Consider the following 52,970-nt stretch of genomic DNA (forward strand, 5'->3'; position numbering starts at 1 on the left):
TTGCTTACTTTTGCGCTGTTAAGAAGTGAGCCGCTGTAAGAGCGGAACCATAAGCAGCCGTTACCGCAGCAACGGATATGCACCCCAACCGCCCAAATCCCTCCCAAGATGGCAAGTTGAACTCCACTCAGGTTTACTACTCCCTGAGTAACCGTTCCACCGGCCCCAAACGCCGGTCATCAAGGCCACCGAATGGACAAATACACCCCCCACACCTGGCAGCCCCACGAGCGCCCGAGCCTGCCGGGCTCGCCGTCGACGCCGCTGCATTCCACCCGCAAGCGCTGGGCCTACGCCCTCGTTGGCGTACTGGTGGCAATCACCGGTGGCCTCGGCAACTCGCTGGTGATCGCCAACCTTGTGTACCTCCAGGGCGCCCTGGGCGCGACGACGGCCGAGATGGCCTGGCTCCCCGCCGCCTACGTCATGACCAACGTCTCCATGAACCTGCTGCTGGTAAAATTCCGCCAGCAATTCGGTCTGCGTGCGTTCACCGAAGTGTTCCTGGTGCTCTACGCCCTGGTCACCTTCGGCCACCTGTTCGTCAACGACCTCAGCTCGGCCATCGCCGTACGCGCGGCCCACGGCATGGTCGGCGCCGCCCTCAGTTCCCTGGGCCTGTACTACATGATCCAGGCCTTTCCCGCAAAGTGGCGGATGAAGGCCCTGGTACTCGGCCTGGGCACCGCGCAACTGGCACTGCCCCTGGCCCGACTGTTCTCCGAAGACCTGCTGCAAATCGCCGAATGGCGCGGCCTGTACCTGTTCGAACTGGGCATGGCGCTGACCTGCCTGGGCTGCGTATTCCTGCTCAAGTTGCCCCCGGGCGACCGCTTCAAGACCTTCGAAAAACTCGACTTCCTGACCTTCGCCATCCTCGCCACCGGCGTCGCCTTGCTCTGCGCGGTGCTTTCCCTGGGCCGTATCGACTGGTGGCTGGAAGCGCCGTGGATCGGTATCGCCTCGGCCTGCTCGCTGGTGCTGATCATGGCCGGCCTGGCCATCGAACATAACCGCTCCAACCCGTTGCTGATGACCCGTTGGCTGGGCAGCGGGGCGATGATTCGCCTGGCGCTGGCGGTGGTGCTGATTCGCATGGTGCTCTCGGAGCAGTCCACCGGCGCCGTGGGCTTCATGCAGATGCTGAACATGAGCAACGAGCAGATGCGCACGCTGTATTGGGTGATGCTGGCGGGGGCGATTGCCGGCCTGGCCGTGAGCGCGCTGACCATCAACCCCGCGCATTTGCTGATGCCGCTGATCATCTCCCTGGCCTTCATGGCCGTGGGCTCGGTGATGGACAGTTTCTCCAGCAACCTCACGCGTCCGCAAAACATGTACATCAGCCAGTTCCTGCTAGGCTTTGGCGGCACGTTCTTCCTCGGGCCGACCATGGTCCTGGGCACGAAGAACGTACTGACCAACCCCAGGAACCTGGTGAGTTTCTCGGTGCTGTTCGGGATCTGCCAGAACCTCGGCGGCCTGATTGGTGCGGCATTGCTCGGTACGTTCCAGATCGTGCGGGAGAAATTCCATTCCAGCATGATCGTCGAACACCTGACCTTGCTCGACCCGCGTGTGGCGGCGCGTGTTGCCAGCGGCGGCTCGGCCTATGGCGGGGTGATCGCCGACCCCGAGTTGCGCAACCTCATGGGCATTCGCAGCCTGGCCACGGCCGCCACCCGCGAGGCGAATGTGATGGCCTACAACGATGTGTTCATGCTGATCGCGATCATCGCCATACTCACCATGATCTGGATCTTTATCCGCAGCCTCTGGCTGATGAGTACCACTAAAGCTGCCGCCAGTGCAGCGCCTCCCGTTCAACCCAGCGGCGCACTTTCTTCATGACCGAACCGACGACGACCACCACCAACGCCATCGCTTCCACGCCGGAAGGCACCGCGCCGCCGAGCATGCCGGCCACCGAACCGCGCTCCTTGCGGGTGCGCATCATCTCTTCCATGGGCTTTGCCGCGATTGCGATTATCGGCGTGCTGATCGTGCTCTACGCCTGGCAGTTGCCGCCCTTCAGCAGCGCCGTGGAAACCACCGAAAACGCCCTGGTGCGCGGCCAGGTGACGATCATCGGGCCGCAGCTCAGCGGCTACGTGTATGAAGTGCCGGTGACGGACTTCCAGTACGTCAAGGCCGGGGATTTGCTGGTGCGCCTCGATGACCGTATCTACAAGCAGCGCCTTGATCAGGCCCAGGCGCAACTGGCGGTGCAGCAGGCGTCCCTGGCCAATGTGGTGCAGCAACGCAACAGCGCTGAGGCGACCATCAAGCTGCGTCAGGCGGCCTTGATGGACAGCCAGGCCCAGGCCCGCAAAAGCACCGCGGATTTGCGCCGCAATGAGGAGTTGATCAGCGATGGGTCGGTGTCCAAACGCGAGCTGGATGTGACCCGCGCCGCCAATGCGCAAACCATCGCGGCCGTGGCCCAGGCCCAGGCCAACCTGGAAATCGCCCGGCAGGATTTGCAGACAGTGATCGTCAATCGCGGTTCGCTGGAGGCGGCGGTGGCCAGTGCCGATGCGGCAGTGGAGCTGGCGCGTATCGACCTGTCGAACACCCGGATCATCGCCCCGCGTGACGGGCAACTGGGCCAGATTGGCGTGCGCCTCGGGGCCTACGTCAACAGCGGCGCGCAGTTGATGGCGCTGGTGCCGAACCAGCTGTGGGTGATCGCCAACATGAAAGAAACCCAGATGGACAACGTGCAGGTTGGCCAGCCGGTGACCTTTACCGTGGATGCCCTGGACCACCGCAAGTTTCACGGCACGGTGCAGCGCATTTCCCCGGCGACCGGGTCGGAGTTCAGCCTGTTGCAGGCGGATAACGCCACCGGCAACTTCGTCAAGATCGCCCAGCGGGTGCCGGTGCGGATTACCGTGGACCCGGGGCAGGAGCAGAGTGAACGGCTGCGACCTGGGTTATCGGTGGTGGTGAGTATCGACACGGCGGGGCGCCTGAAAAACACCCCTCCCTAAGACACAATGGAGATCAAAAATGTGGGAGCGGGCTTGCTCGCGAATGCGGAGTGTCAGTCGCAGATGTGTTGACTGATCCACCGCATTCGCGAGCAAGCCCGCTCCCACATGGGTTTTGTGTTGTTAGAGGGTTTTGTATTGCAGGCTGAAACTGAGTTCTGCCGACTGGCCTTGTTCCAACAGCTTCAACCCCGGCCTACCCGGCAGGTGATGGGCATTCACTGGATGACTCACCGGCTCGAAGCAGAAAAAATCCAGCCCCGGCGGGCAATACAGCAGGTAATAGTCGCTGCCGGTGGCCTGGCATTCCAGGGTGTAACCCAGGTCTGGCTGCTGGATGACGCAGCGCCCATCCCACGGGCAAAAACCGTTGTCCACCAGTGTCTCGGGCAACGATTCTGGGTGTTGAAAATCCCACTCGGCGGGTACGGCAGCCAGCCCTGTCGGCAATTTCGCCGCATCACTCATCCATACCTGCGAAGCCTTTGCCTGCAATTGCGTGCCCGGCCTGCGGGGCAGATACGGATGCAATCCCAGCCCGTGCCACGCCGCTTTTTCCGCCAGGTGCGTGACGCGCAAGGTGATGCTCAACTTGCCGCCCTTCAACTGAACCCGCTGCTCGGCGCGATACGCAAAGGGTGTGCTGCTGTCCAGTTGCAACACCACTTCGTCTGACGTCTGGCTGACCACCTGCCACACCTGTTGCCAGGCACTGCCATGAATTGGCAGCGGGTCCAGCGGGCTGTTGGGCTCAAGTCCCAACCACCCTGATGGGTTATCAAAGCCACCGTCGGCAACCCGGTTCGACCAGGGCGCCAGCGGGAAGCACGCAAGCTTCCCCGGCAAGCCGCTGGCCAGCGCCTGTTGATCGGTGTGGCGTAGCAACGGCTGGCCGCTGCTGCGTACTGTCCAGTTGACGATACTCCCGCCCAACGCTGGCGCCAGCGTCAGGTGGGTCAGGTTGTCTTTGAGTTCAAGCATCATGAGTGTCAGCAGACCTATTGAATGATGAATGCTTGTGTGGCGAGGGAGCTTGCTCCCGATGGGCTGCGGAGCGGCCCCAAAAAAGCGGGAGCGCTTCGCACTCCAGCGGGAGCAAGCTCCCTCGCCACAGAAAGCTCCCTCTCCACACCAAGCTCCCTTGCCACAGCAGCTCCCTCTCCACAATAGCTCCCTCGCTACACGCAGTGTGGGGCTTATAACACCAACCCCGGCAACCACAACGACAACGCCGGAATGTAGGTCACGGCCATCAGCACCAAAAACAGCACGCCATAAAACGGCAGCAACGCCTTCACGGTCTTCTCGATGCTGACTTTGCCCACCGCCGCCCCCACAAACAACACCGCACCCACCGGCGGGGTGATCAGGCCGATCCCCAGGTTCACCAGCATGATCATGCCGAAGTGCACCGGGTCGACGCCAATCCCCAGGATCACCGGCAGCAAAATCGGCGTGAGGATCAAAATCAGCGGCGCCATGTCCATCACCGTGCCCAGCAACAGCAGCATGGCGTTGATGCACATCAGGATCACGTAGCGGTTGTCCGATAGGGTCAGGAACATCGTGGTGATCTTCGCCGGGATCTGCATCAGGGTCATGATGTAGCCGAAGCTGGCGGCGAACGCGATCAGGATCATCACGATGGAGATCGTGCGCACCGTGCGGTGCATCAGCTTGGGCAGCTCGCTCCATTTGTAGTCGCGGTAGATGAACATGGTCACGAAGAACGCCCACAACACCGCAATCGCCGCCGACTCGGTGGCGGTGAAGATGCCCGACAGAATCCCGCCAAGAATGATCACCATGGCCATCAGGCCCCACAGTGCGTCGGCGCAGATTTTCAGTGCCTGTTTCAGGGGGATCACTTCGCCTTTGGGGTAGTTGCGCTTTTTCGCGAAGATCAGGCACAGCACCATCAGGCAGGCGCTCATCAGCAGGCCCGGGACCACGCCGGCCATGAACAGCGAGGCGATGGACACGGTGCCGCCCGCCGCCAGGGAGTAGAGCACCGAGTTGTGGCTCGGAGGCGTCAGCAAGGCTTGTACCGAGCCGCTCACGGTGACGGCGGTGGCGAATTCACGGGGATAGCCCTGGCGTTCCATTTCCGGAATCAGCACCGAACCGACAGACGCCGTATCGGCCACCGACGAGCCGGAGATCGCGCCAAAAAACGTCGAGGCCATGATGTTCACCAGGGACAGGCCGCCGCGCACAAACCCCACCAGCACCCCGGCAAACGCCACCAGCCGGCGCGACATGCCGCCCTCGGCCATGATCGCCCCGGCCAGCACGAAGAACGGAATCGCCATCAGCGAAAACTTGTTCACCCCGCCGGCCACCTGAATCATCAGGGCCTGGAACGGAATGTCGATCCACCACGCGCCGATCAGCGCAGAAAGCCCCAGGGCGTAGGCCACCGGCATGCCAATCAGGATCAGGGCGATAAAGCTGCCCAACAGAATCAATGCGTCCATTCAGGCAGCCCCTTCACTTTCTTCAACCAGGTCGAAGCGCACGACCCGACGGTTGCTCTGGTCACCCAGCAGGAGTTTTTCCAGCACAAAAACCAGGGTCAGCAAGCCACCGATCGGGATCGGCATATAGGTGATGCCCACCCGCAAGGTCGGCATGGCGCTCATGAACTGGTTCCAGGTCGACAGGCACAATTTGCTGCCCCAAATCGTCATGAACAGGCAGATGGTTGCCATCAGCAATTGCGAGACGATGCCGACGATTCGGCGTTGGCCGGGCGGCAGGCGGTCGGTGACCATGGCCACCGACATGTGCGCCCCGGCGCGGTAGCTGGCGGCGGCGCCGACAAAGGTGAACACCAGCATCAGCAGGATGGCGGTGGGCTCCGGCCAGCTGGAGCCGGTGCCGAGCACGTAGCGGGCGAAGATGCCCCAGGGAATGATCAGCGCGACGCCGAGAACGGCGAGGCCGGCGATCCAGATGCAGCTCATGTAAATGCGGTCGTTGATGCGCAGCAGTAAATTCTTCATGGCGTTCACCGTAACCGGGCGCGTCGATGCCGACCGCGCCGGGCCTTATCTATGAGAGGAAAAAGGGTTACTCGACGGCTTCGATGCGCTTGATCAGGTCGGCGTAGGGCGCGCCGTACTTGTCGCGGATCGAAGCGGTGGCCTCATAGAACGGTTTTTTGTCGATGTCGATGAACTCGACGCCAGCAGCCTTGAGCTTGGCTTCACTGCTGGCAGACTTGGCGTCCCACAGCTCGCGCTCCTGGATCTGCGCGGCTTTGGCGGTGTTCTTCACCAGCACCTGTTGCTCGGGGGTGAGCTTGTTCCAGGTGATTTTCGACATCACGATGGGCTCGGGCAGAATCAGGTGGCCGGTCAGGCTGTAGAACTTGGCGTTCTGGTAGTGGTTGTGTTCCAGCAGGGTGGGCGGGTTGTTTTCCGCGCCGTCAATCACGCCGGTCTGCAGGGCGCTGAAGATCTCGCCGGTGTCCATGGCAATGCCGTTGCCGCCCATGGCGTTGATGGTTTCGATGAAGATCGGGTTGCCCTGCACGCGGATCTTCATGCCCTTGAGGTCTTCGATCTTGCGCACCGGTTTCTTGGTGTAGAGGTTGCGCGTGCCGCCGTCCATCCAGGCGAGCGCCACCAGGTTGAATTCGGAGTCGGTGATCTTGGCGAGGATTTCATCGCCGATCTCGCCGTCGATGACCTTGCGCATATGCGCCTGGTCGCGGAACACGAACGGCATGTTGAACACGTTCACGTCCGGCACCACCGGGCCGACGATGCCGAGGCTGACCCGGGCCATCTGGATCGCGCCGACCTGGGCCTGTTCGACCACTTCCTTTTCCGAGCCCAGCACGCCGCCGGGAAACATCTTGAAGGTCAGGCCGCCGTTGCTTTCGGCCACCAGGGTTTTACCCAGCTGTTCTTCGGCGACGACGGTGGGGTAGCCGGCGGGGTGGATGTCGGCGAATTTGATTTCCAGCGCGTGGGCGGCACCGGCGAAGACGAAGGTGAAGGGGAGTGCGGCGAGGAGCAAAGTGCGTTTGAAGTCCATGGGGTGTCTCTCCAGTCTTGTTATTGTTTTATTCAAGGCACAGCGATGCAGCTAGAGGATGAAGGTGGGCTCCGGCAATCCGGTGACCCCGGGGTTGAGGGCAAACACGCCGCCGGCCAGCGACTGGGCACTGTGGTCGTCGCGGATCGAGGTGACGAACAGGGTGTCCAGGCGGTTGCCACCGGAGGCGCACATGGTGGGTTTTTTCACCGGCACGGCCAGTGAGCGGTCGAGACGGCCGTCGGGGGTAAAGCGGTGGACCAGCCCGGCATCGTTGGCGCAGATCCAGTAGCAACCTTCGGCATCCACGGCGGCTCCGTCAGGGCGGCCGAGGAACTGGTGCATATCCACAAACAGCCGCCGATTGGACGGCGTACCGCTGTCGATGTCGTAGTCGAAGGCCCAGACCTGCTGGACCAACGGGTGCGAATCCGAGAGGTACATCGTGCGCCCGTCCGGGCTGAAGGCCAGGCCGTTGGGGGTGATGAAACCGTTGAGTGTGGTGTGAACCGCCCGGCCTGTTTCGTAGCGATACAGTGCACCGTCGGCCGCATTCTCGGCCATGTTCAGCACCATGCTGCCGGCCCAGAACCGGCCCTGGCGATCACAGCGGCCATCGTTCAGGCGCATGTCCGGGCGGGCGTGCTCGACGCTGGCCAGGGGCGCAGTGTCGAGCCTGCCATCGTTGTGGGGCGTCAGCCGGAAAAACCCGGTTTGCATGCCCGCGACCCAATCGCCCGCTGAGGTGCGGGCGATGCAGGCAAGCATCTGCGGAGCTTTCCAGGCCTGCGCCTGGCCGCTGGTGGCGTTCCAGCGTTGCAGTTCGCCTGTGGGAATATCCACCCAGTACAGGGCGTTTTCCCCGGGTACCCACACCGGGCATTCACCCACGGCGTTGCGGGCGTCGACAATCAGTTCTGCTTGCATGGCCACTCATTCCCTTGGGTTGGTCTGTGGTCAGTCACCGAACGGGCCGGCGGCGCAAAACGCGCCACCCTGGTACACCCGCGCCGGGTCGTCGGCAGCGGGCATCGGCTGGGCTTCCACCTGTTTGCGGAATACTTCGGAAGAGTCCCGCGGGGTGAAGCCCAGGTGCGCGGCGAAGCGGTTGTCCCACCACACATCGAGGTTATCCGACATGCCGTAGACCACGGTATGCCCGACATTCGGTGTGTACAGCGAGCGTTCGAGCAGTTGGGTGAGGTCGTCGAAGCTCAGCCAGGTGTGCATCATCCGGCGGTTCTGGGGTTCCGGGAACGAGGAGCCGATGCGGATGCTGACGGTCTCGATGCCATAGCGATCGAAGTAGAAACTGGCCATGTCCTCGCCGTAGGATTTGGACAGCCCGTAGTAACTGTCGGGGCGGCGCGGGGAGTGGGCGTCGAGGGCTTCGTCCTGCTTGTAGAAGCCGATCACGTGGTTGGAGCTGGCGAAGATGACGCGCTTGACCCCATGGCGGCGCGCCGCTTCATAGATGTGGAAGATCCCGCAGATGTTCGCGCCCAGCACTTCCTCGAACGAGCGTTCCACCGATACGCCGCCGAAATGCAGGATCGCATCGACGCCTTCCACCAGTTGGTGCACGGCTTGTTTGTCGGAAAGATCGCAAGGCAATACTTCTTCGCTGTCGTCAGCGGCCGGGGCCATGTCGGCGATATCCGACAGGCGCAGTACCTTGGCGTAAGGACGCAGGCGTTCGCGCAAGACTTTGCCCAGGCCACCGGCGGCACCGGTGAGCAGCAAGCGGTTGAACGGGGTAGGGGCGGTTGTGGTGGTCATGGTGATCCCGTTATTGTTGTAGGTTGTCGTATGACTGATCCGAAGTATCCTTAGGGTTTCCTACACTTGTCAACGCACTATTGGTCGAAGTTGATAGAGGCTCATCGCTGTCCTGTGGCGAGGGGGCTTGCTGTGGCGAGGGAGCTTGCTCCCGCTGGAGTGCGAAGCGCTCCCAAGATTTTGGGGCCGCTGCGCAGCCCAGCGGGAGCAAGCTCCCTCGCCACAGCAATCTCCCTCCCCACGGCAACCTCCCCCGTCACAAAAGCCTTTCCGGTTGTTTGTAAACCGCTATAACAACGACAGCGGGTAACTGATGAATATCCGGTTTTCATCAAACTCGTTGGTACTGAAATCCCGGCGCATCGTTGCGTTGCGCCAGCGCACATTCAGGTCCCGCAGTGGACCGCTTTGTACCGTGTAGGCCAGCTCCGACTCACGGCCCCACTCCTTGCCATTGGTGATCGCCCCGGTGTGCACGTTATCGCCACTGATGTAGCGGTTCATCATGGTCAACCCGGGAATGCCCAGTACCACGAAGTTGAAGTCGTGCCGCACCTGCCAGGATTTTTCCTTGGCGTTGTCGTAGCTGGCGTTGTAGCTGTCGTTGGCCAGGGTGCCGCCGCTGGTGCCGTTGACCCGCATCCAGGCGCTGTCGCCGGTGAGTTTCTGCAGGCCGATATAGAAGCTGTTGCCTTTGTATTTGGCCGAGAGCAGGGCGAACGCGGTTTTGTTGTCGAGGTCGCCGGCCAGGGCCTTGCCGTCTTCCTTGCCGGTGAAGAACCCGAGGTTGGCGCCCAGGGTCCAGTCGCCCACGGGCTGGCTGTGGGTGAGGTTGAAATACTGTTGCTGGTAGATGTCACTGAGTTCGGCGTACCACACGCCAACCTGGGTGCGCTTGTCGTTGAAGGTGTATTCGCCGCCGCCGAAGTTGAAGCGGTCCGAGGTGAATGCGGCTTTGCCGTTGAGGAACATGTCATCCATGCTCGCGTCGTTGCGCGGGCTGTTGCCGCGGAACTGGCCGCCATACAAAGTCAGGCCGGCGATTTCCCTGGACGTTACCTGGCCGCCGCGGAACGTTTGCGGCAGTGAGCGGCCGTCATCCGAGCGCAGGATCGGCAGTACCGGCATCCATTCGCCGACTTTCAATTCGGTGTTCGACAGCTTGGTTTTCAGCGCCACGCCCAGGCGCCCGAAGTTATCGGCAGGGCGGCCATCGCTGCGGGTCGGCAGCAGTTGGGTGCCGGCGGTACCTTTGCCGCCGTCGAGTTTCTGCGAGTAAAGGCCCAGCACGTCCAGGCCGAAACCGACGGTGCCTTGGGTGAAGCCGGACCTGGCATCGAGAATGAAGTTTTGCGTCCACTCCTCGGCCTTGCCCTGGGGGTAGGCGGGGTTGGTGAAGTTGCGGTTGAAGTAGGCGTTGCGCAGGTTGAGCGTGGCGGCGGCGTCATCGATGAAGCCTTCTGCCGAGGCGGTGGCGGGGAGGGTAAAGGCCAGGCTGCTCAAACCGATGGCGGCAAAACGGGTGGTGCCGGAGAAATGGCGGACGTGTTGGCTCACAGTGACGCTCCCTTGTCTTTTTGTTGTTTTTATTTTTTTGTTATACGTTGTCGTACAACATTGAGGGCGATATTTGCGAGGTTTCAGGGGGATGTCAATCGAAAGTTATACGATGACTCCCTGCGTGAAGGGAGTCAGGGGGGAAGGAGTTATCCCGCTGCAACCATGGGCGGCAAGGTGCCAAGCAGCGAAACGGCGGCTACCGCTGAAACACCTAGTAACCATTCAATCATCACGCTGGCCTTCAAGGCAGGCAGCCGCTGCTCACAGTTGTGAATCCGCAGGCGGTTCAGCAGCGCCAGGGCGAGCATGCCGAACACCAGCAGCACCTTGATCAACAGGATCAGGGCGAACCCTGTGAACAAGGGCGTCGGCCAGAACTGCCCGGTGAGCACCCGCACGTTGATCAATCCGGTCACCAGCAGCCCTGTCACCAGGCCATAACCGATGCCACTGAAGCGCTTGAGGATCGGTTCTAACGGATAGCGGGGCGATTGCCTGAGGATCAACACCAGCAGGAGCAGGCCGCCCAGCCAGGCACCGACACACACCAGGTGCACCACCTGATTGAGGATCAGCAACTGTCCGGCCATGCCATTGAGCATGGCGCCATGGCCCACCGGTGCCAGTGTCGCCAGCAGCAATGCACAGAGCGGCAGGCGCAACGCCTTCCACGGCGTCATCAGGCCCAGCACCAGCAGCACGTTCAGTAGCAAGTGCCAGGTCCAGACCTGGCCGAAGAAGGTTTTGCCCAGCACCAACTGCACGGTCGACCATTCCAGCGCGCCCAGCCCGACACCGGCCATGCTCGCGCTGATCAACAACAGCCACGCCACCCCCGACACCAATGCCAGCCACGCCAACCCTTGGGTGATGCGCGACAGTTGGCGGTCCAGCACCGGTTGCGGTCCCGCGCCCAGCAGCCAGGGCCTGAACACACAGGCCCCGAACATCAACAGCACGACGATGAAATGCAGGAAACGGCACAGCACCAGCAGGGTGGCCATGGATTATTGGCCGACCTTGAAGCTGTATTCACCGTTGCTCTTGTGGGTATCCACCGAGACCGCGTTCCACACCACTTTGTAGGTGCCGGCGGCCAAGGGTGCGGCCGGTGTCACCACCAATACTTTCTTGTCGGCGTCCGGGGTTTCCAGGCCCTTGATCGCGACTTCGGTGCCGTCCTTGCTCAGGGATACCTTGGTGAAGGTCGCTTCAACGCCTTCGCTGAACGTCAGGCGCAGGTCCTTGGGCGCGGCGACGCTGCTGTCGGCGGCAGGCTCCGAGCTTTTCAGGTGGGCGTGGGCAAACGCGGCCGAGGCGCCCAGCAGGGAAGCGAGCAGGGCAACGGTGGTGAGGGTCTTCTTGATCAACATTGTTCAATACCTTCAGGTGAGAGTCAGTCGTTCGGTAGTGCCATGTGCAACAAGGGGAAGGGCTTGCCTTCGCCATCGATGGGCGAGCGGCCGGTCTGGATAAAACCATAGTGCAGGTAGAAACCCACGGCCTGTGGATTCTGCTCGTTCACGTCGACCCGCAGGGTGTCGTGGCGGGCGCGGACGAAGTCCAGCAACTGGCGACCGATGCCCTGGCCGCGTCGGTTCGGGTCGATAAACAGCATCTCGACATTATTGCCGCCGGTGCCGACGAAGCCGCCAATGCCTTGGGCATCTTCGTACACCCACACCTCAAGGGCGGGCATCGGCAGGTAGCAGTCGCGTACCAGGGGCAGCAGGCGCTGGATGTCGTCTTCGCTGAGAAAGTCATGGGTGGCGCGCACCGAGCGTTCCCACAGTGCACCCAGCACCGGGTCGTCGCACGCGCTTCGCTGTCGAATAGTCATGGGGGATGATCCTTCGAGGGGATGGCGATGCTAACCAATCCGCTATCGACGGGGAAGGTTCTTGTACGAAGTTTCACAGTGGCGTGTCGCCGCGATCTAGAGCGGATGGTAGTCTTGAAGCCATGTTGTTGTCAGGGAGCCCTTATGGGCAATCACAAGATCGGTATTCGTCGGGTCAACGTCGAAAAGATTCTGCTGGCGGCTGAAAAGGTCTTCGCCGAGAAGGGCTATGGCAGCACCGCCATGGCCGACATCGCTGAAGAAGTGCAACTGCCGCGCTCCAACCTGCATTACTACTTCAGTACCAAGAGCGAGCTGTACAGCGCGGTGTTGTTCGACCTGCTGGAGGTGTGGAAGCAGGACGCCTTGTGCTTCGAGATGTTCGACGACCCGCGGGTGGTGCTCAGTAGCTACATCCGCGCCAAGATGCAACATTCCCGCAGCCGGCCTTATGGTTCGAAAGTCTGGGCGAATGAAATCATCCACGGCGCGCCAACCCTGGGGGAGGCGCTGGATGTGAGCCTGTATGACTGGGCCAAGATGAAGGAAGCGAAGATTCGCCAGTGGGTGGAGGACAAGCGGATTTTGCCGGTGGAGCCGTCGAGCCTGCTGTATATGATCTGGGCGTCGACCCAGCACTATGCCGACTTTGATCATCAGGTGAAGATCCTGAATGACCATCAGCCGTTGTCGGACATGCAGTTTGAGCGGGCGGTGCAGACGGTGACGAGTGTGATCCTGCGGGGGATCGGGTTGGAGCCCTAGATCGTTCCCACGCTCCGCGTGGGAATGCCGCCTGGACGCTCTGCGTCCGTTCTTAAGGTCGTGACGCGGAGCGTCAACGGATGCATTCCCACGCGGAGCGTGGGAACGATCATTCAGGCTACACCGCCTCGCGGTAGGGGTTCCTCGGGTCCTGCGTCCAGTTCAAAAACGGCTTTCCGGTATCCACCGGCACCATCTCGATACAGTCCGCCACCGGGCAGGTGATCTGGCACAGGTTGCACCCCACGCACTCATCATCGATCACCTCGTATTTATGTGTCCCATCCGCCTGCTTCAAGCTGGCAATCGCCTGGTGCGACGTGTCTTCACAGGCAATATGGCAACGCCCACAGCCAATACATGCCGCCTGGTCAATTTTGGCGATCACCTGGTAATTGATATCCAGGTACTTCCAATCCGTCGTATTGCCCACCGCCCGCCCGGAAAATTCCTGCAGGCTGCTGTAACCCTGGCTGTCCATCCACCGCGACAGCCCGTCCTTCATTTCTTCGACAATCCGAAACCCATGCAGCATCGCCGCCGTGCACACCTGCACCGCGCCGCAGCCCAGCGCGACGAATTCCGCTGCATCGCGCCAGTTGCCAATCCCGCCAATCCCGCAGATCGGCAAGCCTTGTGTCTGTGGGTCCCGGGCAATCTCCGCCACCATGTTCAGTGCGATGGGTTTCACCGCCGAGCCGCAGTAACCCCCGTGGGTGCTTTGGGTGCCGACCATCGGCAGGGCGACCATGCGCTCCAGGTCGACACTGGTGATGGAGTTGATGGTGTTGATCAGCGACACCGCATCCGCGCCCCCGCGATACGCTGCCCGCGCCGCCACGCGTATGTCGGTGATGTTCGGCGTGAGCTTGACGATCACCGGCAGCGAGCAATAGGTCTTGCACCAGCGCGTCACCTGTTCCACATACTCCGGCACCTGGCCCACCGCCGCGCCCATGCCGCGTTCCGGCATGCCGTGGGGGCAGCCGAAGTTCAGCTCGATGCCGTCACAGCCGGTGGCTTCCACCAGTGGCAGGATGTGCTTCCACGACTCCTCAACACACGGCACCATCAATGACACGATCAGCGCGCGGTCCGGCCAGTCCTTTTTCACCTGGGTGATTTCCCGCAGGTTGATCTCCAGGGAGCGGTCGGTAATCAGCTCGATGTTATTGATGCCGAGCACTTCACGGTTGGCACCAAAGTGCGCCGAGTAGCGCGATGAGACGTTGACCGCTGCCGGGTCTTCGCCAAGGGTTTTCCAGACCACGCCGCCCCAGCCTGCTTCAAAGGCGCGGACCACGTTGTAGGCCTTGTCGGTAGGCGGTGCAGAGGCCAGCCAGAACGGATTGGGGGCTTTGATACCGGCGAATACAATCGAGAGATCGGCCATTACGCAGCCTCCACATTCAGCATGAGTTGAGCGTGCATGGCTTCAGCGGCCAGCTTGCCGTGTTGCACGGCCTGGACGGTGAGGTCCTGGCCGAGGCTGACGCAATCGCCGCCGGCGTACACACCGGGGATGCTGGTGCGCAGCTGTTCGTTGACGAAGATCCGATCGCCCTGGCGTTGCAGTTGGTGGGCCAGCGGGTCGTGCAGCGCCTCGTCGTCGAAGCCTTGGCCGATGGCCTTGAAGATCGCGTCGGCGGCCAGTTCGAAGGTCTCGCCGGTGGCTTGCAGGCGGCCATCGACCATGCGGGTGCGGGCGAAACGCATGCCGCGCACATGGCCCTGGTCGTCGAGCAACACTTCTTCGGGCTGGGCCCAGGTCAGCAGGCGTACCTGGTTGGCCTTGGCGATGTCCTGCTCATGGCCGGTGGCGCCCATTTCAGCCAGGCCACGGCGATACACCAGGTTGACGTCACGGGCACCGAGGCGGGCCATTTGCACCGCCATGTCGATGGCCGTGTTGCCGGCGCCGAGCACGATACAACGGTCGGCCAGGGGCAGTTGACTGAGGTCGTCGGCCTGGCGCAGTTCACGGATGTAGTCGGTGGCGGCGAGCAGGCCGGGGGCGTCTTCGTGTGGCAGGCCGAGCTGTTTGCTGGCAGCCAGGCCAAGGCCGAGGAACACTGCATCGAACTGCTGGTGCAGTTCGCTCAAGGTCAGGTTGTCGCCCAGGCGCTGGCCGTGGCGGATCTCGATGCCGCCGATCTGCAGGAGGAAATCCAGTTCCTTCTGTGCGAAGTCATCCACCAGCTTGTACTTGGCGATCCCGTATTCATTCAGGCCGCCGGCTTTTTCCCGGGCTTCGAAAATCACCACGTCATGGCCGTGCAGGGCGCTGCGATGGGCGCAGGACAACCCCGCAGGCCCGGCGCCGACCACCGCGATGCGCTTGCCGGTGGGCGCGGCGCGCTGGAACGGGTGTTCGCTGAAGTGCGCGTTGTCCACCGCGTAACGCTGCAACAGGCCGATCAGCACCGGGGCGCATTCCTCGGCATTGTTGCGCACGCAGGCTTGCTGGCAGAGGATTTCCGTCGGGCAGACCCGGGCGCAACTGCCGCCGAGGATATTCGCCGAGAGAATCTTCTGTGCGGCGCCCTGGACGTTCTCCGTGTGGATATTGCGGATGAACGACGGGATATCGATCTCGCTGGGGCACGCGTTGACGCACGGCGCGTCGTAGCAGTAGAGGCAGCGCGAGGCTTCCAGTTGGGCTTGCCGGGCATTGAGCGGCGGCGCCAGGTCGGTGAAATGCGCGGCGAGGGCCGCCGCATCTTCATGGGGGTGGGGAAGATGGTTCAGGGTCTGGATCACGGTATTGGCCTCACGGTTTTTGAGGTGCTGCCTCTGGTGGGCAGTGGTTTTTTTGTTGCCTGTACCGGCCTCATCGCAGGCAAGCCAGCTCCCACAGGGGAATGCATTTCAAATGTGGGAGCCGGGCTTGCCCGCGATAGGCCGAAGGCCGCTTTCAGCGTTTCACAGCAACCGGCCTGGAACGCTCCGCCCGCTTGCCCAACTGCTCAAACACCGGCGGATACGTCGGCCGTTCGATATACCGACCCGCACCCCGTTCGGCGCGCAAATCCCCATCCGCCCAGACCAGCTTGCCCTGGCTGATGGTATGGCTCGGCACGCCGCGCACGGTCTTGCCTTCGAAGATGTTGAAGTCGACTTTCTGGTGGTGAGTCTTCGCGGAAATGGTCCGTGTGCCTTGCGGGTCCCACAGCACCAGGTCAGCATCGGCCCCCACGCGGATCGCACCTTTACGCGGGTACAGGTTGAAGATCTTCGCGGTGTTGGTAGACGTCAGCGCAACGAATTCCTGCATCGACAAGCGCCCAGTGTTCACGCCCTCATCCCACAACACCGCCATGCGGTCTTCGATACCGGCAGTGCCATTGGGAATCTTGCTGAAGTCATCCCGCCCGGCGGCTTTTTGCTCGGCGCAGAAGCAGCAATGGTCGGTGGCGGTGGTGTGCAGGTTGCCCGATTGCAAGCCATGCCACAGTGCCTCCTGATGCCCGCGCGGGCGGAAGGGCGGGCTCATCACATAGCCGGCGGCGGTCTGCCAGTCGGGGTGTTGATACACGCTGTCGTCCAGCAGCAGATGCCCGGCCAATACTTCGCCGTACACCGGCTGGCCCTTGCTGCGGGCGTAGGTGATTTCATCCAGCGCTTCCTTGGTGGACACGTGCACCAGGTACAGCGGCGTGCCGATGGTTTCGGCAATCCTGATCGCCCGGCTGGCGGCTTCACCTTCCACCTGCGAAGGCCGCGACAACGGATGCGCTTCAGGCCCGGTAATGCCCTGGGCCATCAGCTTGCGTTGCAGGTGATACACCAGCTCGCCGTTTTCGGCATGCACCGTCGGTACCGCACCCAGTTCCAGGCAGCGTTCGAAGCTCGCCACCAAGGTGTCGTCGGCGGCCATGATTGCGTTCTTGTACGCCATGAAATGCTTGAAGCTGTTGATGCCGTGTTGGCTCACCAGCTCGGCCATTTCCTCGCGGACCTGCTCGCTCCACCAGGTAATGGCGACGTGAAAGCCGTAGTCGGACGCCGACTTCTCGGCCCAGCCGCGCCACTGATGGAAGGCTTCCAGCAGGGATTGCTGCGGGTTGGGAATCACGAAGTCGATGATCGACGTGGTGCCGCCCGCCAACCCGGCGGCCGTGCCACTGAAAAAATCTTCACTGGCCACGGTGCCCATGAAGGGCAACTGCATATGGGTATGGGGGTCGATGCCGCCGGGCATCAGGTATTGACCGCTGCCGTCGAGTATCTCGGTGCCGGCGGGAATATCCAGATCAGTGCCAATGGCGCGGATTAGACCGTCTGCGCATAAAACATCGGCTCGGTAACTTTCATCATGGGTAATAACGGTAGCGCCACGGATCAACAGCGACATGTCGAGTTCCTCACAGGCTTGACCGGCTTGTGCCAGTTCTAAGTGTTGTCATGCATCGCGCCGCTGGAAAATTAATTCCTGTCAGCGGTGACAGGAATAGAAACTAGCCCGAGTTTTTCGAATGAGCAAGAATATTTTTTATAAGCTTATATCTTTATTAAGTAATTGAATTTTAACGATAAAAAATCAAAATCACCAAAATGTAGCGGCCTCTCACCATTTTGACGCACTTGACAGGTTCCCAATATGAGCAACATTTCCTATTGCAAATCAGACGCTTGAGACATGCCTCTTGACGGGGCCGGTAAATAAAAATAATTGTGTTGCACCAGATTGAGTCCTGATGGTTCGGACAACTTCTGCGTTATTTGGCCTGAGTAACGCTGAAAGTAACGAGGGGCTCTTCGGTCGAGACAATAAAGCTGATAAACATCAGCAAGTTATACAAGCGGTGCGGGCAGGTTGACGGTTTACGGCACGGTTATTGAGTGCGGTGGCGGTTGGCCGGGTCCCGGATGTCATGTTGTCAACGAGGTACTCCGGCCATCCCGTGCACGTCACGGGGTGAGCAAAAATAATTCGAAAAAACCGTGGAGCGGCCATGCAACAGAACAGATCGCAAGTCATTGAGCGCAACGGCCTGTACGAACTCGACGCCGGCCCCGACGTCCTCGACAGCCCCCGCTACAACCACGACATGGCACCGACCAAGGTGCGCGAACGCACCTGGAACAAGTGGCATATCACCGCGCTGTGGATCGGCATGTCGGTGTGTGTGCCGACCTACACCCTGGGCGGCGTGCTCACCGCGTACTTCGGGTTGTCGGTGGGCGAGGCGCTGATGGCGATCCTGCTGGCCAATATCGTGGTGTTGATCCCACTGACCCTCAACGCCTTCCCCGGCACCAAGTACGGCATCCCGTTCCCGGTGTTGCTGCGCTCGTCCTTCGGTGTGCTTGGCTCCAACGTGCCGTGCCTGATTCGCGCCCTGGTGGCGTGCGGCTGGTTCGGCATCCAGACGATGTTTGGCGGCTTGGCGATTCACCTGTTCCTGGGCTCGGTTTTCGAGGGTTGGAAGTCCCTTGGTGGCACCGGTGAAGTGATCGGCTTCATGATCTTCTGGACCCTGAACCTGTGGGTGGTATTGCGTGGCGCCGAGTCGATCAAATGGCTGGAAACCCTGTCTGCTCCGCTGCTGGTAGCGGTGGGAATCGGGCTGCTGGTGTGGGCGCTGCCGAATGTCTCGCTGACCGAGTTGATGGCGATCCCGCCCAAGCGTCCCGAAGGCGCGAGCCTCACCGGCTACTTCATGGCAGGCCTGACGGCGATGGTGGGTTTCTGGGCCACCTTGTCATTGAACATCCCCGACTTCAGCCGCTACGCCAAGAGTCAGAAAGACCAGATCCTCGGGCAGATTTTCGGCCTGCCGCTGACCATGTTCCTGTTCGCCGCCCTCGGCGTAATCATGACCGCCGCCTCGGTGAAACTGGTGGGCGTCAGCGTCTCCGACCCGGTCACCCTGATCGGCCATATCCAGAGCCCGGTGTGGGTGGCCGTGGCGATGGCGCTGATCATCATCGCCACCTTGTCCACCAACACCGCGGCGAACATCGTCTCGCCCACCAACGACTTCCAGAACATCGCCCCCAAGCTGATCAACCGCACCACAGCGGTGGTGCTCACCGGCCTGGTGGGCCTGGCGCTGATGGCCCACGAACTGCTGAAAAAGCTCGGGCTGATCATTTCCGACGTGAGCCTGGAAACCGTCTATTCCAACTGGTTGCTGGGTTACTCAAGCCTCTTGGGGCCGATCGCCGGGATCATGGTGGTGGACTATTTCATCATCAAGAAACAGCAACTGGACCTCGCCGGTTTGTATCGCGATGACGTGTACCCGGCGTGGAACTGGCATGGCTTCCTGGCGTTTGGCGTGCCGGTGGTGTTGACGTTGCTGTCCCTGGGCAGCGACGCGTTCAGCTGGTTCTACAGCTATGGCTGGTTCACCGGCTCGGCGCTAGGTGGCCTATTGTATTACGCCCTCTGCATGAAACGCGGGGCTCGTGTGGTCGCGGTGAAAACACCGCTTTAATCGATGTGGAATGCAATCAAATGTGGGAGCGGGCTTGCTCGCGAATACGGTGTGCCAGTCGCCAGATGTGTTAGCTGAATCACCGCCTTCGCGAGCAAGCCCGCTCCCACATTTTTGATCGCAGTCCTCCAGTGAGAGTCTGGTCAAATTCATAAGAACTACTGCCTGAGGAGATCCCCATGAACGCTGCCATAGACGTTCTGCAATCCACCCATCAGCACATCAACCGCGATCGTCTGTGGCTGTCCCTGATGGAACTCGCCAAGCTCGGCGCCACCCCCAAGGGCGGCGTCTGCCGCCTGGCCCTGACCGACCTCGATCGCCAGGCCCGCGACCTGTTTGTGAAGTGGTGCGAGGAAGCGGGCTGTACCGTGACCATCGATGGCGTCGGCAATATCTTCGCCCGCCGGCCGGGGCGCAATCCCCAGTTGCCGCCGGTGATGACCGGCAGCCATATCGACACCCAGCCCACCGGCGGCAAGTTTGATGGCTGTTTTGGCGTGCTGGCGGGCGTTGAGGTATTGCGCACCCTCAATGACCTGAAGGTGGAAACCGAAGCGCCGCTGGAAGTGGTGGTGTGGACCAACGAAGAAGGCTCGCGCTTTCCTCCATGCATGATGGGCTCCGGGGTGTTTGCCGAGAAATTCACCCTGGCCGACACGCTGGCCAAGACGGATGCCGACGGCGTGACCGTGGGCGATGCGCTGAATGCCATTGGGTATGCCGGATCACGCCCGGTGAGCGGGCACAAGGTGGGCGCATATTTCGAAGCACATATCGAGCAAGGTCCGATTCTTGAGGATGAAAAGAAAACCATCGGTGTGGTGCTGGGCGCCCTTGGCCAGAAATGGTTCGACCTGAAACTGCGGGGTGTCGAGGCGCATGCGGGGCCGACCCCGATGCACCTGCGCAAGGATGCCCTGGTCGGTGCCGCGGCCGTGGTGGCTGCAGTTAACGCGGCGGCGTTGGGTCATCAGCCTCACGCCTGCGGCACCGTCGGTTGCCTGCAAGCGTATCCGGGCTCACGCAACGTCATTCCTGGCGAAGTGCGCATGACCCTGGACTTCCGCCATCTGGAACCGGCGCGGTTGGATTCGATGATTGCCCAGGTGCGCAAAGTGATTGACGAAACCTGCGCCAAGCACGGCCTCACGTTCGAGATGACACCCACCGCTGACTTCCCGCCGCTGTACTTCGACAAAGGCTGCGTGGATGCCGTGCGTGATGCGGCCAATGGGTTGGGGTTGTCCAACATGGATATCGTGAGCGGGGCAGGGCACGACGCGATCTTCGTCGCGGAACTGGGGCCGGCGGGAATGATCTTTGTGCCGTGTGAAGGTGGCATCAGCCATAACGAAATCGAGAACGCGGCGCCGGATGATTTGGCGGCGGGGTGTGCGGTGTTGCTGAGGGCGATGGTGGCAGCTTCGGTGGCAATCGCCAGCGGTAAGTTGGCTGCCTGAGTACGTCCAGTCACTGCGATAAAATGTGGGAGCGGGCTTGCTCGCGAAGGCGGTGTGTCAGCCAGCATATCCGGTGCTGACCCACCGCATTCGCGAGCAAGCCCGCTCCCACAGTTGATCACTGTCGTTCTTGAGACAGGTATCAGGCGTCGGGCAACCAGCCGCCGCCCAGCGCCGTCACCAACCCCACACTCGCCTGCAACTGCCGCGTCTGCACCGCCTGCAACGTGCGCTGCGCCTGCAACGCCGCCGTCTGCGCCGTCACCACATCCAGATAGCTCACAGCCCCCGCCTGGTAACTGTTCATCGCCAGTGCCTGTGTGTGTTCGGCGGCATTCGCGGCGGCTTGTTCGTCCATCGCCTCCTGCTGCAAGTCGCGCAGTTGCCCAAGGTTGTCTTCCACCTCACGCACGGCTCTTAACACCTGGCTGCGATAGTGCGCCGAAGCCTCTTCAAACTCCGCCTTGGCCTGGCGCTCATTGGCGCTCAACCGGCCGCCATCAAAGATCGGCAGATTCACCAGCGGCCCCAGCGCCCAATACCGATTGGCGGCGGAGAACAAGTTGCCCACACCTTGGGTCTGCCCGCCAATCAAGCCGGTCAAACTGAAATCCGGGTACCACGCCGCCTTGGCCACGCCGATATTCGCGTTGGCCGCAAACACCCGTCGCTCGGCTGCCGCGATATCCGGCCGGCGTTGCAGCAGGTGGCTCGGCAGTTGTTGCGGAATCCCCGGCAGCGCGATCAATTGCTTGCTCGGCGGCAGCTGGAATTCACTGGCGGATACGCCCACCAATTCACCAATCGCATGCTCGGTGAGATTGCGTTGACCGCGCACATCGTCAAGCTGCGCCTGTGCTTCAGCCAGCTGATTCTGCGCCCGGGTCAGGTCGAGCTCCGAGGCGATCTGCCCCTCGTACCGGCTGCGGGTCAGTTTCAGCGCCTGGCCAAAATCATCCAGCGAACTGCTGAGAATCCGGCTCTGGGCATCCAGTCCGTTGAGCTGCACGTACAGCGTCGCCAACTGATGCTGCAGGCTCAGGCGCGCCACCGCCAAGTCATCTCCGGAGGCTTGGGCCTGTGCATCGCCAGCCGCCACCTGGTTGCGGATTTTGCCCCACAGATCCAGGTCAAAACTCAGCGCAAACCCCGCCGTGTTGCTGTTGTACACCGAAGGCTGGGTATCACCCCGCAGTGGCCGATTGTCCGATTGCCGCTGGCGCAACGGTTGCGCGCTGGCGGTTATTTGCGGGAACAGCCCGGCATGCAGTTGGCTGGCATACGCCTGTGACGCATCGAAATGCGCCAACGCTGCGGCCAGGTCCGGGTTGGCCTTGAGCAGTTGTTCCTGCAGGTCGTTCAGGCGCGGGTCCTGGTAAAGCTGCCACCACTTCGGCGCCAGTTGGTCGGACGGTTGTGCGCTGTGCCACGGACCGTCGCTGGTCTGTTCGCGGTACTTGGCCGGCAGGTCGATGGTCGGCGCCTTGTAGGTGGGCGCCAGCGAGCAACCGTGCAGTGCCACCAATACCAGGGCCGCGAGGGGTTTAAGCCTTGGGCGCATGGGCACCTCCGGCATCGGCCATTTGCACGGCGTCGCCTTCGCGCAGTGCGTCGGGTGGGTTGTCGACTACGCGGTCAGTGGGTTTCAAGCCCTGGTCAATCACCAGGCGCTCGCCGAGGTCGAGGCCGATGTGGATGTCTTGCAGGTGCACATGGTTCTTGGCGTCCAGTACCGCGACCTGGGTACCTTCGGCGCGGAAGATCAGAGCGCTGGCCGGGATGCTCACGCCATGGGTATCCGCCGGAATCGCCAGGGTGGCTTCGGCGTAGTCGCCGGGCAGCAACTTGCCGTCCGGGTTGTCGGCCACGAACTGTGCGAGCAGGGTGCCGGAGCGGCGGTCGATGGCGGTGGAGTCGCCCATCAGCTTCGCGCTGAATTGTTCGCCGGGGTGCTCGGGTACCGTCAGTTGGGCGGCCAGCCCGGGATGAATCACCGCGGCGTAGTTCTGCGGCACCGGCACGTAGAGGCGCAGTTGGTGGGTGTCGGCGATGTCGAACAGTTCCGGATCGCTGTCGCTGTCAGCCTTGATCAACTGGCCGATGTCGGTGTTGCGCGCGGTGATCACACCGGCGAATGGCGCGCGAATGGTTTTGTAGTCTTCCAGGGCCGAGAGCCGCGCATAGTCAGCCTCGGCGGCCTGGGCGTTGGCCTTGGCCGCCAGCGCGTTGGAGGTTTTTTCATCGGCCTCCTGGCGCGATACCGAATGGCTGTCCAGCAGGTTTTTCCAACGGGTGGCGGTGGTTTGCGCCAGGCGTGCGTTGGCCTGTTCCTGGACCATGCGGGCGTGGGTTTGCGCCACTTGCTGGTCGAGGTCGGGGCTGTCGATCTCGGCGAGAATCTGCCCGGCCTTGACCTGGCTGCCGATGTCGACTTTCCAGTCTTTCAGGTAACCGCTGACCCGTGCATGAATCGGTGCCTTGCTCCAGGCTTCCAGATGCGCGGGCAGGCGCAGGGTGTCGCCGGCCGCGTTCTGTTTGGGCTGGAACACCAGCACCTGCGGCACGGCGGCGGTTTCGGTCCAGGCGGTGACGGATTTTTCATGCATCGTACGGGCGTGCAGGCCGTTGGCGACCAACAGGGCGGCCAGTGTCAGGCCGCCGACACCCATGAGCATCAGACGCTTGCGCGAGGGTTTGTGATCAGACGACATGTGAAGTTTCTCCAGCAGCAGCGCGAGTAGGGTGACGACCGTGGACCAGGCTGAAGACCACGGGTACAAACAGCAAAGTGGCAGTGGTGGCGAGGATCAGGCCGCCGATCACGGCACGTCCCAGCGGCGCGTTTTGTTCTTCGGACAAGGCCAGCGGCAACATGCCGATGATCATCGCCAGGGCGGTCATGCAGACTGGGCGGAAACGGGTGTAGCCGGCTTCCAGTGCGGCCTTGAGTGCATCGCCATGTTCGGCCAGGCGCTCTCGGCAGAAGCTCACCACCAGGATCGAGTTGGCGGTGGCCACGCCCATACAGAGGATGGCCCCCGTGAGTGCGGGCACCGACAATGACGTGCCGCTGAGGAACAGCATCCACACGATCCCCGCCAGCGCTGCCGGCAGTGCGGTGATGATCACGAACGGGTCGGTCCAGGACTGGAAGTTGACCACGATCAGCAGGTAGATCAGCACCACCGCACCGAGCAGGCCGAAGCTCAAGCCGTTGAACGCTTCATGCAGCGCATCGATCTGCCCGTGCAGGCTGATGGTCGCGCCTTTGGGGCGCATCGGGGCCATGTCGTTCAGCACTTTTTGCACATCGCTGGCGACGCCGCCGAGGTCGCGGCCTTGCACGTTGGCGTACAGGTCCAGGGTCGGCTCGATGTTGTAGTGGGTCACCACGGCCGGGCTTTGTACCCGCGAGATGGTCGCCACGCCGCCGAGGATCTGCGACTGACCATCGGCACCGGTTACCGGCAACGCTTCCAGGGACGGCAGGCTGTCGAGGCGGTATTGCGGGGTGGCTGCCACGATCGAATACGACACGCCGTTGGCCGGGTTGAGCCAGAACGTTGGTGCGGTTTGCGAGCTGCCGGCCAGGGACGCAACCATGCTGTTGGTTACGTCACGCTCGGTGATGCCCAGGCCGTTGGCACGCATGCGGTCCACGTTGACTTGCAGTGACGGGTAGCCGGTGGACTGCTGGATGCGCAGGTCGGCAATGCCCGGTATGTGTTTCAGGCGACGTTCCAGTTCGATGGCGTAGGCGCGGTTTTCTTCATCGCTGCGCCCGGAGATTTTCACGTCCAGCGGGGCCGGCGAACCGAAGTTGAGGATCTGGCTGCTGATGTCTGCCGGGAGGAATGCGAACTGGCTGCCGGGGAAGCTTTCGGGCAACGCTTCACGCAGTTTTTTCACGTAGTCGGCGGTGGGCGCATGGTCCTTTTTCAGGGTGACCTGGATATCGCCGTCCTGTGGGCCGATGGTGCCACTGCTGCTGTAGGCCATGTCGATGCCGCTCAGCGGGATGCCGATGTTGTCGACGATGGTGTCCAGTTCGTCGGCCGGAACGATCTCGCGAATCCGCGCTTCGATCCGGTCAAAGGCCGCCGCGCTTTCTTCGATGCGTGTGCCCAGCGGCAAGCGCACGTGCAGGGCCATGGCACCGGCGTCGGTGGCCGGGAAGAAGTCCTGGCCCAGGCTTGGCAGCAGCAGGAACGAGGCGAGGATGCACGCCAGGAAGCCGATGATGAAGCGCTTGCGGGCGCCGAGGGCCAGGGTCAGCAGGCCGTGGTAAACGTCCCGCACGTTGGAGAAGTGACGCTCAAAACCCTGCTGGAAATTCAGCACCGATTGCAGCACCGCGTTGCGCTGCGGTTTGTGCTGGTCGCCCTCGTGATGGTTGATGAATTCATCTTCCGGGTGATGACCTTCACCTTGCTCCGGCACGTGCGGCTTGAGCAGGAACATCGCCAGGGTCGGCACCAGGGTTCGCGACAGAATGAACGAGCTGGCCATGGCGAAAATCACCGCCAATGCCATCGGGCGGAACAGGTAGCCGGCGATGCCTTGCAGCATGAACATCGGCACAAACACGATGCAGATACACAGCAGGGACACGAACGCCGGGCCGACGATTTGCTTGGCGCCGTCGAGGATCGCGTCCTTCACCGCCTTGCCTTGTTCCAGGTGCCAGTTGATGTTCTCGATGGTCACTGTGGCGTCGTCCACCAGGATCCCCACCGCCAACGCCAGCCCGCCGAGGGTCATGACGTTGAGGGTTTGCCCGGTGGCCGCCAGCAGGGCGATGGCCGACAGTACCGCGAGGGGAATCGACGCGGCGATGATGAGGGTCGAGCGCCAGCTGCCGAGGAACAGCAGGATCATCGCACTGGTCAGCAAGGCGGCGATGATGCCTTCCTGGGCCACGCTGCCCACCGACTGTTTGACGAACACCGAGGCGTCGCCGAGCAGCGAGGTCTTCAGCGACGGCGGCAGGGTTTCATTGATGCGCGGCAGCATCTGGCGGATGCCGTCGATGATCGACAGGGTGGAGATGCTGCCGTTTTTCAGGGCCGGCATCAGCACCGCACGGTGGCCGTCGACGCGCACGATGTTGGTCTGCGGCGGCGAGCCGTCACGCACGTGGGCCACCTGGCCGATGGTGATGATCGCACCGTCGACTGTCTTGATCGGCAAGTCGTTGAGCTCATCAATCGCCTTGGGGCTGTTGTTGAGCAAGATCGTGTATTCGTTGGGGCCGAGTTTGGCGGTACCCACCGGGATGATCTGGTTTTGCAGGGCCAGGGCGTTGCCCACGTCCTGTGCCGAGAGGCCTTTGGCGGCCAGCGCCTGGGGGTCAAGGTCGAGGGTGATCTGGCGTTGCTTGCCGCCCATTGGCGTGGGCATGGCCAGGCCGGGCAGGGCGCTCAGGGGCAAGCGGATGTTGTTCTGCACCAGGTCGCGGATCTTCGCTTCCGACAAGCTGGGGCTTGAGAACGCCATCTGCAGAATCGGCACCGTAGAGGCGCTGTAGTTGAGGATCAGCGGCGGCGTAATGCCCGGTGGCATCTGCTTGAGCACGGTTTGTGACACCGCTGTTACCTGGGCGTTGGCGGTGCGGATATCCACGCCGGGCTGGAAGAAAATCTTCACGATGCCCATGCCGGGTAACGACTGCGATTCAATGTGCTCGATGTCGTTGACGGTGGTACTCAGGGAGCGTTCGTAGGTGTAGATCACGCGACCGGCCATGGCGTCCGGAGACAGGCCGTTGTACTGCCAAACCACCGCAACGACGGGGATGCCAATATCGGGAAATACGTCAGTGGGGGTACGCAAGGCCGCCATGGGCCCGATGATGCAGATGAAAATTGCCAGCACGATAAACGTGTAGGGCTTGAGCAGTGCGGTCTTTACCAGCCCGAGCATGCCGTAACCTCCAAAGGAGTTGGATTGCAAACGCTCGCAGTCTTGACGGACCCACCTAACACGCACCTTTCAGCCAGGTGAAGGAAGATTTAGTTAACGGCTGAAGATCCTTTCATATGTATTCATTTGTTCAACAATGGTGACAGTAACAAGCTGGATACCGATCGAACGGGAGCTGTTTCGCCTGTTCACTCTTTATCCATTTGGAGTTCTGCCATGTCGCTTAAACCCTTGTTGTTGATCCCGGCCTTGAGTGCGGTCCTGTTGTTGTCGGCGTGTGCCGGCCCGATGCCGAAGGCGGACCCGAGCGAAGCCTGGATCGGCTTGCAAGAGGAGGCACCCAACGACCTGATGGCCGAGCGGGTGGACGGTAAAAACATTAATGATGGCCGCTACTTCGAAGTGAAACCCGGCGCGCATCGCCTGGACGTCACCTTGTTTGAAGAAGAGGCGGGGGATGATAACCAGCAGGATTGTCGCGGGCATGTGACCTACGGCAACTTCAAGGCCGGCGAGCATTACACCCTGGTGGAATCCAGCCTGGGTACGACGGTGCGTGCCGAGTTGAAGGATAGTCACGGCAAGGAATTGGCGCAGACCGAAGACTTCAGTTGCATGCCTGGCTAAGGCGTCAGGCGTGGTGCCCGGCGGGTTTGTGCAGCTTGCCGGGTGCTGCGGGTTTTACGTGTGGGTGATGGTGCCGGCGGGTCACGCGCATCACGCCCCACAGCATGGCGGCGGCGACGGCCAGCCAGCCACAGATCAAAAGCAGAATCGTTGTTGTCAGGCTCATAAGTGCCTCCTTTCGCCCGGTGCCGGGCACACACTGTCTTCTCAATGGACAGTCTAGCTATCCGCAGGTTGCCTGCTATTGACCAATGGTCGTGTGCGTCCAACTTGTTTGCTCTATCGCCGGCCTTTTACTGCGCTGCAAGGCTATACCCGCGCCCCGGAGCGTCCTATGATCAGGGCCCACGTCGACCGTTGATCAAGTGAGTGAAGAAGTTGCGGTTTCCCTCGAACATTAAAACCTCCTGGTGGGTCGCCGCCTGTTTCATGGGGCTGGCGGCCTGTTCCTCGCATCCAAAACCCACGAGCATCCCGGGGCTGCCGGAGAGTGTCGAGCTCAAGGGCGTGCCGGCGTTTCGCGGTGAGACTTACCTCGGTGGCCCAGCCGCTCTTGCCAGCATGCTGTCTCAACAAGGCATTGTGATTACACCGGGGCTATTGGATAAGCCACTGCATTTGCCGGGCGCTGAAGCGGACCTTGAACGCAACATGCAGGTGCTGGCCCGTGAATACGGGATGTTGGTGTACCCGCTGGAAGATCAGCTGCCGGCGCTGCTGGCACAGGTCGCGGCCGGGTATCCGGTGATGGCGCGTATCACCCAGGGCTCGACCTTCTGGGCCGGTCCGCGGTATGTCGTGGTGGTGGGTTACAACAAGCAGAAGAGCATGGTGCTGCTGCGTTCAGGCTTGGCGCGACGCATGCCGATGGATTTCAGTGCGTTTGAGTCGGCGTGGAAAGACGGCGGCAAGTGGGCGGTACTTATTCAGCGGCCCACCCAGTTGCCGGTCAAGGTCGACGCCCAGCGCTGGCAGCAGGCTGCCAGCGCCACGGCCCAGGCGGGCCAGGAACAGGCGGCGGCCCAAGCAGTCAAGGCACTGGCCAGTCATGCCAAATAAAAAAACGGCGCTCAAGGGCGCCGTTTTTTATGTCGCTATTTACGGGTCAGCGGGACTCGGTGACCTGAACATTCGCCCGTGGGCGGTTCTTCAGGTTCTTGTCAGCCTTGTAGCGCAATGCGACGTCTGGCACCGAGCCGCTCTTGCCGGTTTCGACCCAGCTGCGGATGCGCCCGGCATCGGCAAAGTGGGTGAATTTGCCGAAGGCATCGAGGATCACCAGCGACACCGGGCGATTACCCATGCTGGTCACCAGCACCAGGCAATGGCCGGCCTGGTTGGTAAAGCCGGTCTTGGTCAGCTTGATGTCCCAGTTGGCGCGGTTGATCAGGTGGTCAGTGTTGGAGAAACCCAGGGTGTAGTTGGGTTTGCGGAACGACACGGTCTTTTCCTTGGTGGTGCTCAACTGGCTGAGCATCGGGTACTTGCGTGCAGCGGCCAGCAGTTTGCTCAAGTCACGGGCGGTGGACACGTTGTGGATCGACAAGCCGGTGGGCTCTACATAGTGGGTGCTGGTCATGCCCAGTGCCTTGGCCTTGGCGTTCATCGCTGCGATGAAGGCCGGGTAGCCGCCCGGGTAGTGGTGGGCCAGGCTGGCGGCGGCGCGGTTTTCCGAGGACATCAGGGCAATCAGCAACATCTCCTTGCGCGGCATCTCGCTGCCGATCTTGACCCGGGAGAACACGCCTTTCATCTCTGGCGTGTCCTTGATGTTGATGTCGATGTATTCATCCATGTTCTGCTTGGCTTCCAGCACGATCAGGCCGGTCATCAGTTTGCTCACCGAGGCGATCGGCACGATGACATCCGGGTTGCTGGCATAGATGACTTTGTTGGTCTGCAGGTCTACCACCATCGCACTGCCGGAGGCGATGTGCAGGGTGGACATGTCGCGGGGAGCGGTGGTGGTTTCGCTTGCGCTCGCGAAGGTGCCTGTCAATGCAAAAAATAGGCTGACAATGGAAAGATGAATTTTCACGCGGATGAACTCGCTAAAAAAAGTAGGGATATACCGTTCTGCACGGACTTTCTGATAAATGCCGTTACATTTTAGGAGTATGGATCAGAAACTGTCGAATGTTCTTCTGAAAACAGATGAAACCCCTTAAAAACAAAGAAAAAACTACTTTTTTTCGGCCAATAAAAAGCCCTGCGATAAGGCAGGGCTCTTTCAGAACGGCTGGTTATTAGACGTGCAGGGTTTCGGCGGCGTACAGGGTGTTTTCCAGCAGGCAGGCACGGGTCATCGGGCCGACACCACCGGGTACCGGGGTGATCCAGCCGGCACGGGGCAGGGCGGTTTCATACACCACGTCGCCCACGAGCTTGCCATCGTCCTGGCGGTTGATGCCCACGTCGATGACGATGGCGCCTTCCTTGATCCACTCACCCTTGACCAGGCCCGGCTTGCCGGCGGCGACGACCACCAGGTCGGCGCGGCCAACGTGGCCGGCCAGGTCCTTGGTGAAGCGATGAGTCACGGTCACGGTGCAGCCGGCCAGCAGCAGTTCCATGGCCATCGGGCGACCGACGATGTTCGAGGCGCCGACGACGACGGCATCCAGGCCATACAGATCGACGCCGGTGCTTTCCAGCAGGGTCATGATGCCCTTCGGGGTGCACGGGCGCAGCAGCGGGATACGCTGGGCCAGGCGGCCGACGTTATAAGGGTGGAAACCGTCGACGTCCTTGTCCGGGCGGATGCGTTCGAGCAATTTCGACGCGTCCAGATGCTCGGGCAATGGCAGTTGCAGCAGGATGCCGTCGATGGCCGGATCGTCGTTGAGGCTGTCGATCAGGTCGGTGAGGGCCTGTTGGGTGGTGTCTTCAGCCAAGTCGTAGGCTTTGGAAATAAAGCCGACCTCTTCACAGTCTTTACGCTTGTGCGAGACATAAACCTGAGAGGCAGGATCGCTGCCGACCAGGATCACCGCGAGGCCCGGCGTGCGCAGGCCTTGTTGGCTGCGCTCGGCGACTCGTTTGGCGATCTGCTGGCGCAGGCTGGCGGCGATTGATTTGCCGTCGATAAGTTGTGCAGTCATTACGCGTGATTAACCATCGAGAGGGGGAAGAAAAGTGCGCGCATTCTCGCATGCCATGGCGTGAGGGCAAAGGCGCTTGGTCTGCAAATTCCCCTAACCCCTTAAATAAAATGAATTTTTTATAAAAAGGATTTGACGGGTTTCGGGTCCATCTATACTATTCGTCGCACTTGTCGGGCACAGCCTAGCACTGGTTAGTTTGTAATCCTCCAAGAGTACAGATTAATAAGGCGCCCGTAGCTCAGCTGGATAGAGCATCCGCCTTCTAAGCGGATGGTCGCAGGTTCGAGTCCTGCCGGGTGCGCCATTAGGCAGCTTTGGCACAAGTAGCGCAATATGGTGGGCGTAGCTCAGTTGGTAGAGCACGGGATTGTGACTCCCGTTGTCGAGGGTTCGATCCCCTTCGTCCACCCCATATTTAAAAAGGCGCCAGATTAATAGTCTGGCGCCTTTGCTTTAAAAGCTTCAAGCGCGGATGTGGTGGAATTGGTAGACACACTGGATTTAGGTTCCAGCGCCGCAAGGTGTAAGAGTTCGAGTCTCTTCATCCGCACCAAATAAAGTTTCGTGAAGGCCTGCGGGTCGACGCGAAGCTCAACAAATAGCCTTATTGACGGGCTTTTTGGTCACGCAATATGGTGGGCGTAGCTCAGTTGGTAGAGCACGGGATTGTGACTCCCGTTGTCGAGGGTTCGATCCCCTTCGTCCACCCCATATTTCGAAAGGCGCCAGATTAATAGTCTGGCGCCTTTTTTGTTTCAGCGGTTTGAGTTTCAACGCAGTCGCAGGTGTTGGGCTGCAGGGCAGGGCGTTTCGTCGTATTTATGTTTCGCGATGATGCCGCACTGCCTGCCGGCCTTGCCCGCAGGGTCGGTTGTCAGGGAGTTGATTGGCAACCGCTTCTATATATAGAAGGGTTGGCGCAGAGCCCTGGCATGATGGGATGTATTTGCCACCGGGGCGAGCTGCACTCGTGCATTCGCACCTATAAATTGCCTGCTGTTTTTTTACCCGTTTTCAGTAGGGTGACTTCTTGAGTTTGACCCACTAGAATGCATGCCCTTGATTCTGGGGTCGGAAACGGCCAGCTAACGTCTGTGCAACGAGGAATATCCATGCAAGTTTCTGTTGAAAATACTTCTGCTCTTGAGCGCCGCATGAGCATCACCGTGCCGGCCGAGCGCATCGAGACCCAGGTCAACAAGCGTCTGCAGCAGACTGCCCAAAAGGCCAAGATCGCTGGTTTCCGTCCAGGCAAAGTGCCAATGAGCGAAATCAAGCGCCGCTTCGGTGCTGATGCACGTCAGGAAGCTGTAGGTGACGTGATCCAGGCTTCCTTCTACGAAGCCGTTGTCGAGCAGAAGCTGAACCCGGCTGGCTCGCCTTCCATCGAGCCCAAGTCCCTGGAAGCAGGCAAGGATCTGGAATACGTTGCAATCTTCGAAGTGTTCCCTGAGTTCGAAGTTGCCGGTTTCGATTCGATCGCCATCGAGCGCCTGAGCGCTGATGTTGCTGACTCCGACCTGGACAACATGCTGGAAATCCTGCGCAAGCAGAACACCCGTTTTGAAGTGGCCGATCGTGCTGCCCAGAACGAAGACCAGCTGAACATCGATTTCGTAGGCAAGGTTGACGGCGAAGCATTCGCTGGCGGCTCCGCCAAGGGTACTCAGCTGGTGCTGGGTTCCAACCGCATGATTCCTGGTTTCGAAGACGGCCTGGTTGGCGCCAAAGCCGGCGAAGAGCGCGTTCTGAACCTGACTTTCCCGGCTGACTATCAGAACCTGGACCTGGCTGGCAAAACCGCCGAGTTCACCGTGACCGTCAACACCGTTTCCGAGCCCAAGCTGCCAGAACTGAACGAAGAGTTCTTCAACCAGTTCGGCATCAAGGAAACCGGCATCGAAGGTTTCCGCACCGAAGTTCGCAAGAACATGGAGCGTGAACTGCGCCAGGCCATCAAATCCAAGGTCAAGAACCAGGTGATGGACGGTCTGCTGGCTGCCAACCCGATCGAAGTGCCGAAGGCCCTGCTGTCCAACGAAGTTGATCGTCTGCGCGTGCAGGCTGTTCAGCAGTTCGGCGGCAACATCAAGCCTGACCAACTGCCGGCCGAACTGTTCGAAGAACAGGCCAAGCGCCGCGTTGTACTGGGTCTGATCGTGGCTGAAGTGGTCAAGCAATTCGACCTCAAGCCTGACGAAACCCGCGTTCGCGAAATGATCCAGGAAATGGCTTCGGCCTACCAGGAGCCTGAGGCTGTTGTGTCCTGGTACTACAAGAACGACCAGCAGCTGAACGAAGTGCGTTCGGTTGTGCTGGAAGAGCAAGTTGTGGATACTGTTCTGCAGAAGGCTAAGGTGACCGATAAAGCGGTCTCTTACGAAGAAGCAGTCAAGCCGGCTGAAGCAGCACAAGCCGACTGATCGCTCAACTCGTTTGAAAATACACCCATAAGCCAGCCTCGCGCTGGCTTATGCGTATTCAAGACATGACTATTTGGGAGTAACTGCAGAGCATGTTCCGTAATTCGTATATTCAGCAGAACTCTGATATCCAGGCCGCTGGCGGCCTGGTCCCGATGGTTGTCGAGCAATCTGCTCGTGGCGAACGCGCCTATGACATCTACTCGCGCCTGCTCAAGGAGCGAGTGATCTTTCTGGTTGGTCCGGTAGAGGACTACATGGCCAACCTGATTTGTGCGCAGCTGCTGTTCCTTGAAGCGGAAAATCCGGACAAGGACATCCATCTCTACATCAACTCCCCGGGCGGTTCGGTGACAGCGGGCATGTCGATCTACGACACCATGCAGTTCATCAAGCCGAACGTATCGACCACCTGTATCGGTCAGGCGTGCAGCATGGGTGCTTTCCTGCTGACCGCTGGTGCTGAGGGCAAGCGTTACTGCCTGCCGAACTCACGCGTGATGATTCACCAGCCACTGGGCGGTTTCCAGGGTCAGGCATCGGACATCGAAATCCATGCCAAGGAAATCCTCTTCATTCGTGAGCGTCTCAACACGCTGATGGCCAAACATAGCGGGCATACCCTGGAAGAGATCGAGCGCGATACCAACCGTGACAATTTCATGAGCGCCGAAGCGGCTCGTGAATACGGGTTGATCGACGCAGTGATCGAAAAGCGCCCCGCTTAATATAAGCAGCTCAAAATAGGGCTGGTCGGCAGGTCCGACCACCAGTGGACTTGAAAAAGCCCTCAATAGCCTTCATCTTGTGTTGCAAGCCTATCGGATTTGGATCGAACGAATGACTGACACCCGCAACGGCGAGGACAACGGCAAGCTGCTCTATTGCTCCTTCTGTGGCAAAAGCCAGCATGAAGTACGCAAGTTGATTGCCGGCCCCTCGGTCTTTATCTGCGACGAGTGCGTCGACCTGTGCAATGACATCATCCGTGAGGAGGTGCAGGAAGCCCAGGCCGAAAGCAGCGCGCATAAATTGCCTTCGCCTAAAGAAATCAGCGGCATCCTTGATCAGTATGTGATTGGTCAAGAGCGTGCAAAGAAGGTTCTGGCCGTAGCGGTGTACAACCACTACAAGCGTCTGAACCAGCGTGACAAGAAAAGTGACGACGTCGAGCTCGGCAAAAGCAACATCTTGCTGATCGGCCCTACAGGCTCGGGTAAAACCCTGCTTGCAGAGACCCTGGCTCGCCTGCTGAACGTTCCCTTCACCATCGCCGACGCAACCACTCTTACCGAGGCCGGTTACGTAGGTGAAGACGTCGAGAACATCATTCAGAAGCTGCTGCAGAAATGCGACTACGACGTGGAGAAGGCCCAGATGGGCATTGTCTACATCGATGAAATCGACAAGATTTCGCGCAAATCCGACAACCCGTCGATCACCCGGGACGTTTCCGGTGAAGGCGTGCAGCAAGCGCTGTTGAAACTGATCGAAGGCACGGTTGCTTCCGTACCGCCACAAGGCGGCCGCAAGCACCCGCAGCAGGAATTCCTTCAGGTTGATACGCGCAACATCCTGTTCATCTGTGGCGGTGCGTTCTCCGGCCTGGAAAAGGTTATTCAAAACCGTTCCACCCGTGGCGGCATTGGCTTCAGTGCAGAAGTACGCAGCAAGGAAGAAGGCAAGAAAGTCGGTGAATCCCTGCGTGAAGTCGAGCCTGACGATTTGGTCAAGTTCGGTCTGATCCCTGAATTCGTTGGTCGTCTGCCGGTCCTGGCGACGCTGGACGAGCTGGATGAGGCTGCGTTGATGCAGATCCTCACCGAGCCGAAAAACGCCCTGACCAAGCAATACGCCAAGCTGTTCGAGATGGAAGGTGTGGACCTCGAGTTCCGTGCTGACGCGCTCAAATCGGTGGCCAAGCGGGCACTGGAGCGCAAGACCGGCGCCCGTGGTTTGCGCTCGATCCTCGAAGGCGTACTGCTCGACACCATGTACGAAATCCCCTCGCAGTCCGAGGTGAGTAAAGTGGTGATCGACGAAAGCGTTATAGAAGGCAAGTCCAAGCCACTGTATATCTATGAAAACAGTGAGCCGGCTGCCAAGGCTGCGCCAGACGCGTAAGCGTTGCACTGCCGAGCTGTACAAAATGAAGGGGCCTTAAGGGGCCCCTTTGTTTTTACTGCGTTTAACTGATGCCATTACGCTTGTTTTTTTTGCAGGCAGCCCCCATCTTGGTTTCAAGCTTACTTTCATCTGTCATAGAGGCGAAATCATGAAGACAACCATCGAATTGCCTCTCCTGCCGTTGCGTGATGTCGTCGTCTATCCGCACATGGTTATCCCGCTGTTCGTGGGGCGCGAGAAGTCTATCGAAGCCCTCGAGGCCGCGATGACGGGCGACAAGCAGATCCTGCTGCTGGCCCAGAGAAATCCTGCTGACGATGATCCGGGCGAAGATGCCCTGTATCGCGTTGGTACCGTTGCAACTGTCCTGCAACTGCTCAAGCTGCCTGATGGCACCGTCAAGGTGCTGGTGGAAGGCGAGCAGCGCGGTGCGGTCGAGCGCTTCATGGAAGTGGACGGCCACCTGCGTGCCGAAGTGGCGCTGATCGACGAAGTCGACGCCCCTGAGCGCGAATCCGAAGTGTTCGTTCGCAGCCTGCTGTCCCAGTTCGAGCAATACGTGCAACTGGGCAAGAAAGTCCCCGCAGAAGTCCTTTCTTCCCTCAACAGCATTGATGAGCCAAGCCGCCTGGTCGACACCATGGCCGCGCACATGGCGCTGAAAATCGAGCAGAAGCAGGACATTCTCGAGATCATCGATTTGTCGGCCCGGGTCGAACACGTCCTGGCGCTGCTGGATGCCGAAATCGACCTGCTGCAGGTTGAGAAGCGCATTCGCGGCCGTGTCAAAAAGCAAATGGAGCGCAGCCAGCGCGAGTACTACCTGAATGAGCAGATGAAGGCCATTCAGAAAGAGCTGGGCGACAGCGAGGAAGGCCACAACGAAATCGAGGAGCTGAAAAAGCGCATCGATGCCGCCGGCCTGCCGAAAGACGCGTTGACCAAGGCCACTGCCGAGCTGAACAAGCTCAAGCAAATGTCGCCGATGTCGGCCGAAGCCACCGTGGTTCGTTCGTATATCGACTGGCTGGTGCAGGTGCCGTGGAAGGCCCAGACCAAGGTGCGCCTGGACCTGGCCCGCGCCGAAGATATTCTCGATGCCGATCACTACGGCCTCGAAGAAGTCAAGGAACGCATCCTCGAATACCTCGCCGTGCAAAAGCGCGTGAAGAAGATCCGTGGTCCGGTGTTGTGCCTGGTCGGTCCTCCTGGTGTGGGTAAAACCTCGCTGGCGGAGTCGATTGCCCACGCCACCAACCGCAAATTCGTGCGCATGGCCCTGGGCGGTGTGCGTGATGAAGCGGAAATCCGTGGTCATCGCCGGACTTATATCGGTTCGATGCCAGGAAGATTGATTCAAAAGATGACAAAGGTGGGTGTGCGCAACCCGCTGTTCCTGCTCGATGAAATCGACAAGATGGGCAGCGACATGCGTGGCGACCCGGCGTCTGCTTTGCTGGAAGTGCTCGACCCCGAGCAGAACCACAATTTCAACGACCATTACCTGGAAGTCGACTACGACCTGTCCGACGTAATGTTCCTGTGCACCTCCAACTCGATGAATATTCCGCCAGCCTTGCTGGACCGGATGGAGGTGATTCGTCTGCCGGGTTACACCGAAGACGAGAAGATCAACATCGCCGTCAAATACCTCTCGCCCAAGCAGATTGCGGCCAACGGCCTGAAAAAAGGCGAGATCGAATTTGATGCCGACGCGATCCGCGACATCATTCGTTTCTACACCCGCGAGGCCGGTGTACGGGGCCTTGAGCGTCAACTGGCGAAGATCTGCCGCAAGGCCGTGAAGGAACATGCGCTGGAAAAACGCTTCTCGGTGAAGGTCACCGCTGACCTGCTGGAACACTTCCTGGGCGTGCGCAAATTCCGCTACGGCCTGGCTGAGCAGCAGGACCAGGTAGGCCAGGTCACTGGCCTGGCGTGGACCCAGGTGGGCGGCGAATTGCTGACCATCGAGGCCGCCGTAATCCCGGGCAAAGGGCAACTGATCAAGACCGGTTCCCTGGGTGACGTGATGGTTGAATCCATTACCGCCGCGCAGACCGTGGTGCGCAGCCGCGCCAAGAGCCTGGGGATTCCCCTGGACTTCCATGAGAAGCACGACACCCACATCCACATGCCGGAAGGGGCGACCCCGAAAGACGGCCCTAGCGCAGGCGTAGGCATGTGCACGGCACTGGTATCAGCCCTGACCGGCATTCCGGTGCGCGCCGATGTCGCCATGACCGGGGAAATCACCCTGCGTGGTCAGGTACTGGCCATTGGTGGCCTCAAAGAGAAATTGCTGGCTGCACACCGCGGTGGTATCAAGACCGTGATCATTCCTGAAGAGAATGTTCGCGACTTGAAGGAGATTCCTGACAATATCAAGCAGGATCTGCAGATTAAACCGGTTAAATGGATTGACGAGGTCCTGCAAATTGCGCTGCAATACGCGCCGGAGCCCTTGCCGGATGTGGCTCCTGAGATAGTTGCAAAGGATGAAAAACGCGAGACTGACTCTAAGGAAAGAATTAGCACGCATTAATACGTTTAAGCCTGGGGGCTTCCTTGACAGCTTTTTAGAGCCCTTGTTATAAAGCGGCTCTTAAGTGTCTGTAGGCCATTCAGCACTGGTTTTTGCTTTCACCAAAAAACTTAGAATCATACTCAATAGATATAAGGGGACTTAGAGTGAACAAGTCGGAACTGATTGATGCTATCGCTGCATCTGCTGATATCCCGAAAGCCGCTGCTGGCCGTGCGCTGGACGCAGTAATCGAATCCGTCACTGGCGCTCTCAAGGCCGGCGACTCTGTGGTACTGGTTGGTTTCGGTACTTTCTCTGTGACCGATCGTCCAGCTCGCACTGGCCGTAACCCACAGACTGGCAAGGCTCTGCAAATCGCCGCTGCCAAAAAACCAGGTTTCAAAGCCGGTAAAGCCCTGAAAGAAGCCGTTAACTAAGCTTCGCTCAAGCCTTACCCATCCGGGTCGGACGCAGGTCTGACCTGGCAGCGGAGCGGCAGCTGACCCGAGTATCCATCGGGTCGCCACGCCGGGGGTGTGGGTTCAAACCCCCGTCCGCTCCGCCAGTTACGAGAAGGCGCATCCTCGGATGCGCCTTTCTTCTATCCGGACTCTACCCACGCTCCACGGTTGCCTAATTTTGAAGTTCAACCGTTTCTGGGGGACGCATGCTGCAGAATATCAGGGACAATTCACAAGGCTGGATTGCCAAGACCATTATCGGGATCATCGTCGCATTGATGGCGTTCACCGGTATCGAGGCTATTTTTCAGGCTTCGACCAACAACAAGCAGGACGTGGCCAAGGTCAACGGTGAAGAAATCACCCAAAGCGAACTGGGCCAGGCCGTCGACATGCAACGTCGCCAGCTGATGCAACAGCTGGGCAAGGACTTCGATGCTTCCTTGCTGGACGAAAAGCTGCTGCGCGACGCCGCCCTCAAGGGCCTGATCGATCGCAAGCTGCTGCTGCAAGGCGCGGCCGATTCGAAATTCGCTTTCTCCGAAGCTGCGCTGGATCAAGTGATCCTGCAGACGCCGGAATTCCAGGTGGATGGCCAGTTCAACGCTGAGCGTTTCGACCAGGTGATCCGTCAGCTGGGCTACAGCCGTATGCAATTCCGTCAGATGCTGAGCCAGGAAATGCTGATCGGCCAGGTTCGTGCAGGCATTGCCGGCAGCGGTTTTGTGACTGATGCCGAAGTGCTCGCGTTCGCCCGTCTGGAAAAACAGACCCGCGATTTCGCCACCGTCAGCGTCAAGGCCGACCCTGCAGCAGTGAAGATCACTGACGACGAGGTCAAGGCTTACTACGACCAGCACGCCAAGGAGTTCATGACCCCGGACCAGGTGGTCATCGACTATCTGGAGCTGAAGAAGGCTTCCTTCTTCGACCAGGTCGCGGTCAAGGACGATGAGCTGCAAGCCCTCTATCAGAAAGAAACCGCCAACCTCGCTGAACAGCGTCGCGCGGCGCACATCCTGATTGAAGTCAACGACAAGACCACTGACGAGCAGGCCAAGGCCAAGATCGAAGAAATCCAGGCGCGCCTGGCCAAGGGCGAGAAATTCGAAGCCCTGGCCAAGGAGTTCTCCCAGGATCCGGGTTCTGCGAACAACGGCGGTGACCTCGGTTTCGCTGGCCCTGGCGTCTACGACCCTGCCTTCGAAACAGCGCTGTATGCACTGAACAAGGACCAGGTCTCGGCACCGGTGCGTTCGAGCTTCGGCTGGCACCTGATCAAGCTGTTGGGCGTTGAAGCACCTGAAGTGCCATCGTTCGCCAGCCTGAAAGACAAGCTGACCCGCGAGCTCAAGACCCAACAGGTTGAACAGCGTTTCGTCGACGCGACCAAGCAACTGGAAGACGCTGCATTCGAAGCTTCCGACCTGGCCCAGCCGGCGTCGGATCTGAAGCTGACCGTGCACACCTCCGCGCCGTTTGGACGTGAAGGTGGCGAAGGCATCGCTGCCAACCGTGCCGTGGTGACCGCTGCATTCAGCCCTGAAGTACTGGATGAGGGTGCCAACAGCACCGCCATCGAGCTGGACCCGGAAACCATCGTGGTACTGCGTGCCAAAGAGCACCTGAAGCCTACCCAGCTGCCGCTGGAAAGCGTTGCCACTGCCATCCGTGCCCAGTTGACCAAGGAGCGCGCGAGCGCTGCGGCGAAGACTCACGCGGACGAGCTGATTGCCAACCTGCGTGATGGCAAGACCCCGCTGAACCAGCCGGTGGATGGCCAGGCCTGGAAAGTCACCGAAGCGGCCACCCGTGGCCAGGAAGGCGTCGAGCCAGCCGTGCTGCAAGCCCTGTTCCGCATGCCAAAGCCTGCGGCCAAGGACAAGCCGACCTTCACCAGCGTGACACTGCCAGACGGTAGCCTGGTGATCGTGCGCTTGAACGCGGTCAATGAAGCCGCTGCACCGACCGATGACGAGAAGGCTCAGTACCGCCGCTTCCTCGCGTCCCGTGTCGGCCAGCAAGACTTCGCCGCCTATCGCAAGCAGTTGGAAACCAAGGCTGAGATCAAGAAGTTCTGATCTCGTAACAGCCTGAATAAAAAGACCCCGGCCTGAAGAGGCCGGGGTCTTTTTTTATCCACTAATCAGCTGACTCAACCAGTCTTGATTCAACGCGCAAACTTGAGCTTGCCCCAACTCAGGCCAATCACAGCCGCCAGGGTCGAAGCGCTCAGCACACTCAGCTTGGCAGCCGACAGCAGCGTCGGATCGGAGAAGGCCAGTGACGAGATGAAGATCGACATGGTGAAACCAATTCCCGCCAGCAGGCCCACCAGGGCGACGCCGTTCCAGGTCACGCCCTCCGGCAGTTGGCAGATGTTCAGTTTGACCAGCACCACGCTCGCCAGCATCACACCGAGCGGCTTGCCGAGCACCAGGGCCAGGATGACCCCCATGAACACACCGTGGGGCAGCGGGTCGTTCAGGTTGAACCCTTGCAGGCTCACCCCCGCGTTGGCCAGGGCAAACAGTGGCATGACGCCGAAGGCCACCCATGGGTGTAACCCGGCTTGAATCCGCTGCACCGGCGGCAACATTTCCCGTTGGGCCTGTCTCAATTGCTTCAATGGTTTGGCGACCTGATGGGCACTTTCTGACGGATGCGAAAGCCGGTCCATCAGCTCGTTAAATGTGCGCCCGATGGTGTCCAGAGGGCGTTCCCGAGTCGGTCTGGAAGTCACGGGCGTTATCAGGCCAAGCATTACGCCCGCGAGCGTCGGATGGACGCCGGTCTTGAGCAGGCCAAACCAGACAATCGCCCCTGGCAACAGGTACACCACCGCCTTGCCAATTCCCATCCGCTGAAAAACCAGCACCAGCGCCAGCCCGCAGGCCGCGATCACCAGGCCCATGTAGTCCAGGCTGGCGGTATAGAAAATCGCGATGATCAGGATGGCGACGATGTCATCAATGATCGCCAAAGCCAGCAACAGGATGCGCACGCCGGCGGGGATGGATTTACCCAACAGCGCCAGCACACCCACGGCAAATGCAATGTCGGTGGCAGTGGGCACTGCCCAGCCACTGGCCGCTACGGTGCCATGGTTGAGCAGGGTGTAAATCAGTGCCGGCATCAGCACGCCACCCAGCGCAGCGCCGAGGGGCAGGGTGGCCAGTTTCAGGTTGGCGAGTGCGCCGTCCCTGATCTCCTGGCGAATCTCGGCGCCCACCACCAGGAAGAAGATGGTCATCAGCCCATCGTTCACCAGGAAGTGCAACGAGCGCGAGACCGTGAAGTCTCCCAGCCCGATAGTGAGTGGGGTGTTCCAGAAGTGTTCGTAGGAATCTGCGACGGGGCTGTTGGCCCAGACCAGCGCGACGATCGCTGCCAGCAGCAACACGATACCGCTGACTGCTTCGATCCTTGAAAACCGCTCCAATGCGGACAGGGCGCCTTCGACCAGAACCTGGGGGCGCGGAATAGCAGGGTGTTTATCAGGCACGACAAGTCTCCATTGGCGGCCCGACCAATGCTTATCCTTTAACCTGCGCTGTGCCGTATGCAGCAGCGCACCCGGTGCGATCATAAGAGTTAAGAAACATCACGTCACGTTTCGTTTAAACATCGGTTAAACGCAGCGTCGCGATCAGCGCCAGTACGACCAACGCGGCGACCGCCCATGGAAACGATGTCACTCCCCACCCTTGCAACAACATGCCGCCGAGTAGTCCGCCACCGGCGATGCCCAGGTTCCACACCGTCACCAGCATCGACTGCGCGGCATCGGCTGAATCCCCGGCCGACTTGGCGAGCGCCGTTTGCAGCAATGCCGGCAAACCGCCAAACGCCAGCCCCCATAACGCCACCGTGGTGTAGATCACCGTCGCCGAGGTGATCCAGAACGCCAGCGCCAGGGCCGACAGCGCGAACATTGCGCAGCTGATTACCAATAAGGCGCGCAGCCGCTGATCAATCAGCGCGCCGACGATCCAGATACCCAGCAGCGCCGCCAGGCCAAACACCAGCAGCACCTGGTCGATGTCCGCTGCAATCCCGGCAGGTACCAGGAACGGCGCGATATAGGTGTAGAGAATGTTATGAGCCAGTACGTAGGTGAAAGTCACCAACAGCACCGGACGAATCCCTGGCAGTGCCAGCACCTGGCGCAGCCCCAGGCGTTTTTCCGCCTGTTGCCCGGCAAAGTCCGGGACCTGCCAGCGCACCCAGGCCAGCAGCACAACCGTCAGGCCGGACATGATCGCGAAGCTCAGGCGCCAGCCCACCGTGGTGCCCAGGAATGTCCCGGCCGGTACACCCAGTGACAGCGCCAATGGCGCGCCGAGCATGGCCACGGCAATGGCCCTGCCTTGCAGGTGCGGCGCAACCATGCGGCTGGCATAACCGGCCAGCAGCGCCCAGAGCAATCCCGCGAACACCCCGGCGAAGAACCTGGCCACCAGGGTCAGCAGGTAATCGCTGGAAAACGCCGTCACACTGTTAACCAAGGCAAACCCGCCGATGGCAATCATCAGCAATGGCCGCCGGCGCCAGCCCCGGGTGGCGATGGTCAGGGGAATCGCGGCCAACAGCGAGCCCAGGGCGTACAGGGTCACCAACTGGCCCACCAACGCTTCGGACACCCCGAGGCCGGCGCCCATTTGCGGGAGCAAGCCTGCCGGCATGGCTTCGGTGAGGATGGTGATGAAGCCGGCGGTAGCTAATGCCAACAGGCCGCCCAGAGGCAGTCGTTCACGGCTCACCGTGGGGGTCGTGGAAGATAGGGCGCTGTCGCTCATGTTTTTTGGCTCCGGTTTTCAGACGAAAGGGCAGGGAGCCAGAGTAGGGTGCTGCACGGTGGAGAAAAACAGGCTAAGGTTCCGAACTTATCGGACGCCAATGTCCGCAATCCTCGGGAGCGAGACGATGGACAGCCTGGGCAGTATTTCAGTGTTTGTGCAGGTGGCCGAAACCCGCAGCTTTACCGAGGCCGGGCGCATGCTGGGGGTGTCGTCCTCGGCGATTGGCAAAAGCATCGCGCGCATCGAAGAGCGCCTGGGGGTGCGGCTGTTCCATCGCAGCACCCGCAGTATCACGTTGACCAGCGAGGGCGCGCTATTTCTCGAACGCTCCCGGCGCATCCTGGCGGAAGTCGAAGCCGCAGAACAGGAACTGAGCCAGGCGTCCGCCACCCCCAGAGGCAAGTTGCGCGTCAGCCTGCCGCAAGTGCGCGGCTTGTTGATGCCGGTACTGACGGATTTCATGCGCGCCTATCCCGAGATCGAGCTGGACGTGGACTTCTCCGACCGCATGGTGGATGTGATCGAGGAAGGTTTCGACGCGGTGATCCGCACCGGCAAACCCGAGGACTCACGCTTGATGGCGCGCCACCTCGGGTATTACCGTCTGGTGCTGGTGGCGTCCCCGGAGTACCTGCGCCTGCACGGTACGCCGCGCCAGCCCCGGGATTTGAGCGACCACGCCTGCCTGCGCCACAAATTCTGCGCCACCGGCAAACTGGAAACCTGGCCACTGCGCCCGGAGCCGGGCCTGTCGGAGCCGACCCTGCGTGCGCCGCTGGTCTCCACCACCATCGAATCACTGATGCACGTGGCCCATGAAGGCCTGGGGATTGCCTGCCTGCCAGACTTCATGGTCCGCGAATCGGTGGCGCAGGGCCGGCTGCAACGGGTGCTGGACTATTACCTGGAGCACAGCGGCAGCTTCTGGATGCTCTGGCCATCAAGTCGCCATGCCTCGGCGAAATTGCGCGTGTTTATCGACCATATGGGCGAGCGGCTTTTTCCTGCGGACACCGTCCCGTAAGGCTGTGACGTTTTACCGACAGGAATTCGCGCGCCGAGGCCACGTTCTGTTGCACAATACCGCCCTGACTGTTTTCCTCAGGATTTTCGATGTCGACATCATTTCACTTGCGTAGCCTCGGGTTGGCGCTGGTGCTGGCGGGCGCTGCGGGCTGCTCGTCACCCAAGACCGCTATTTATGAACATGAGAACTTCGACGACTCCGGCACGTTTTCCCGTGATTACCCGGTCAGTGACACGGCGGCCTGCGAAGCGGCGCGGCGTGCGCTGTTGAGCCAGGGTTACATCATCACCAGCAGCGATCCAAAGCTGGTGGCGGGTAACAAGAGCTTCCAGCAGACCGGCGAAACTCACCTGCAGATCAGCTTCAACGTGGTGTGTGCCGACGATGGCAGCGGCAATCATCACTCGACGATGTTCGCCAACGCCTTGCAGGATCGCTACGCCTTGAAGAAGGTCAACAACTCCGCCAGCCTCGGTGTGGGTGTGTTGGGTTCGGTGTCGATGCCGATTGGCTCCACCGACGACTCCATGGTCAAGGTGGCCAGCGAGACGGTGTCTGCGCCGAAGTTTTATGAGCGTTATTTCGCCCTGGTGGACGTTTTCCTGCCCCAGGAAGTGAAAAAGGCAGCGCATATTCCAGAGAAACCCAAGGCTGACCTGGGCATCCCGGAACCTAAGGCAGCTCCGGCGGCCGATAAGGCCGATAAGGCCGATAAGGTTGAAGCGCCGAAAGAAGTGCCAAAAGACGCGCCGGCCACACCGGCAGCCCCAGTGACACCGGCTGTGGTGCCAGCGGCATCGGAGCCGGTAGTACCACCGGCGGAACCTGCGCCGATTGCACCAAAGGAAGCCCCGGCACCTGCGCCAGAGGCCACCACTCCTGCGCTGCCGGCGCCGACCGAAGCGATTCCGCCTCTGCCGACGCCTGCACAGTAACTACACCGCTACGGGGTTGGCCTTGTCGACGTTGATCCCGTAGCGGCTGATCGCCTCCGCCACCCTGGCGCGGCTGATCAGGCCGTCATCCGCCAGCGCCTTCAAGGCCGCCAGGGCAATGAAATACCGGTCCACCTCGAAGAACTCGCGCAAGGTTTCGCGGGTATCCGATTGCCCGAAGCCATCGGTGCCCAGCGCCACAAAGCGCCGGCCCGGTACAAACGGGCGAATCTGATCGGCAAAGATTTTCATGTAGTCGGTGGCGACCACCACGGGCCCAGGCTGGCCCTCAAGGCACTGCTCGACATAGCTGGTACGCGGTTCGCTTTCAGGATGCAGCAGGTTCCAGCGCTCCACGGCATGACCTTCCCGGCGCAGCTCGGTCAGGCTGGTGACACTCCACACATCGCTGGCCACGGCAAAATCATCGCGCAGCAGGTCCGCGGCGGCGATGACTTCCCGCAGGATCGAACCGCTGCCCATCAGCTGTACCCGTGGTTGCGTGGTGTCTTCAGCCGCCTTCAACCGATACATGCCCTTGAGAATCCCGTCCTCGACGCCTTCGGGCATCGCCGGGTGCGGGTAGTTTTCGTTGAGCAGGGTGATGTAGTAGTAGATGTCCTCTTGCTCGACGTACATCCGGCGCATGCCTTCGCGAATGATCACCGCCAGCTCGAAGGCAAACGTCGGATCGTAGGAAATGCAGCACGGGATCACCGACGACAGCACATGGCTGTGGCCATCGTCATGCTGCAGGCCTTCGCCCATCAGCGTGGTGCGCCCGGCCGTCGCCCCCAGCAGGAAGCCCCGCGCTCGTGCATCACCTGCGGCCCAGGCCAGGTCGCCGACCCGCTGGAAGCCGAACATCGAATAGAAAATGTAGAACGGCACGGTCATCAAGCCGTGGTTGGCGTAGGACGTACTCGCGGCAATCCACGAGGAAATGGCGCCGGATTCATTCAGGCCTTCCTGCATGATCTGTCCGTCCTTGCTCTCCTTGTAGTAGGACAGCTGGCCGGCATCCTGTGGGGTGTAGAGCTGGCCGACAGCGGAGTGAATGCCGATCTGGCGGAACAGGCTTTCCATGCCAAAGGTGCGGGACTCGTCCGGCACGATGGGCACGATCAGTTTGCCCAGGTTCGGGTCCTTGAGCAGGGTGCCGAGGATGCGCACAAAGGCCATGGTGGTGGAGATCGCGCGTTCGCCGGTGTCCTTGAGCTGGGTGGCGAAGGCATCCAGTTCCGGGATCTTCAGCGACTCGACCGCGCTATGGCGAGCCGGCACGTAGCCACCCAGTGACTGGCGGCGGGCGGCGAAATAGCGGGCCTCTTCGCTGTCGGCGGCCGGTTTGAGATACGGGATTTCAGCCAGTTGGTCGTCGGCCACTTCCAGCCCGAAGCGATCGCGGAAGGCTTTGACGGCTTCAGCGCCCATCTTTTTCAGCTGGTGGTTGATGTTCTGGCCTTCGCCGGCCTCGCCCATGCCGAAGCCCTTGACGGTTTTCGCCAGGATCACCGTCGGCTGGCCGCTGTGACGCACGGCGGCGGCATAGGCGTTGTAGACCTTGTCCGGGTCATGGCCGCCCCGTGAGAGTTTCCAGATGTCGTCGTCGGACATGTCTGCCACCAGCGCCAGCAACTCCGGGTATTTGCCGAAGAAGTGTTCCCGCACGTAGGCGCCGTTTTGTGATTTGTAGTTTTGATAGTCGCCGTCCACGCACTCCATCATGCGCTGGCGCAGCAAGCCGCTTTTATCCTTTTCCAGCAGCGCATCCCAGCCGCCGCCCCAGATTACCTTGATCACGTTCCAGCCGGCGGCGCGGTACAGGCTTTCGAATTCCTGGATCACCTTGGCATTGCCGCGAACCGGGCCATCGAGGCGTTGCAGGTTGCAGTTGACCACGAAGATCAGGTTGTCGAGTTTCTCGCGCCCGGCCAGGGAAATGGCCGCCAGGGATTCCGGCTGATCCATCTCGCCATCACCGAGGAACGCCCACACCTTGCGGCCCTGGTGCTGCTTGAGGTCGCGGAACTCCAGGTAGCGCATGAAGCGCGCCTGATACGCGGCGGTAATCGGTCCGAGGCCCATGGAAACCGTAGGAAACTGCCAGAAGTCCGGCATCAGGCGAGGGTGCGGATAGGATGACAAACCGTCGCCACCGGCTTCCCGGCGGAAGTTGTCCAGCTGCGCTTCGCTGATCCGGCCTTCGAGGTACGCCCGCCCGTAAATGCCCGGCGCGGAGTGGCCCTGGATGTACACCAGGTCGCCATCGAAGCTTTCAGTTCGGCCACGGAAGAAATGGTCGAAGCCTACGTCATACAGCACCGCAGCCGACGCATAGGTTGCGATATGCCCGCCCACGCCGGAATGTTTGCCCGCGCGCAGCACCATGGCCATGGCGTTCCAGCGAATAAACGCATTCAGCCGGCGCTCGGTGGCCAGGTTGCCGGGGTAGGGCAACTGGCGGTCTACCGGGATGGTGTTGACGTACGGGGTGGTCACCCGCCCGTAGAAGTCGCCATGCCGCGCCACGTCGAAATCCAGCAACTGATCAATCAGGTAATGCGCGCGCGGGCGGCCTTCGGTGGACAGCACCGATTCGATGGACTCCAGCCATTCGCGGGTTTCCTGTGGATCGTCGTCGAGGCGTACTGCAGTGTTCGGGGTCATGTCAGGCTCCAGGGTGGACGGGTTTCAGCGTGTGGGCTCCTTGTGGGAGCTTTGCGAATGTAGTTGCAATTGCAACTACATGGCTGAATCTAGCGCGGGATGAGCTACTATTGCAACCTTCTTGAAATTCCCCGGATGGTGTTGCATGTCGTCGAAAGAGCCTGATGTCTGGTTCCGTTTTGTTCGGGCCCACAGGACGGTCATCCGTGAAATCGAACGGCGCCTGGCCGATGCCGGTCTGCCGCCGTATGCCTGGTACGACGCTTTGTGGGGCCTGGAAAGTGGCCCCGATGGCACCCGGCGCATGCACGAATTGGCCGATGTGCTGGCCATCGAACGCTACAACCTGACGCGCCTGGTCGACCGCCTGGAAAAGGACGGCCTGGTGGTGCGTTCGCGCTCCGACGGTGACGGGCGTGCTGCCTTTGTCTCGATCACCGACGCGGGCCGGGTATTGCGTAAAAAGATGTGGAAAATCTACGAAAGCAGCGTGGATGAATTGTTTTTGTCGCAGCTCGACAGCGAGCAACGCCGGGTTTTTGCCGAGGCATTGGAACGTACCGCGGGGCTGGCGATGGAGGCGGGCGTGCAGACCCGCGGGCGGCGTAAGCCCTGAAGCAAATATTCCAGGCGACGCGGATTCCGTGTGGGAGCGGGCTTGCTCGCGAAAGCGGTGTGTCAGCAACAGTAATATCAACAGGCACACCGTCTTCGCGAGCAAGCCCGCTCCCACATTTGATCTGCGATGGATTGCAGATCGTCATTTCAGGTGATATCGATTCAGGGCGGTCTCCACCTGTTCTGCTTCGATCCAGCCGTCATCCGCCAACGCCTTCAATGCCAGCACCGCTACCCAATATCGACTGGGTGCAGACGTTTCCACGGAGCCCGCACCCAACGCCACAAACCGCGCATCCACATGCCCCGCCAATTGATCGACGATCGGCTGCGGATACCCAGTGACCGCGACCACCGGCGCGCCATCCCCAGCCAGGCAATCCCTTAGATGACAACTGCGCTTCGGTTCCAACGGGTGCAGGCGGTTCCAGCGTTGCGCCGCATTCGCTTCGCGGGCCAGCCGTGTATAGCTGGGGCAACTCCACAGTTGCGCCTCGACGTTCCAATCCGTCTCGAGCAACTGCGCGGCGTGCACGACTTCTTCAAACGCTCGACCCGCACCCAGCAACCGCACCCTCAATTCACTCGTGTATGAGCGCCAGACCCGGTACATGCCCCTGAGCGCATGCTCACTATCCTGCGGGCTCAGCCCTGGCCCTTCGTGTTGATCGTGCAGTGCCAGGTAGTAGAACCCCGGCTCGCCGTCGACATACAGCGCCTGCAAACCCGCCAGCACAATCGCCCGGGCTTCCTCGCCGGAGGCCGGGTCATAAGGTGTGCAGTGAGGATTGCTGGCCAGCCATAAGGGCAGTGAAGGGGAGGGCTGGGTTGCATTGTCGTTGCACAGGATGCCCCGCTGACGGGTCTCGCCGGACAGCGCGCGCAACTGCGCCGATGACGCGGCCGTGTGCAGGTACAGCATGGGTTTTTCCCCGGTATTGCGCGCGAACCAGGTGGGCCAGCTCACCACTCGGCGTGAGCGCGACTGGCCGCGAATCACCCACGCCTGCCGGCTGGACTCCAGGGTGTTGGCCATGGTCATCACGCTATACAGGGGCGAGCAGCGGGGCTGCTGCGTTGCATTCAGGGCGTCGATGCAGATCAGGGCAGAGCGTTCGGTGCTGGCAGTCATGAGCAGGGTCGCTTGGCAACGGGTGCCCATACCCTAAAGGAATTCGGCTTACGATTGCAATTGCAATGATTGCAGTTGCATCTAAAATTCATCCGGCTAAATCAAGGCAATCCTGCTACGTTTAATCCTGAAGTGCAGGAACGTCATGCCACGGACATTTTTTCGTCATGACGGCACTTTAGGCTGGTTGTGCAGGTCACTAAGCAACCCCTTTTCATAAAACAAGGAGTCAACCATGGACGATTACCAAGAAGAATTGCTCGAGTACCACGCCTTTGAACTGGATCCGCTGGATCCGGCCGATGATGCCACCGAGCTGTAAGACAGACGTCAGGCGGAATGCCGCTGACTGCGGCGAAATTCCCCTGGGGTCTGGCTGTTCCAGCGCTTGAACGCCCGTTGAAAGGCTTCCGCTGAAGCAAAACCGAGCAAATAGGCAATTTCACCGAACGCCAGTTCGGTATCGCGAATGTAGGTCATGGCCAGGTCGCGGCGAGTGTCGTTGAGAATCGCCCGGAACTGAGTCCCTTCTTCCGCCAGCTTGCGCCGCAGGGTCCAGGTCGGCAGTTTCAAGCGTGACGCCACTTCTTCCAGGTCGGGTTCCCGGCCACCATTGAGCATCGGCCCGAGCAAGCGGGTAATGCGCTCGCGCAGGCTGCGGGTGCGCGTCAACTGCTCCAATTCCCGTTCACACAATTGCACCAGTAATTGCCAGGTACTCGGGCAATGTTCCGGGTTGCGCAGGGCCAGGGTTTTCTGGCTCAGGCGCAGTTGGTTGTGCTCGGCGCCAAACTGGATCGGGCAGTCCCCCAGCACGCTGTAGCGCTCGCTGTAGTCCGGTGCTTCGAATTCGATTTCGATGCGTTGCGCCTGCACCGGTTGCAGGCTCAGGCTCGACAACTGATGCAGCCACCCGGCGATGATCGAATCCACCACAAAGCGGTTGTAGGCGTTGTAGGGGCTGATGGAATAGAAGCGCAACCAGGCGCCATCCGTGTCCTCGTGAAAGCTCGACTGGCCGCGATAGTTGGAGCCGTACAAGGCTTCGAAGCGCGTCAGGGTACGGGCGGCTTCGCGCACGGTGGGCGCCTGGGCGGCGGTGACCCCGGCGAGCCCGGCCTGGCTCAGGCGGCTGAGCTGGCCCATGCGCAGGCCCAGGCTGGCGTCGCCGGTCAACTGGATGGCCGCAAAGCCCAGGCGCATATAGCGCGGGATCGACAAGCGTGCACCCGCCTCGGCCAGGCGTGCCGGGTCAAGGCCGTATTGCAGCAGCAACGGTTGCGGGTCCAGGCCATGGCTGTGGATCGCATCGGCCAAGGTGTGGACGAAGCCCACCGACAAATCCCCAAGCCGCACCGGCTTCATTGAGTTAGAGCCACACGTTCAGCAGGCGCGCGCCACGGGCATTGCCGTCGGCGAACACCTGGCCGTTGCTGCTGAGGAAGCTTTGCCCGGCGCTGCCCATGTCAAAGAACTGCCCGCGCAGGAACACGCTCATGCCGGCGGTGGCCTGGCTGATGGGTTGCTGGCTGATCAGGGTCAGGCGGTGCCAGGCTTCGCCTTCGCTGAGCTCTTCGGGCTTGAGGCTGATCTCGGCTGGCGTCGACACGCTTTTGAAGCCGCGCCACGGCTTGTCCCAGGTCTCGCGGCCAATCACGAAGGCCGGCACCGCCACCAACTGGGCGCCTTGCTCGTTGAGCTTGCGGTAGTTGTCCGGGTACCAGCTGTCGCTGCCGATCAGGATGCCCAGGCGCCCGGCCGGGGTGTCGACCACGCTGACGCTGTTTTCATCGCCCGGCTCAATAAAGCCGCGCTCGTCAAAAATCGGATACAGCTGGCGTTGCGGCTGGCCCAGCGGCAAGCCATCGCGGTCGAAGACCACACTGGTGTTGTACAGCGCGCCATGACCGATCTGCAGCTGGCCCTGGCTGACGCTCGGGTTGGGCAGAGCAATGGAGCCGGCCACCAGGGTCACGCCGAATTCCTTGGCCAGGCCACCGAACAGCACTTGATAGTCGCGGGCCATGGCCGGGGCCTTCATGCGCAGGTAGGCGTCGTCGATGCGGTCGTCACCCTTGGCGCTGATCAAGGCCCGCAGGAACAGCAGCGGGTTGCTCGCCGACAACCAGTTCATCGCTTCCTTGAGGTTGGTGGCCTGGTACAGCTCGTTCTTTTCGCCGCTGACCATCAGCCAGGTGCCGATATGTTCCGGCAGTACCACGATGGTCTTGTCGTTGATCAGGCCCTGGTCACGGGCGTTTTGCAGATAGGCCGCCAGCTTGAGGTGCAGGCGTTCCAGGCTCTGGTAGTCGGCGGGGAACAGTTCCGGCTGGATGCCCAGCAGGTTGCCGCGGTCGGCGGGCACGCCTTGGTCGACGGCCAGGTTGATCCGCAGGTCGGACAGGTAATGGCCCACGGGGCGCTCCTGGGTCCAGACCAGATAGGCGGAAACGGCGGCGACCAGGGCCATGATGAGGGTGAAGCCAAGAAGTTTACGCATGGGGCAAATGACAACGGACCGTGTGCTGGGTTTGCATTTTCTCTCAAATTTCTGGGCTGGGTACGAAAAACCGTGGTTTGGCACGAAAATCTCAAAAGCCTTGAGCGCGTGTTTTCACCGCGGGCCGGATCTTTCCAGGGTCGACAGTAACGGGTTGTGACCACAGGTGCACGCGCGCTGGTCAATGCCGTGGGATGTTACTCGTGCGCGCACCAGCTTCTGGCAGATTGTTACTTTGTGCCTCAATACCGTGCGCAAGTTCCTCGCCAAGGTTGATTCGCGCGATGGGTTCGCGGAGGGCTGGCCGCGCAACTCAAGAGTTTCAGCGCCTTACAGGCCTCTCTGTTCAACGACGCGTCGAGTTGGCAACAACCTTGCATATGCTTGTATGTACAAGTAAAGATGTGTGCGTAAGAGTCCATGAACTTCCTCTTCGCACCCATCAATGTTCGCGCATTGATCGTTGAGGATTTTTTTGTGACCAAGCCTACCCAATACCGTGACGTTGAAATCCGTGCCGCACGCGGCAACACGCTGACCGCCAAAAGCTGGCTGACTGAAGCGCCGCTGCGCATGTTGATGAACAACCTCGACCCGCAGGTTGCCGAAAATCCGAAAGAACTGGTGGTGTACGGCGGTATCGGCCGTGCGGCACGTAACTGGGAATGCTACGACAAGATCGTCGAGAGCCTGACCAACCTCAACGACGACGAAACCCTGCTGGTGCAATCCGGCAAACCCGTCGGCGTGTTCAAGACCCACAGCAACGCCCCGCGCGTGCTGATCGCCAACTCCAACCTGGTGCCGCACTGGGCGAGCTGGGAGCATTTCAACGAACTGGATGCCAAGGGCCTGGCCATGTACGGCCAGATGACCGCCGGCAGCTGGATCTACATCGGCAGCCAGGGCATCGTGCAGGGCACCTACGAAACCTTCGTCGAAGCCGGTCGCCAGCACTACAACGATGACCTCAAGGGCCGTTGGGTCCTGACTGCCGGCCTCGGCGGCATGGGCGGCGCACAGCCACTGGCCGCGACCCTGGCCGGTGCCTGCTCGCTGAACATCGAATGCCAGCAGGTCAGCATCGACTTCCGCCTGAGCAGCCGCTACGTCGACGAACAAGCCACCGACCTCGACGACGCCCTGGCGCGCATCGACAAATACACCAAGGCCGGCCAGGCGATCTCCATCGCGTTGCTGGGCAACGC

The 52,970-nt window shown here is 60.7% G+C and carries 42 protein-coding genes and 4 tRNA genes; 21 read left to right on the forward strand and 25 right to left on the reverse strand.

Annotation, left to right across the window (positions count from 1 at the left end; genetic code table 11):
* Nucleotides 1–192: 192 nt before the first annotated feature.
* Both HX786_RS07985 and HX786_RS07990 read left to right on the forward strand, forming a co-directional pair.
* Nucleotides 193–1,851 (forward strand): MFS transporter, encoded by a 1,659-nt coding sequence (locus HX786_RS07985; protein WP_003207803.1) that lies wholly within the window; start codon nucleotides 193–195, stop codon nucleotides 1,849–1,851.
* On the forward strand, nucleotides 1,848–2,993 hold the full coding sequence (locus HX786_RS07990) for an HlyD family secretion protein (RefSeq protein WP_003207807.1): 1,146 nt from the start codon (nucleotides 1,848–1,850) through the stop codon (nucleotides 2,991–2,993). The genes HX786_RS07985 and HX786_RS07990 overlap by 4 nt, the downstream gene beginning before the upstream one ends.
* A gap of 123 nt (nucleotides 2,994–3,116) precedes the next feature.
* On the opposite strand, the gene HX786_RS07995 is transcribed toward HX786_RS07990, so the two are convergent.
* The 10 genes from HX786_RS07995 to HX786_RS08040 form a co-directional block, all read right to left on the reverse strand.
* Complete coding sequence (locus HX786_RS07995; protein WP_178911915.1) at nucleotides 3,117–3,977, reverse strand: aldose 1-epimerase; 861 nt, start codon at nucleotides 3,975–3,977, stop codon at nucleotides 3,117–3,119.
* 212 nt (nucleotides 3,978–4,189) lie between these two features.
* Nucleotides 4,190–5,470: a TRAP transporter large permease gene (locus HX786_RS08000; RefSeq protein WP_003207810.1), complete on the reverse strand. Its 1,281-nt coding sequence runs from the start codon at nucleotides 5,468–5,470 to the stop codon at nucleotides 4,190–4,192.
* Complete coding sequence (locus tag HX786_RS08005) at nucleotides 5,471–5,998, reverse strand: TRAP transporter small permease (protein WP_003207813.1); 528 nt, start codon at nucleotides 5,996–5,998, stop codon at nucleotides 5,471–5,473.
* A gap of 67 nt (nucleotides 5,999–6,065) precedes the next feature.
* Nucleotides 6,066–7,037 (reverse strand): TRAP transporter substrate-binding protein, encoded by a 972-nt coding sequence (locus tag HX786_RS08010; RefSeq protein ID WP_178911916.1) that lies wholly within the window; start codon nucleotides 7,035–7,037, stop codon nucleotides 6,066–6,068.
* A gap of 51 nt (nucleotides 7,038–7,088) precedes the next feature.
* Entirely contained in the window at nucleotides 7,089–7,964 is an 876-nt protein-coding gene (locus HX786_RS08015) for an SMP-30/gluconolactonase/LRE family protein (protein WP_178911917.1), read from the reverse strand.
* 30 nt (nucleotides 7,965–7,994) lie between these two features.
* Complete coding sequence (locus tag HX786_RS08020; RefSeq protein WP_003207819.1) at nucleotides 7,995–8,816, reverse strand: NAD(P)-dependent oxidoreductase; 822 nt, start codon at nucleotides 8,814–8,816, stop codon at nucleotides 7,995–7,997.
* 288 nt (nucleotides 8,817–9,104) lie between these two features.
* A complete protein-coding gene (locus tag HX786_RS08025) occupies nucleotides 9,105–10,373 on the reverse strand; it encodes an OprD family porin (protein ID WP_178911918.1) in 1,269 nt (422 codons plus the stop codon).
* 149 nt (nucleotides 10,374–10,522) lie between these two features.
* On the reverse strand, nucleotides 10,523–11,380 hold the full coding sequence (copD, locus tag HX786_RS08030; RefSeq protein ID WP_003207822.1) for a copper homeostasis membrane protein CopD: 858 nt from the start codon (nucleotides 11,378–11,380) through the stop codon (nucleotides 10,523–10,525).
* A gap of 3 nt (nucleotides 11,381–11,383) precedes the next feature.
* Nucleotides 11,384–11,749, reverse strand: coding sequence for a copper homeostasis periplasmic binding protein CopC (gene copC, locus HX786_RS08035; protein WP_003207825.1), 366 nt, complete (start codon nucleotides 11,747–11,749; stop codon nucleotides 11,384–11,386).
* 23 nt (nucleotides 11,750–11,772) lie between these two features.
* Nucleotides 11,773–12,216, reverse strand: coding sequence for a GNAT family N-acetyltransferase (locus HX786_RS08040; RefSeq protein ID WP_178911919.1), 444 nt, complete (start codon nucleotides 12,214–12,216; stop codon nucleotides 11,773–11,775).
* Between the two features lie 144 nt (nucleotides 12,217–12,360).
* On the opposite strand from HX786_RS08040, the gene HX786_RS08045 reads away from it, so the two are divergent.
* A complete protein-coding gene (locus HX786_RS08045; protein ID WP_003207828.1) occupies nucleotides 12,361–12,981 on the forward strand; it encodes a TetR/AcrR family transcriptional regulator in 621 nt (206 codons plus the stop codon).
* A 118-nt stretch (nucleotides 12,982–13,099) separates the two neighbouring features.
* Here HX786_RS08045 and preA read toward each other — a convergent pair whose 3' ends face one another.
* The 3 genes from preA to hydA all read right to left on the reverse strand — a co-directional run bounded on the left by preA (nucleotide 13,100) and on the right by hydA (nucleotide 17,335).
* Nucleotides 13,100–14,374, reverse strand: a complete 1,275-nt coding sequence (preA, locus tag HX786_RS08050; protein WP_003207829.1) for an NAD-dependent dihydropyrimidine dehydrogenase subunit PreA — start codon at nucleotides 14,372–14,374, stop codon at nucleotides 13,100–13,102.
* A complete protein-coding gene (locus HX786_RS08055; RefSeq protein WP_003207831.1) occupies nucleotides 14,374–15,741 on the reverse strand; it encodes an NAD(P)-dependent oxidoreductase in 1,368 nt (455 codons plus the stop codon). The genes preA and HX786_RS08055 overlap by 1 nt, the downstream gene beginning before the upstream one ends.
* Before the next feature lie 154 nt (nucleotides 15,742–15,895).
* Nucleotides 15,896–17,335 (reverse strand): dihydropyrimidinase, encoded by a 1,440-nt coding sequence (gene hydA, locus HX786_RS08060; RefSeq protein WP_178911920.1) that lies wholly within the window; start codon nucleotides 17,333–17,335, stop codon nucleotides 15,896–15,898.
* Nucleotides 17,336–17,936: 601 nt separating this feature from the next.
* Here hydA and HX786_RS08065 point away from each other — a divergent pair.
* Nucleotides 17,937–19,424: an NCS1 family nucleobase:cation symporter-1 gene (locus tag HX786_RS08065; protein ID WP_102369544.1), complete on the forward strand. Its 1,488-nt coding sequence runs from the start codon at nucleotides 17,937–17,939 to the stop codon at nucleotides 19,422–19,424.
* A gap of 179 nt (nucleotides 19,425–19,603) precedes the next feature.
* Nucleotides 19,604–20,887 carry a Zn-dependent hydrolase gene (locus tag HX786_RS08070; RefSeq protein WP_087693198.1) on the forward strand — a complete coding sequence of 428 codons (1,284 nt, stop codon included), beginning with the start codon at nucleotides 19,604–19,606 and terminating at the stop codon, nucleotides 20,885–20,887.
* 142 nt (nucleotides 20,888–21,029) lie between these two features.
* Here the strand turns inward: HX786_RS08070 and HX786_RS08075 are convergent, their stop codons facing one another.
* The 3 genes from HX786_RS08075 to HX786_RS08085 are packed head-to-tail and all read right to left on the reverse strand — an operon-like array spanning nucleotide 21,030 to nucleotide 26,809.
* Nucleotides 21,030–22,448: an efflux transporter outer membrane subunit gene (locus HX786_RS08075; RefSeq protein WP_178911921.1), complete on the reverse strand. Its 1,419-nt coding sequence runs from the start codon at nucleotides 22,446–22,448 to the stop codon at nucleotides 21,030–21,032.
* The gene (locus tag HX786_RS08080) at nucleotides 22,432–23,598 is read right to left on the reverse strand and encodes an efflux RND transporter periplasmic adaptor subunit (RefSeq protein WP_178911922.1); all 1,167 of its coding nucleotides are present in this window, start codon (nucleotides 23,596–23,598) and stop codon (nucleotides 22,432–22,434) included. The genes HX786_RS08075 and HX786_RS08080 overlap by 17 nt, the downstream gene beginning before the upstream one ends.
* Complete coding sequence (locus HX786_RS08085) at nucleotides 23,588–26,809, reverse strand: efflux RND transporter permease subunit (RefSeq protein ID WP_177116912.1); 3,222 nt, start codon at nucleotides 26,807–26,809, stop codon at nucleotides 23,588–23,590. The genes HX786_RS08080 and HX786_RS08085 overlap by 11 nt, the downstream gene beginning before the upstream one ends.
* Before the next feature lie 216 nt (nucleotides 26,810–27,025).
* On the opposite strand from HX786_RS08085, the gene HX786_RS08090 reads away from it, so the two are divergent.
* A complete protein-coding gene (locus HX786_RS08090) occupies nucleotides 27,026–27,436 on the forward strand; it encodes a hypothetical protein (protein ID WP_003207845.1) in 411 nt (136 codons plus the stop codon).
* A 4-nt stretch (nucleotides 27,437–27,440) separates the two neighbouring features.
* Here HX786_RS08090 and HX786_RS08095 read toward each other — a convergent pair whose 3' ends face one another.
* The gene (locus HX786_RS08095; RefSeq protein ID WP_003207847.1) at nucleotides 27,441–27,602 is read right to left on the reverse strand and encodes a hypothetical protein; all 162 of its coding nucleotides are present in this window, start codon (nucleotides 27,600–27,602) and stop codon (nucleotides 27,441–27,443) included.
* Between the two features lie 263 nt (nucleotides 27,603–27,865).
* Here HX786_RS08095 and HX786_RS08100 point away from each other — a divergent pair, with 263 nt between their 5' ends.
* A complete protein-coding gene (locus tag HX786_RS08100; RefSeq protein WP_178911933.1) occupies nucleotides 27,866–28,495 on the forward strand; it encodes a peptidase C39 family protein in 630 nt (209 codons plus the stop codon).
* Between the two features lie 46 nt (nucleotides 28,496–28,541).
* Here the strand turns inward: HX786_RS08100 and pbpG are convergent, their stop codons facing one another.
* Together pbpG and folD are read right to left on the reverse strand one after the other, a co-directional pair.
* Nucleotides 28,542–29,474 carry a D-alanyl-D-alanine endopeptidase gene (gene pbpG, locus HX786_RS08105; protein ID WP_003207851.1) on the reverse strand — a complete coding sequence of 311 codons (933 nt, stop codon included), beginning with the start codon at nucleotides 29,472–29,474 and terminating at the stop codon, nucleotides 28,542–28,544.
* Nucleotides 29,475–29,682: 208 nt separating this feature from the next.
* The gene (folD, locus tag HX786_RS08110; protein WP_003207853.1) at nucleotides 29,683–30,537 is read right to left on the reverse strand and encodes a bifunctional methylenetetrahydrofolate dehydrogenase/methenyltetrahydrofolate cyclohydrolase FolD; all 855 of its coding nucleotides are present in this window, start codon (nucleotides 30,535–30,537) and stop codon (nucleotides 29,683–29,685) included.
* Nucleotides 30,538–30,767: 230 nt separating this feature from the next.
* Between folD and HX786_RS08115 the strand changes: the two genes are divergently transcribed.
* The 10 genes from HX786_RS08115 to HX786_RS08160 all read left to right on the forward strand — a co-directional run bounded on the left by HX786_RS08115 (nucleotide 30,768) and on the right by HX786_RS08160 (nucleotide 40,159).
* Nucleotides 30,768–30,844: transfer RNA gene (locus HX786_RS08115), tRNA-Arg, on the forward strand.
* Nucleotides 30,845–30,876: 32 nt separating this feature from the next.
* Nucleotides 30,877–30,952, forward strand: a tRNA-His gene (locus HX786_RS08120).
* Between the two features lie 56 nt (nucleotides 30,953–31,008).
* A tRNA-Leu gene (locus tag HX786_RS08125) sits at nucleotides 31,009–31,093 on the forward strand.
* Between the two features lie 82 nt (nucleotides 31,094–31,175).
* Nucleotides 31,176–31,251, forward strand: a tRNA-His gene (locus HX786_RS08130).
* Nucleotides 31,252–31,652: 401 nt separating this feature from the next.
* On the forward strand, nucleotides 31,653–32,963 hold the full coding sequence (gene tig, locus HX786_RS08135) for a trigger factor (protein WP_003207855.1): 1,311 nt from the start codon (nucleotides 31,653–31,655) through the stop codon (nucleotides 32,961–32,963).
* Between the two features lie 92 nt (nucleotides 32,964–33,055).
* On the forward strand, nucleotides 33,056–33,691 hold the full coding sequence (gene clpP, locus HX786_RS08140; protein ID WP_003174822.1) for an ATP-dependent Clp endopeptidase proteolytic subunit ClpP: 636 nt from the start codon (nucleotides 33,056–33,058) through the stop codon (nucleotides 33,689–33,691).
* A gap of 112 nt (nucleotides 33,692–33,803) precedes the next feature.
* Nucleotides 33,804–35,087, forward strand: coding sequence for an ATP-dependent Clp protease ATP-binding subunit ClpX (clpX, locus tag HX786_RS08145; RefSeq protein ID WP_003207856.1), 1,284 nt, complete (start codon nucleotides 33,804–33,806; stop codon nucleotides 35,085–35,087).
* Nucleotides 35,088–35,238: 151 nt separating this feature from the next.
* Nucleotides 35,239–37,635 carry an endopeptidase La gene (gene lon, locus HX786_RS08150; RefSeq protein ID WP_003207858.1) on the forward strand — a complete coding sequence of 799 codons (2,397 nt, stop codon included), beginning with the start codon at nucleotides 35,239–35,241 and terminating at the stop codon, nucleotides 37,633–37,635.
* 146 nt (nucleotides 37,636–37,781) lie between these two features.
* Entirely contained in the window at nucleotides 37,782–38,054 is a 273-nt protein-coding gene (locus tag HX786_RS08155; RefSeq protein ID WP_003174819.1) for an HU family DNA-binding protein, read from the forward strand.
* Nucleotides 38,055–38,284: 230 nt separating this feature from the next.
* The gene (locus HX786_RS08160; protein WP_003207860.1) at nucleotides 38,285–40,159 is read left to right on the forward strand and encodes a SurA N-terminal domain-containing protein; all 1,875 of its coding nucleotides are present in this window, start codon (nucleotides 38,285–38,287) and stop codon (nucleotides 40,157–40,159) included.
* Nucleotides 40,160–40,248: 89 nt separating this feature from the next.
* On the opposite strand, the gene nhaA is transcribed toward HX786_RS08160, so the two are convergent.
* Together nhaA and HX786_RS08170 are read right to left on the reverse strand one after the other, a co-directional pair.
* Nucleotides 40,249–41,583: a Na+/H+ antiporter NhaA gene (gene nhaA, locus HX786_RS08165; protein WP_008431950.1), complete on the reverse strand. Its 1,335-nt coding sequence runs from the start codon at nucleotides 41,581–41,583 to the stop codon at nucleotides 40,249–40,251.
* Between the two features lie 115 nt (nucleotides 41,584–41,698).
* Entirely contained in the window at nucleotides 41,699–42,877 is a 1,179-nt protein-coding gene (locus HX786_RS08170; protein WP_177036801.1) for an MFS transporter, read from the reverse strand.
* 127 nt (nucleotides 42,878–43,004) lie between these two features.
* Here HX786_RS08170 and HX786_RS08175 point away from each other — a divergent pair, with 127 nt between their 5' ends.
* Nucleotides 43,005–43,904: a LysR family transcriptional regulator gene (locus HX786_RS08175; RefSeq protein WP_178911923.1), complete on the forward strand. Its 900-nt coding sequence runs from the start codon at nucleotides 43,005–43,007 to the stop codon at nucleotides 43,902–43,904.
* An 89-nt stretch (nucleotides 43,905–43,993) separates the two neighbouring features.
* Complete coding sequence (locus HX786_RS08180; protein ID WP_178911924.1) at nucleotides 43,994–44,842, forward strand: DUF2242 domain-containing protein; 849 nt, start codon at nucleotides 43,994–43,996, stop codon at nucleotides 44,840–44,842.
* Here the strand turns inward: HX786_RS08180 and aceE are convergent, their stop codons facing one another.
* Nucleotides 44,843–47,512 (reverse strand): pyruvate dehydrogenase (acetyl-transferring), homodimeric type, encoded by a 2,670-nt coding sequence (gene aceE / locus HX786_RS08185; protein ID WP_003207866.1) that lies wholly within the window; start codon nucleotides 47,510–47,512, stop codon nucleotides 44,843–44,845.
* A 145-nt stretch (nucleotides 47,513–47,657) separates the two neighbouring features.
* On the opposite strand from aceE, the gene HX786_RS08190 reads away from it, so the two are divergent.
* Nucleotides 47,658–48,128, forward strand: coding sequence for a MarR family winged helix-turn-helix transcriptional regulator (locus HX786_RS08190; RefSeq protein WP_177069800.1), 471 nt, complete (start codon nucleotides 47,658–47,660; stop codon nucleotides 48,126–48,128).
* Nucleotides 48,129–48,272: 144 nt separating this feature from the next.
* Here HX786_RS08190 and HX786_RS08195 read toward each other — a convergent pair whose 3' ends face one another.
* The 3 genes from HX786_RS08195 to HX786_RS08205 all read right to left on the reverse strand — a co-directional run bounded on the left by HX786_RS08195 (nucleotide 48,273) and on the right by HX786_RS08205 (nucleotide 51,762).
* Nucleotides 48,273–49,292 carry a pyruvate dehydrogenase gene (locus HX786_RS08195; protein ID WP_178911925.1) on the reverse strand — a complete coding sequence of 340 codons (1,020 nt, stop codon included), beginning with the start codon at nucleotides 49,290–49,292 and terminating at the stop codon, nucleotides 48,273–48,275.
* Nucleotides 49,293–49,592: 300 nt separating this feature from the next.
* Complete coding sequence (locus HX786_RS08200) at nucleotides 49,593–50,627, reverse strand: AraC family transcriptional regulator (RefSeq protein ID WP_008431962.1); 1,035 nt, start codon at nucleotides 50,625–50,627, stop codon at nucleotides 49,593–49,595.
* 4 nt (nucleotides 50,628–50,631) lie between these two features.
* Nucleotides 50,632–51,762, reverse strand: a complete 1,131-nt coding sequence (locus tag HX786_RS08205) for a carbon-nitrogen hydrolase family protein (protein WP_003207875.1) — start codon at nucleotides 51,760–51,762, stop codon at nucleotides 50,632–50,634.
* A gap of 477 nt (nucleotides 51,763–52,239) precedes the next feature.
* Here HX786_RS08205 and hutU point away from each other — a divergent pair.
* On the forward strand, nucleotides 52,240–52,970 hold a 731-nt coding region (hutU, locus tag HX786_RS31855; protein ID WP_372846507.1), incomplete at its 3' end, for a urocanate hydratase.

Source organism: Pseudomonas sp. 21615526 (assembly GCF_013386245.1).
Taxonomy (GTDB): Bacteria; Pseudomonadota; Gammaproteobacteria; order Pseudomonadales; family Pseudomonadaceae; genus Aquipseudomonas.

What these genes read in the sequence shown, in the direction of transcription:
- HX786_RS07985 (WP_003207803.1), top strand. Translation starts at nt 193, where the DNA reads ATGGACAAATACACCCCCCACACCTGGCAGCCCCACGAGCGCCCGAGC.
- HX786_RS07990 (WP_003207807.1), top strand. Translation starts at nt 1,848, where the DNA reads ATGACCGAACCGACGACGACCACCACCAACGCCATCGCTTCCACGCCG.
- HX786_RS07995 (WP_178911915.1), bottom strand. Translation starts at nt 3,977, where the DNA reads ATGATGCTTGAACTCAAAGACAACCTGACCCACCTGACGCTGGCGCCA.
- HX786_RS08000 (WP_003207810.1), bottom strand. Translation starts at nt 5,470, where the DNA reads ATGGACGCATTGATTCTGTTGGGCAGCTTTATCGCCCTGATCCTGATT.
- HX786_RS08005 (WP_003207813.1), bottom strand. Translation starts at nt 5,998, where the DNA reads ATGAAGAATTTACTGCTGCGCATCAACGACCGCATTTACATGAGCTGC.
- HX786_RS08010 (WP_178911916.1), bottom strand. Translation starts at nt 7,037, where the DNA reads ATGGACTTCAAACGCACTTTGCTCCTCGCCGCACTCCCCTTCACCTTC.
- HX786_RS08015 (WP_178911917.1), bottom strand. Translation starts at nt 7,964, where the DNA reads ATGCAAGCAGAACTGATTGTCGACGCCCGCAACGCCGTGGGTGAATGC.
- HX786_RS08020 (WP_003207819.1), bottom strand. Translation starts at nt 8,816, where the DNA reads ATGACCACCACAACCGCCCCTACCCCGTTCAACCGCTTGCTGCTCACC.
- copD (WP_003207822.1), bottom strand. Translation starts at nt 11,380, where the DNA reads ATGGCCACCCTGCTGGTGCTGTGCCGTTTCCTGCATTTCATCGTCGTG.
- copC (WP_003207825.1), bottom strand. Translation starts at nt 11,749, where the DNA reads ATGTTGATCAAGAAGACCCTCACCACCGTTGCCCTGCTCGCTTCCCTG.
- HX786_RS08040 (WP_178911919.1), bottom strand. Translation starts at nt 12,216, where the DNA reads ATGACTATTCGACAGCGAAGCGCGTGCGACGACCCGGTGCTGGGTGCA.
- HX786_RS08045 (WP_003207828.1), top strand. Translation starts at nt 12,361, where the DNA reads ATGGGCAATCACAAGATCGGTATTCGTCGGGTCAACGTCGAAAAGATT.
- preA (WP_003207829.1), bottom strand. Translation starts at nt 14,374, where the DNA reads ATGGCCGATCTCTCGATTGTATTCGCCGGTATCAAAGCCCCCAATCCG.
- hydA (WP_178911920.1), bottom strand. Translation starts at nt 17,335, where the DNA reads ATGTCGCTGTTGATCCGTGGCGCTACCGTTATTACCCATGATGAAAGT.
- HX786_RS08065 (WP_102369544.1), top strand. Translation starts at nt 17,937, where the DNA reads ATGCAACAGAACAGATCGCAAGTCATTGAGCGCAACGGCCTGTACGAA.
- HX786_RS08070 (WP_087693198.1), top strand. Translation starts at nt 19,604, where the DNA reads ATGAACGCTGCCATAGACGTTCTGCAATCCACCCATCAGCACATCAAC.
- HX786_RS08075 (WP_178911921.1), bottom strand. Translation starts at nt 22,448, where the DNA reads ATGCGCCCAAGGCTTAAACCCCTCGCGGCCCTGGTATTGGTGGCACTG.
- HX786_RS08080 (WP_178911922.1), bottom strand. Translation starts at nt 23,598, where the DNA reads ATGTCGTCTGATCACAAACCCTCGCGCAAGCGTCTGATGCTCATGGGT.
- HX786_RS08085 (WP_177116912.1), bottom strand. Translation starts at nt 26,809, where the DNA reads ATGCTCGGGCTGGTAAAGACCGCACTGCTCAAGCCCTACACGTTTATC.
- HX786_RS08090 (WP_003207845.1), top strand. Translation starts at nt 27,026, where the DNA reads ATGTCGCTTAAACCCTTGTTGTTGATCCCGGCCTTGAGTGCGGTCCTG.
- HX786_RS08095 (WP_003207847.1), bottom strand. Translation starts at nt 27,602, where the DNA reads ATGAGCCTGACAACAACGATTCTGCTTTTGATCTGTGGCTGGCTGGCC.
- HX786_RS08100 (WP_178911933.1), top strand. Translation starts at nt 27,866, where the DNA reads ATGGGGCTGGCGGCCTGTTCCTCGCATCCAAAACCCACGAGCATCCCG.
- folD (WP_003207853.1), bottom strand. Translation starts at nt 30,537, where the DNA reads ATGACTGCACAACTTATCGACGGCAAATCAATCGCCGCCAGCCTGCGC.
- tig (WP_003207855.1), top strand. Translation starts at nt 31,653, where the DNA reads ATGCAAGTTTCTGTTGAAAATACTTCTGCTCTTGAGCGCCGCATGAGC.
- clpP (WP_003174822.1), top strand. Translation starts at nt 33,056, where the DNA reads ATGTTCCGTAATTCGTATATTCAGCAGAACTCTGATATCCAGGCCGCT.
- clpX (WP_003207856.1), top strand. Translation starts at nt 33,804, where the DNA reads ATGACTGACACCCGCAACGGCGAGGACAACGGCAAGCTGCTCTATTGC.
- lon (WP_003207858.1), top strand. Translation starts at nt 35,239, where the DNA reads ATGAAGACAACCATCGAATTGCCTCTCCTGCCGTTGCGTGATGTCGTC.
- HX786_RS08160 (WP_003207860.1), top strand. Translation starts at nt 38,285, where the DNA reads ATGCTGCAGAATATCAGGGACAATTCACAAGGCTGGATTGCCAAGACC.
- HX786_RS08170 (WP_177036801.1), bottom strand. Translation starts at nt 42,877, where the DNA reads ATGAGCGACAGCGCCCTATCTTCCACGACCCCCACGGTGAGCCGTGAA.
- HX786_RS08175 (WP_178911923.1), top strand. Translation starts at nt 43,005, where the DNA reads ATGGACAGCCTGGGCAGTATTTCAGTGTTTGTGCAGGTGGCCGAAACC.
- HX786_RS08180 (WP_178911924.1), top strand. Translation starts at nt 43,994, where the DNA reads ATGTCGACATCATTTCACTTGCGTAGCCTCGGGTTGGCGCTGGTGCTG.
- aceE (WP_003207866.1), bottom strand. Translation starts at nt 47,512, where the DNA reads ATGACCCCGAACACTGCAGTACGCCTCGACGACGATCCACAGGAAACC.
- HX786_RS08190 (WP_177069800.1), top strand. Translation starts at nt 47,658, where the DNA reads ATGTCGTCGAAAGAGCCTGATGTCTGGTTCCGTTTTGTTCGGGCCCAC.
- HX786_RS08195 (WP_178911925.1), bottom strand. Translation starts at nt 49,292, where the DNA reads ATGGGCACCCGTTGCCAAGCGACCCTGCTCATGACTGCCAGCACCGAA.
- HX786_RS08200 (WP_008431962.1), bottom strand. Translation starts at nt 50,627, where the DNA reads ATGAAGCCGGTGCGGCTTGGGGATTTGTCGGTGGGCTTCGTCCACACC.
- HX786_RS08205 (WP_003207875.1), bottom strand. Translation starts at nt 51,762, where the DNA reads ATGCGTAAACTTCTTGGCTTCACCCTCATCATGGCCCTGGTCGCCGCC.